This is a genomic window from Mesorhizobium sp. P2_C4, assembly GCF_056404575.1.
This window is the reverse complement of the sequence record NZ_JBFUDT010000004.1, coordinates 339,176-396,846: the sequence shown is the minus strand read 5'-3', so window position 1 is coordinate 396,846 and position 57,671 is coordinate 339,176. Positions and strand designations below refer to the sequence as shown.

Annotated in this window: 46 protein-coding genes (2 of these 46 running past the window's edge); 25 read left to right on the top strand and 21 right to left on the bottom strand. The window is 63.6% G+C overall.

Annotated features, from left to right (window positions below):
* Together AC1DX6_RS18275 and AC1DX6_RS18270 are read left to right on the top strand one after the other, a co-directional pair.
* On the top strand, positions 1–355 hold the 3' end of the coding sequence (locus AC1DX6_RS18275; protein WP_477315775.1) for an ABC transporter permease. The gene continues 1,628 nt to the left of window position 1, outside the view; the window shows 355 of its 1,983 coding nt (coding positions 1,629–1,983); its start codon lies off the left edge, out of view; it ends in the stop codon at positions 353–355.
* 15 nt (positions 356–370) lie between these two features.
* Entirely contained in the window at positions 371–676 is a 306-nt protein-coding gene (locus tag AC1DX6_RS18270; protein ID WP_477315773.1) for a hypothetical protein, read from the top strand.
* 39 nt (positions 677–715) lie between these two features.
* On the opposite strand, the gene AC1DX6_RS18265 is transcribed toward AC1DX6_RS18270, so the two are convergent.
* Positions 716–2,074, bottom strand: a complete 1,359-nt coding sequence (locus AC1DX6_RS18265) for an NAD(P)-binding domain-containing protein (RefSeq protein ID WP_477315771.1) — start codon at positions 2,072–2,074, stop codon at positions 716–718.
* Positions 2,075–2,417: 343 nt separating this feature from the next.
* Here AC1DX6_RS18265 and AC1DX6_RS18260 point away from each other — a divergent pair, with 343 nt between their 5' ends.
* Positions 2,418–3,143, top strand: a complete 726-nt coding sequence (locus AC1DX6_RS18260) for a helix-turn-helix domain-containing protein (protein WP_477315769.1) — start codon at positions 2,418–2,420, stop codon at positions 3,141–3,143.
* 204 nt (positions 3,144–3,347) lie between these two features.
* On the opposite strand, the gene AC1DX6_RS18255 is transcribed toward AC1DX6_RS18260, so the two are convergent.
* The 4 genes from AC1DX6_RS18255 to AC1DX6_RS18240 are packed head-to-tail and all read right to left on the bottom strand — an operon-like array spanning position 3,348 to position 7,130.
* Positions 3,348–4,388 (bottom strand): heme-dependent oxidative N-demethylase family protein, encoded by a 1,041-nt coding sequence (locus tag AC1DX6_RS18255; protein ID WP_477315767.1) that lies wholly within the window; start codon positions 4,386–4,388, stop codon positions 3,348–3,350.
* 9 nt (positions 4,389–4,397) lie between these two features.
* Entirely contained in the window at positions 4,398–5,363 is a 966-nt protein-coding gene (locus AC1DX6_RS18250) for a PDR/VanB family oxidoreductase (protein ID WP_477315765.1), read from the bottom strand.
* The gene (locus AC1DX6_RS18245; RefSeq protein ID WP_477315763.1) at positions 5,360–5,956 is read right to left on the bottom strand and encodes a dimethylamine monooxygenase subunit DmmA family protein; all 597 of its coding nucleotides are present in this window, start codon (positions 5,954–5,956) and stop codon (positions 5,360–5,362) included. Before AC1DX6_RS18245 ends, AC1DX6_RS18250 begins: the two co-directional genes overlap by 4 nt.
* 40 nt (positions 5,957–5,996) lie before the next feature.
* Positions 5,997–7,130: an aminomethyl transferase family protein gene (locus AC1DX6_RS18240; protein WP_477315761.1), complete on the bottom strand. Its 1,134-nt coding sequence runs from the start codon at positions 7,128–7,130 to the stop codon at positions 5,997–5,999.
* Positions 7,131–7,416: 286 nt separating this feature from the next.
* Here AC1DX6_RS18240 and AC1DX6_RS18235 point away from each other — a divergent pair, with 286 nt between their 5' ends.
* From AC1DX6_RS18235 to AC1DX6_RS18150, 18 genes are all read left to right on the top strand, one after another.
* On the top strand, positions 7,417–7,704 hold the full coding sequence (locus AC1DX6_RS18235) for a hypothetical protein (RefSeq protein WP_477315759.1): 288 nt from the start codon (positions 7,417–7,419) through the stop codon (positions 7,702–7,704).
* 12 nt (positions 7,705–7,716) lie between these two features.
* Entirely contained in the window at positions 7,717–8,094 is a 378-nt protein-coding gene (locus AC1DX6_RS18230) for a hypothetical protein (protein WP_477315757.1), read from the top strand.
* A gap of 18 nt (positions 8,095–8,112) precedes the next feature.
* Entirely contained in the window at positions 8,113–8,274 is a 162-nt protein-coding gene (locus AC1DX6_RS18225; protein WP_477315755.1) for a hypothetical protein, read from the top strand.
* Positions 8,275–8,288: 14 nt separating this feature from the next.
* The gene (locus tag AC1DX6_RS18220; protein WP_477315753.1) at positions 8,289–9,683 is read left to right on the top strand and encodes an APC family permease; all 1,395 of its coding nucleotides are present in this window, start codon (positions 8,289–8,291) and stop codon (positions 9,681–9,683) included.
* Between the two features lie 46 nt (positions 9,684–9,729).
* Positions 9,730–10,419 (top strand): hypothetical protein, encoded by a 690-nt coding sequence (locus tag AC1DX6_RS18215; protein WP_477315751.1) that lies wholly within the window; start codon positions 9,730–9,732, stop codon positions 10,417–10,419.
* Positions 10,416–10,739 (top strand): hypothetical protein, encoded by a 324-nt coding sequence (locus AC1DX6_RS18210; RefSeq protein WP_477315749.1) that lies wholly within the window; start codon positions 10,416–10,418, stop codon positions 10,737–10,739. Before AC1DX6_RS18215 ends, AC1DX6_RS18210 begins: the two co-directional genes overlap by 4 nt.
* Positions 10,740–10,822: 83 nt before the next feature.
* Positions 10,823–11,719 (top strand): class II glutamine amidotransferase, encoded by an 897-nt coding sequence (locus AC1DX6_RS18205; RefSeq protein ID WP_477315747.1) that lies wholly within the window; start codon positions 10,823–10,825, stop codon positions 11,717–11,719.
* A gap of 4 nt (positions 11,720–11,723) precedes the next feature.
* Positions 11,724–12,455, top strand: coding sequence for a GltB/FmdC/FwdC-like GXGXG domain-containing protein (locus AC1DX6_RS18200; protein ID WP_477315745.1), 732 nt, complete (start codon positions 11,724–11,726; stop codon positions 12,453–12,455).
* A 6-nt stretch (positions 12,456–12,461) separates the two neighbouring features.
* A complete protein-coding gene (locus tag AC1DX6_RS18195) occupies positions 12,462–13,790 on the top strand; it encodes an FMN-binding glutamate synthase family protein (RefSeq protein WP_477243326.1) in 1,329 nt (442 codons plus the stop codon).
* Between the two features lie 61 nt (positions 13,791–13,851).
* Complete coding sequence (gene glnT, locus AC1DX6_RS18190; protein ID WP_477315743.1) at positions 13,852–15,159, top strand: type III glutamate--ammonia ligase; 1,308 nt, start codon at positions 13,852–13,854, stop codon at positions 15,157–15,159.
* A gap of 36 nt (positions 15,160–15,195) precedes the next feature.
* Complete coding sequence (locus AC1DX6_RS18185; RefSeq protein WP_477315741.1) at positions 15,196–16,449, top strand: sarcosine oxidase subunit beta family protein; 1,254 nt, start codon at positions 15,196–15,198, stop codon at positions 16,447–16,449.
* A 17-nt stretch (positions 16,450–16,466) separates the two neighbouring features.
* On the top strand, positions 16,467–16,742 hold the full coding sequence (locus tag AC1DX6_RS18180; RefSeq protein ID WP_477315739.1) for a sarcosine oxidase subunit delta: 276 nt from the start codon (positions 16,467–16,469) through the stop codon (positions 16,740–16,742).
* A 238-nt stretch (positions 16,743–16,980) separates the two neighbouring features.
* A complete protein-coding gene (locus tag AC1DX6_RS18175) occupies positions 16,981–19,962 on the top strand; it encodes a sarcosine oxidase subunit alpha (protein ID WP_477315737.1) in 2,982 nt (993 codons plus the stop codon).
* A complete protein-coding gene (locus tag AC1DX6_RS18170; RefSeq protein ID WP_477315735.1) occupies positions 19,955–20,578 on the top strand; it encodes a sarcosine oxidase subunit gamma in 624 nt (207 codons plus the stop codon). The genes AC1DX6_RS18175 and AC1DX6_RS18170 overlap by 8 nt, the downstream gene beginning before the upstream one ends.
* A 354-nt stretch (positions 20,579–20,932) precedes the next feature.
* Positions 20,933–23,302: a DUF1989 domain-containing protein gene (locus AC1DX6_RS18165; protein ID WP_477315733.1), complete on the top strand. Its 2,370-nt coding sequence runs from the start codon at positions 20,933–20,935 to the stop codon at positions 23,300–23,302.
* A gap of 254 nt (positions 23,303–23,556) precedes the next feature.
* Positions 23,557–25,266: an APC family permease gene (locus AC1DX6_RS18160; protein ID WP_477315731.1), complete on the top strand. Its 1,710-nt coding sequence runs from the start codon at positions 23,557–23,559 to the stop codon at positions 25,264–25,266.
* A 180-nt stretch (positions 25,267–25,446) separates the two neighbouring features.
* A complete protein-coding gene (locus AC1DX6_RS18155) occupies positions 25,447–27,549 on the top strand; it encodes an oxidoreductase (RefSeq protein WP_477315729.1) in 2,103 nt (700 codons plus the stop codon).
* A gap of 9 nt (positions 27,550–27,558) precedes the next feature.
* The gene (locus tag AC1DX6_RS18150) at positions 27,559–29,097 is read left to right on the top strand and encodes a trimethylamine methyltransferase family protein (RefSeq protein ID WP_477315727.1); all 1,539 of its coding nucleotides are present in this window, start codon (positions 27,559–27,561) and stop codon (positions 29,095–29,097) included.
* Between the two features lie 215 nt (positions 29,098–29,312).
* Here the strand turns inward: AC1DX6_RS18150 and AC1DX6_RS18145 are convergent, their stop codons facing one another.
* The 13 genes from AC1DX6_RS18145 to AC1DX6_RS18085 all read right to left on the bottom strand — a co-directional run bounded on the left by AC1DX6_RS18145 (position 29,313) and on the right by AC1DX6_RS18085 (position 48,049).
* Positions 29,313–29,990 (bottom strand): TetR/AcrR family transcriptional regulator, encoded by a 678-nt coding sequence (locus tag AC1DX6_RS18145; RefSeq protein ID WP_477315725.1) that lies wholly within the window; start codon positions 29,988–29,990, stop codon positions 29,313–29,315.
* 46 nt (positions 29,991–30,036) lie between these two features.
* Complete coding sequence (locus tag AC1DX6_RS18140; protein ID WP_477315723.1) at positions 30,037–31,596, bottom strand: ABC transporter substrate-binding protein; 1,560 nt, start codon at positions 31,594–31,596, stop codon at positions 30,037–30,039.
* Positions 31,593–32,603, bottom strand: a complete 1,011-nt coding sequence (locus tag AC1DX6_RS18135; protein WP_477315721.1) for an oligopeptide/dipeptide ABC transporter ATP-binding protein — start codon at positions 32,601–32,603, stop codon at positions 31,593–31,595. Before AC1DX6_RS18135 ends, AC1DX6_RS18140 begins: the two co-directional genes overlap by 4 nt.
* Entirely contained in the window at positions 32,600–33,565 is a 966-nt protein-coding gene (locus tag AC1DX6_RS18130; protein WP_477315719.1) for an ABC transporter ATP-binding protein, read from the bottom strand. The genes AC1DX6_RS18135 and AC1DX6_RS18130 overlap by 4 nt, the downstream gene beginning before the upstream one ends.
* Positions 33,562–34,449 (bottom strand): ABC transporter permease, encoded by an 888-nt coding sequence (locus AC1DX6_RS18125; RefSeq protein WP_477315717.1) that lies wholly within the window; start codon positions 34,447–34,449, stop codon positions 33,562–33,564. Before AC1DX6_RS18125 ends, AC1DX6_RS18130 begins: the two co-directional genes overlap by 4 nt.
* A complete protein-coding gene (locus tag AC1DX6_RS18120) occupies positions 34,433–35,383 on the bottom strand; it encodes an ABC transporter permease (RefSeq protein ID WP_477315715.1) in 951 nt (316 codons plus the stop codon). The genes AC1DX6_RS18125 and AC1DX6_RS18120 overlap by 17 nt, the downstream gene beginning before the upstream one ends.
* Positions 35,384–35,399: 16 nt before the next feature.
* A complete protein-coding gene (locus AC1DX6_RS18115) occupies positions 35,400–37,409 on the bottom strand; it encodes a CocE/NonD family hydrolase (protein WP_477315713.1) in 2,010 nt (669 codons plus the stop codon).
* 169 nt (positions 37,410–37,578) lie between these two features.
* The gene (locus AC1DX6_RS18110; RefSeq protein WP_477315711.1) at positions 37,579–38,934 is read right to left on the bottom strand and encodes an LLM class flavin-dependent oxidoreductase; all 1,356 of its coding nucleotides are present in this window, start codon (positions 38,932–38,934) and stop codon (positions 37,579–37,581) included.
* A 131-nt stretch (positions 38,935–39,065) separates the two neighbouring features.
* Entirely contained in the window at positions 39,066–40,559 is a 1,494-nt protein-coding gene (locus tag AC1DX6_RS18105; RefSeq protein ID WP_477315709.1) for an aldehyde dehydrogenase family protein, read from the bottom strand.
* Between the two features lie 123 nt (positions 40,560–40,682).
* On the bottom strand, positions 40,683–43,829 hold the full coding sequence (locus tag AC1DX6_RS18100) for an efflux RND transporter permease subunit (protein ID WP_477315707.1): 3,147 nt from the start codon (positions 43,827–43,829) through the stop codon (positions 40,683–40,685).
* A 342-nt stretch (positions 43,830–44,171) separates the two neighbouring features.
* Complete coding sequence (locus tag AC1DX6_RS18095; protein ID WP_477315705.1) at positions 44,172–45,311, bottom strand: efflux RND transporter periplasmic adaptor subunit; 1,140 nt, start codon at positions 45,309–45,311, stop codon at positions 44,172–44,174.
* A 56-nt stretch (positions 45,312–45,367) separates the two neighbouring features.
* Positions 45,368–45,973, bottom strand: coding sequence for a TetR/AcrR family transcriptional regulator (locus tag AC1DX6_RS18090; RefSeq protein WP_477315703.1), 606 nt, complete (start codon positions 45,971–45,973; stop codon positions 45,368–45,370).
* 435 nt (positions 45,974–46,408) lie between these two features.
* A complete protein-coding gene (locus AC1DX6_RS18085) occupies positions 46,409–48,049 on the bottom strand; it encodes an acyl-CoA synthetase (RefSeq protein WP_477315701.1) in 1,641 nt (546 codons plus the stop codon).
* A gap of 191 nt (positions 48,050–48,240) precedes the next feature.
* Here AC1DX6_RS18085 and AC1DX6_RS18080 point away from each other — a divergent pair, with 191 nt between their 5' ends.
* The 3 genes from AC1DX6_RS18080 to AC1DX6_RS18070 all read left to right on the top strand — a co-directional run bounded on the left by AC1DX6_RS18080 (position 48,241) and on the right by AC1DX6_RS18070 (position 52,566).
* Complete coding sequence (locus AC1DX6_RS18080) at positions 48,241–49,194, top strand: sugar-binding transcriptional regulator (protein WP_477315699.1); 954 nt, start codon at positions 48,241–48,243, stop codon at positions 49,192–49,194.
* A 92-nt stretch (positions 49,195–49,286) separates the two neighbouring features.
* Complete coding sequence (locus AC1DX6_RS18075; protein WP_477315697.1) at positions 49,287–51,341, top strand: bifunctional aldolase/short-chain dehydrogenase; 2,055 nt, start codon at positions 49,287–49,289, stop codon at positions 51,339–51,341.
* 157 nt (positions 51,342–51,498) lie between these two features.
* The gene (locus AC1DX6_RS18070; protein WP_477315695.1) at positions 51,499–52,566 is read left to right on the top strand and encodes a D-alanine--D-alanine ligase family protein; all 1,068 of its coding nucleotides are present in this window, start codon (positions 51,499–51,501) and stop codon (positions 52,564–52,566) included.
* 264 nt (positions 52,567–52,830) lie between these two features.
* Here AC1DX6_RS18070 and AC1DX6_RS18065 read toward each other — a convergent pair whose 3' ends face one another.
* The 3 genes from AC1DX6_RS18065 to AC1DX6_RS18055 all read right to left on the bottom strand — a co-directional run bounded on the left by AC1DX6_RS18065 (position 52,831) and on the right by AC1DX6_RS18055 (position 56,514).
* Positions 52,831–53,883, bottom strand: coding sequence for a substrate-binding domain-containing protein (locus tag AC1DX6_RS18065; RefSeq protein WP_477315693.1), 1,053 nt, complete (start codon positions 53,881–53,883; stop codon positions 52,831–52,833).
* A 47-nt stretch (positions 53,884–53,930) separates the two neighbouring features.
* Positions 53,931–54,926, bottom strand: a complete 996-nt coding sequence (locus AC1DX6_RS18060) for an ABC transporter permease (RefSeq protein ID WP_477315691.1) — start codon at positions 54,924–54,926, stop codon at positions 53,931–53,933.
* A 76-nt stretch (positions 54,927–55,002) separates the two neighbouring features.
* Entirely contained in the window at positions 55,003–56,514 is a 1,512-nt protein-coding gene (locus AC1DX6_RS18055) for a sugar ABC transporter ATP-binding protein (protein WP_477315689.1), read from the bottom strand.
* Positions 56,515–56,651: 137 nt separating this feature from the next.
* On the opposite strand from AC1DX6_RS18055, the gene mtnK reads away from it, so the two are divergent.
* Positions 56,652–57,671 carry the 5' portion of an S-methyl-5-thioribose kinase gene (gene mtnK, locus AC1DX6_RS18050; protein ID WP_477315687.1) on the top strand. It continues 255 nt past the right edge of the window, so only the first 1,020 of its 1,275 coding nucleotides appear in the window; it begins with the start codon at positions 56,652–56,654; its stop codon lies off the right edge, out of view.

Below are 57,671 nucleotides of genomic sequence, written 5' to 3'. Positions count from 1 at the left end.
GGTGCCGGCGATCCGCTACACCAATCACGGCATCAGGCAGGTGCCGCCGGCGCTGATCGAGGCGGCCAAGGTTTCAGGCTGCACGCCGCGTCAAACTTTCTTTCGCGTACAATTGCCGCTGGCGCTTCCCGAGATCATGCTCGGCGTCAACCAGACAATCCTGATGGCGCTGGCGATGATCATCATCTGCGCCATGGTCGGCACGCGAGACCTCGGCCAGGAGGTGTTCATCGCGCTGTCCAAGGCCGAGGCCGGCCGCGGCATCGTCGCCGGTCTGGCCATCGCCTTCATCGGCATCGTCGCCGACCGACTGTTCAACGCCTGGACAGCGAAGGCCCGGGCAAAGTTGGGATAGTCTGACTGGTGCCGAATGTCCGATCCGAGCGGTCCACCCTTTGCTGTCCTCGTCTTCGACATGGACAGAACCGGCGAGCCGGATGGCGAGCACCTGATCTCCGGTTTCGTCTGCCACGATGTGAAGTTCGGCGGCGATGCCGCCGGCGTCTTCGCCTGGCCGGAAGAGCCGGTCGACTGGGCGCTCAGAACCATGCAATTCCTGCTGATGGCCGACACGATGGCGATGCGCGGCGATGGCCCGGACTGGGCCAACGATTGCGATGTACTCTCCCTCAAGGTGACAGAGACCGACGCGGCCCCCGACTATCCGCTGGACTGAAGCCGCGCCGGTCCCGACACATGATTTTGGTCGCGCGACCTACTCCGCGGCGACGCCCTTCACCTCGAGATAGCTTTCCATGGAATCGTCCAGCGCCTGCAGCCACGGTGTGTGGTGCAGCGGCGCCATGGTGCCGGTCATCAGCGAGCGATAGGCATGGTCGCGGAAGCTCATAATGTCTTCCGCCTTGTGGTGCTCCCATTCCATGAAGGTCTGGTTGACCGCCTCGACGTCGAAGCCGGGATAGTCGGTCTGCTCCATCAATTCCTTGGTGTAGTCGCCCTGGAACCAGATCATCTGCTCGGCGTCTTCCAGCGTTTCCTCACGCGCCCGCCATTTCGCCCCGTGTTCCGCCATCGCCTGCGCCGACGGCAGCTTGACGCGGCCCATGATGACGTCGCGGGCGAACCAGGCCTGCGCATCGAACATGTTGAAGGTGTAGAACTGGTCCTGCATGCCGATGAAGGACAGTTTCGGGTTCTTCTCCCAGACGACGCCTTCATAGAGCCCGTCCGGCCACATGCGGTTGGCGGTCTTGAGCTTCAGCTCCTCGGTGAGGAACGGGAAGGAATGCAGATAGCCTGTGCACAGGATGATGGCGTCGACATCCTTAGTGGAGCCGTCCTTGAAATGCGCCGTCTTGCCGACGACCTTCTGCAGCAGCGGCACTTCCTTCCAATTCTCCGGCCATTTGAAGCCCATGGGCTTCGAGCGGTAGCTGGAGGTGATCGATTTGGCGCCGTATTTGTAGCATTGCGAACCGATGTCCTCGGCCGAATAGGAGCGGCCGATGATCAATATGTCCTTGCCCTTGAACTCCATGGCGTCGCGGAAATCATGGCTGTGCAGGATGCGGCCGTTGAAGGTGGCAAAGCCCTCGAAATAGGGCACGTTGGGCACGGAGAAATGCCCGGAGGCGACGACGACATTGTCGAACTCTTCGGAGTAGGTAACGTCGTTGGTGCGGTCATGCGCGGTGACGGTGAACTTCTTCGTCGTGTCCGAGAAACTCACCATGCGCACCGGGCTGTTGAAGCGCACCCATTTGCGCACGCCGGATTTCTCGACGCGACCCTTAATGTAGTCCCACAGCACGGCGCGCGGCGGGTAGGAGCCGATCGGCCGGCCGAAATGCTCCTCGAATGTATAGTCGGCGAACTCCAGGCATTCCTTCGGTCCGTTCGACCAGAGGTAGCGGTACATCGAGCCGTGCACCGGGTCGCCATGCTCGTCGAGGCCGGTGCGCCAGGTGTAGTTCCACAGGCCGCCCCAGTCGGACTGCTTTTCAAAGCAGACGATTTCGGGAATATCGGCGCCCTTGTCGGCGGCCGACTTGAAGGCCCTGAGCTGCGCCATGCCGGACGGCCCGGCTCCGATGACGGCAACACGACTTTTCATTTGCTGGCCTCCCGATCTCATTTCGACTTTTGTTTTGACGCCATTCCCAAGGGAAAGCGCTGAGCCTCTCCCGGGAGAACCGTTTCCCGCTTTTCCGGAATTGCTCTTACGAAACAAATTTCACTGACAGGACAATAATTGGCCCTATGGTGCTGTCAACAGGCCTTGTGGCAAAACCGCGTTTCGCCTGGGCAACTTCCGGTGAAAAACCATAACAGAAGGCGCCGGCAAAAAACGGGGATCAACCGCAAATGGCTTGCTGTAGCGATTGCGCTCTTGTATCGGCACCGATTATGTTCACCTTGAGTGAAATAAATCGGCAGTGTCTTGAGGTGGCGGCGACATGGCGAAAACAGCATCCGATCTCAAGCCTGGCGCCGGCTCCGCGGTCGCGAAGACCAAGCCGTCGCTGAAAGGTGCGGCAACAGACGGGCGCACCATCCGCGCACCGCTGACGCAGAACCCGCACGCCATTCGCGACACCCGCGAAAAGGTGCTGGAGGTGGCGATCGGCCGCGAGGTGCGGGCTTTCCGCAAGAAGCTCGGCATCACTGTCGCCGATCTGGCTGTCGCCACCGACATTTCGCTGGGCATGCTGTCGAAGATCGAAAACGGCATCACCTCGCCGTCGCTGACCACTTTGCAGGCGCTGTCGCGGGCGCTCGGCGTTCCCGTCACTGCCTTCTTCCGCCGCTTCGAGGAGGAGCGCAGCGCTGTCTTCGTCAAGGCTGGCGAGGGTCTCGATGTCGAGCGCCGCGGCACGCGCGCCGGCCACCAGTACAATCTGCTGGGCCATATCGGCTCCAACACCAGCGGCGTCGTCGTCGAACCTTATCTGATCACGCTGACCGAGGATTCGGATGTGTTTCCGACCTTCCAGCATGAGGGCATGGAGTTCCTCTACATGCTCGAGGGCGAGGTCGTTTACCGGCACGGGAGCAATCTCTACCCGATGAAGCCCGGCGACAGCCTGTTCTTCGACGCCGATGCACCGCACGGACCGGAGCAGCTGACAAAACTGCCGATGCGCTATTTGTCGATTATTTGCTATCCGCAGAGCGCGGGGTGATTGGCTGATCTCCCCCCTTGTGGGGGAGATGTCCGGACAGAGGGGGGCGCTGTCCCGCCGACCTATCGATCGATCGTAGCTGCGACTTCAGAGGTTGGTCTGCGCCAAGGGCGGATGGGCAAGGCTGGCGTTCCTTCGCGCCCCCCTCTGCCCTGCCGGGCATCTCCCCCACGAGGGGGGAGATTGGCAGCTTCGCGGGCAGCTCTAGTCCGGTCCGAACCCCGGCGATGTCGCACTCCCATCATCCAACTTCGACAGCCATTCCACCAGCGTCGGCCTATACCGCGTCAGGCCCTTGTAGTTGGCGAGTTCGTCGGGAAGGTCGCGGATGACGCGGTGCAGGCGCCGTGCCCATTTCGGCTGCGTCACCAGCTCGTCCATGTTGATCAGATAGCAGCGGATCGGGAAGACGATGCCGTTGGAGCGCGGCAGGCGCCAGAAGCTTTGTAGTTCGACGCGCAGATGCACCTTGTCGCCGACGTTTTCCGGCGTCACCGTGGCGCGGTCCGGTCCCCATTTGTGGTAATTTTCCGGGCTGGTGTCGAGGCGCGGATTGATGGTCATCGTCCAGTTCAGACGCCGCGCCGGCTTGCCCTGCTGGATGTTGGTGAGGAACTTCAGCGCCCGCACGAAAATGCCCTTCTCATGCGCCAGCGGCACTGGCGCGTGCCATTCGAAGAAGTTCATGCCGATGTCGAAATCGAGCGACCAGTCGGCCTGGGTGGTGACCATGCCGGCATCCATCCACAGATTGCCGTCGCGCTGGTCGAGGATGCAGAAATCGCCCTGGCTCTGCCGGGTGATGTACTCCATCGGGCCGTAAGGCAGCGTCGAGGTGTCGCCGAAGGTGAAGGTGTCGTCGATGCCGAGCGGCCGGTTGATCCAGCGCCAGCGATCGCCGTTACGCTCAAGCGTGAAATGCTCGGGATAGCCCAGCGCCTGCTGCTCCATCAGAAGTTCGAGCAGATCCCAGCCGGCCAGCGTCATATGCGGCAGCGACTGGCAGCGCAGCGGGTCTTCGGCCAGCACCAGTGCGCGGTCCTGCATTTCGGCGACATAGTGCTCGTCGACGTCGATCAGATTTTCGAGCACGCTGCCCTTCGGCCCCAGAACATGCGGCTCGATGTTGACCGCATACATGTAGGCGTCTTCGTGGAACGGGAACGGAAACCGCCGGATGTGCTCCGGGCTGTTTTTGAAGGTGAAATCGTCGCGGAACGTTTCCTTGCGAAAGGTGATGCCCATGATTTCCTCCTAGCGCTCCAGCACCAGCGACCGGCCTTCGAAGCGCGAGACGCACGGCATGATCTTGCAGCCGGAACGATGGTCTTCCTCGCTCAGCCAGTGGTCGTTGTGGATGAATTTGCCGTCATACGAGATGACGTTGGTTTCGCACTGGCCACAGACTCCGCCGCGGCAGAGATAGGGCGGATCGACGCCGGCCGCCTCGATCGCCTCGAGCAGGCTTTGCTGCTCGTCGACGCGGATCGTCTTGCCGCTGACAGCCAGCGTCACGTCGAACGGCGCGCCGGGCTGAGGCGCTGCGAAATGCTCGAAATGCACAGTCTCCGGCGGCCAGCCGAGAGCTGCTGCACGGTCGCGCACCCAGTTGATCATACCGGCGGGGCCGCAGACATAGAGATGCGTGCCGAGTGGTTGCGACGACAACAGCCGGTCAAGCTCGATGCGCTCTTCCAGATCGTCGTGATAAAGCCGGATGCGGCGGCCATAGCGCTCCTGTAGCACGTCGGCATAGGTGCCGAGCGAGGCGGTGCGGCAGGTGTAGTGGAGTTCGAAATTGCCACCGGCGCCGGCGAGCTGCGCGGTCTGCGCCATGAACGGCGTGATGCCGATGCCGCCGGCCAGCATCAGATGTTTCTTGGCGCGCAGGTCGAGCGAGAACAGATTGACGGGGTAGCTGATCACCATCTCCAGCCCCTGCTTGACGGACCGGTGCATGAACAGCGAACCGCCGCGGCCGACATCGTCGCGACGCACCGAGATCGTGTATTCGCTGGTGTCGAGCGGCGAGCCCATCAATGAATAGGGATTGAGCCGGGTGCGCTCGCCATCGCGCATTTCGACGACGACATGGGCGCCACCGGAAAAGGTCGGCAACAGCTGGCCGTCGCGGCGGCGGAAATGGAAGCGCGTCACCAGATCGTTGACCGGGACAACATCGCTGACCACGACATCTAGTTTGGTGGTGCCGGTGCTCATGGGAAAGCCTCCTCCAATGGAGGAATTTCGCTGCGGTCCTCGGCATTGATGCAGACGCCCTGGAAGGCGGCGATGCGCCGGGAATAGTGATCGCGCACCAGAAGCAGCAGGCCGCAATGCGCACAGGTCGCCGGCTGCGTCGTCACGTTCTCGGTGATGCCCTTGCAATGAACGCATTGCATGCGGCGCGCCAGCGAGCCGCGATGTTCGGTCTGCATGGAAGTGTGGTCGATGCCGGCCTCAAGTGCCACCTGCATGGCCTGGCCGATCAGGCCTTCGGTTCCGGCGAGATAGACGCGCAGGCCCATATGGGCGTTGGTCAGAGTCTGCTTTAGCCGTGGCAGCGCGCTGGCGAAGGAAGGGCTCTGGTAGAACTGCGCCGGCTTCAGCGCCTCGAGCGTGGCGACATGTTTGCCGTCATGGCCGGGGATGAAGATGATGTGGGCGTCGCCGAAGAAATCGGCCGGCGCCCTCGCGGCCAAATCGGTTATTGCCAGCGCTCCTTCCGCATCCGCGACGAAAAGATGATGCTTGCCAGGCTGTGGAGACAAGGTTCCGTAAACTGGCCGGCTGATGATGCTTTTGGCTGCCATTCTGTCTTTGTGCCTCGAACCCCTCGCTGTTGATGATAGCTCAGCCCTTAGCGGTGCGCTTGGTCTTCTTCGGATCGTCGAAGGGAAGCGGCTCAGCCGTCGCCTTGATCGCCCCGCTCTTGTTGCGGATTTCGAGCTTGGTGCCCTGGACCGCGCAGTCGACATCGAGCCGGGCGATGCCCATCGATTTCTTGACCAGCGGCGAATACATGGCGCAGGTCACCACGCCGACCTTCTTGCCGTCGCGATAGACCGGCGCGCCCTCGTCGGCCGGCTCCTTGCCTTCGAGCAGCACGCCGTAGATCTTGAAGCGCTCCTTGCCCTTGAGGCGATAGTGTTCCTCGGCGCCGCGAAAGCCGGTCTTGCCGGGGCTGACGGTGAAGTCGAGGCCAAGCTCCCACAGCGTGTCGCCGGGGCCTTCATTGTCGAACGGATATTTTTGCGAATTGTCGTAGGGATAGAACAGCAGATAACTTTCGACACGCAGCATATCGAGCGTGGTGAAGCGGCACGGAATGATGCCGGCGCTCTTGCCCTCATCGAGAATCCGGTCCCAGATCGTGCCGGCATCCTGGCCGCGGCAGAAGATCTCGTAGCCGCGCTCGCCGGTGTAGCCGGTGCGCGAGATCATCACCGGAAAGCCGAACAGCTGCGTCTGCATGTGATGGAAATAGTTGAGGTCGCGGATACCGGGCACGTGCTTTGAGAGATAGTCGACAGCGGTCGGGCCCTGCAGCGACAAATCGTGCAGATTGTCGTCGAAGCGCAGCGAGACATCGCGGCCCACGGAAGCGCGCTGCAATTCCTCATGGCCGGTGCCCGACCCATGCACGACCATCCAGGCGTTGGGGCCGGTGCGGTAGAGGATGCAGTCGTCGGTGAATTTTCCCTGCTCGTTCAGCATGCAGGCATAGGCCGACTTGCCAGGATAGATCTTTTCGACGTCGCGCGTGGTGGCAAGGTCGATCAGGTGCGAGGCATGCGGGCCGGTGATGTGAACCTTCTTCAGGCCCGAGACGTCCATCAGCCCAGCCTTGGTTCGGATGGCGACATACTCCTCGTCGGCATCCTTGTCGTAGGTCCAGGCGGTTCCCATACCGCTCCAGTCTTCGAGCTTCGAGCCGAGCGCGCGGTGGCGATCCGCCAGTGTCGAAAATCTCCAGGATGCCGTCATCCGCTCGTCCTCCGTTTCGAAAATTCTTAGCTGTTCCCGGCTCCCTGCACAAAGGCGGGAGCATTTGCCGAATATTGACCGCAAACATTCGGGCGCCGCAATACCCTGAAGCAAATAATTTCATTGTCAGGCAAAATTCGTGGCTGGGGACAAACAGCTAACCCAACGTAAAATCGGCTTGACAATTGTGGAATTCGGTCTGAATTTATGAAAAAAATTTCACTCTGTTGAAAGAGGGCAGCGAGCGGCCAATTCGGGGCCGGGCGCTGGAAAAGGGGAAAAACCGATGTCAGACCTGCAGCAGCGCATCGAAGCGCTGTACCGTTCCGACGTGCGCGGATCGGTACTCCTGATCGTCTGCCTGTGGGCGACGATCCTCTTCGTCCTTTTGATGACCTGGCCATACATCCCGGACACCGGGATCAAGATCGTCGTCGCGATTGCCGCCGCCGCGGTGCTGATCTTCAACACGGCCGCCATTCTGGCGATGGTCAGTCACTACAAGGAAGACAAGGATTTCATCTACGGTCTCGACATCAAGAACGCCGACGCGGCCCGCAACCGCAAGTCCTGAGGGGTAGAAAACATGTCGCGCTACATACCGCCGGAGCAGGGCAAGGCCGGGCAGATTTTCGATATCGTCGTCGTCGTGGTCGCCATTTTCGTGGCGCTGTGGCTGCCGCTCAAGATGGGCCTCGCAGGCGCGGCAAAATCCATCGACGCGCTCGACGCCAAGACCTGGGAAGCGCTTGGCCAGAACCCGACCATGGCGTCGATCTGGGAAAAGCTCGGCTACACGCCGGAGACCGCGCACGACATCATCCAGAACCGCTTTCACTACATCATCGACTGGCCGACGCTGATCATCATGGCCGCGGTGCTGATCGGCTATTTCGTCTTCCTGTTTCGCGCCTCCGACCGCGAATACCGCGACGTCATCAACGAAAAGTTCGACGACAAGTAAAACCGGGGAAGCATCGTCATGTGGGTCGCACTCTCTTATGCATGCTGGGGCATCTCGATCGTGCTCGCGCTGTGGATGCTTTACGACTGGTTCAAGATCGACACGACTTTCTCCGAAGAGGTTCTGACCTCGTCACGGGAAGGCGAGCTTGAAGCCGCCTCCGAAGAACACCGGATCTGAGTGGGGATTGATCAATGACGATGGCGCTTGAACCGGCAATACACGGCGACAGGGTTTCACTGCTCAGGGTGCTCGGCCCGGCCCATGTCTGGGCGCTCGGCGTCGGCATCGTTCTGGTCGGCGAGTTCACCGGCTGGAATTTCTCGGCGGACAAGGGCGGCGCGCTGGCGGCGCTGATTGTCTGCTGGATTGTCGGCCTGCTCTACACCTCGGTCGCCATGATCGATTCCGAGGTCACCTCGACGGTCGCCGCAGCCGGCGGCCAGTATGCGCAGGCCAAGCACATTGTCGGACCGCTGATGGCGTTCAACGTCGCGCTGTTCCTGGTCTTTGCCTATACGATGCTTGAAGTCTCGGACGCCATCCTGCTTGGCGACACCATCGTCGCCAAGGCGGGCGTCGAAGGGCTCACCCACAATTCCTTCATCGCCGCGACCATCGTCGTGCTGGCGTGGCTGAATTATCGCGGCGTGCTGATGACGCTCAACGTCAACTTCGTCGTCACCGCGATCGCCTATGTCTCGATCGTCATCCTGTTTTTCTCGGTCAGCCCGTGGACGCAAGGTGCGGTGCTGAAGCTCAACGAACTGGTCACCCCCGCCAACGCCCTGCCCTATGGCTGGATCGGCGTCATCGCCGCCTTCCAGTTCGGCATCTGGTACTATCTCGGCATCGAGGGCACCACGCAGGCAGCCGAAGAAGTGCGCTCGCCGGCCCGCTCGCTGCCCTACGGCACCATGGCCGGCATGATCACGCTTTTGATCGCCGCCGCCATGACCTGGTATGTCTGCGCCTCGATGATGCCGTGGGAGTATCTGGGAATCACCTACTACCCGCTGTGGGACGCGGGCAAGTTGACCGGCAGCCCACTGCTCGAAAACCTGTTGTTCATCGCCACGCTGCTTGCAGCCATCGCCTCCGCCAATGGCTGCATCAACGACGCCGCTCGGGCCTGGTTCTCGCTCGGCCGCGACCGCTATCTGCCGACCTGGTTCTCGGCCGTGCATCCGAAATACCGCACGCCCTACCGCTCGATCGTGTTCCTGCTGCCGATCGCGCTCGCCTTCGCCTTCATCGCCGACCTGAACCAGGCGATCACCTTCTCGATCCTGTCGGGCGTGCTGCAATACACCTTCATGAGCATCAACATCGTCATGTTCAGGAAGAAGTGGCCGCTCGGCTCGATCCGCCGCGGCTACACCCATCCGTTCCATCCGCTGCCGGCGATCGTGCTCTTTTGCCTGTGCGTGGTGACCTTCTTCGCCATCTTCCTCGGCTTCGGCTCGCAGCTGATCGCCATGGTCGCCTTCTACTTCCTGATCTCGCTGTGGTTCCACTTCTACCGCTACAAATTCGTCCGCCGCGGCGATCAGTTCACCATGCCGTGGCCGAAGCCACAGGGCTATTGAAACGAGGTAAGGGTGCTCGCCCCTGGGGCGAGCCTGGTTTGACGAGGTGTTCGAAGTGACGTCAGCATTGCTGGCCGGGCTCATCGCCCTGGCACTCGTCGTTCATCTCGTCTGGCTTGTGCGCGCCAATGGCAAAAAGGCCATGGCCGCATTGGTTGCCGAAGAAGCCGGCATCCGCACCGTCATTGCGGATGCAGTCAACATCTCGGATGGTGCCGCCGGTGTCGTCACCTGGGCGGGCCTATGGAACGGCCAGCGTGTGCAGGTGCGTACCATCGTCGACACGCTGGCGACGAGAAAGCTCCCTGCCCGCTGGCTGTCTGTCTCGATCACCGAACCGGTTACGGTGCCTGCCACCTTCGACATGATGATGCGGCCGGGCTCGCCGACGACCTTCTCCAACTTCGACCATCTCCAGCATACGCTGCCGAAGCTCGCTGACTTTCCGGCCGAGGCGGTGCTGCGGACGGACCGCAAAGGCGTGCGCTTCCCGCAGGACATCATCGCCGATCATCTGGAGATCTTTGCCGAGGGCCGCGCCAAGGAGTTGCTGATCACACCGAAAGGCGTGCGCATCGTCTGGCTGCTGGCGGAGGCCGAGCGGGCGCGTTATGGCGTGTTCCGGCAAGCCGCGTTCGGCGGCGCCGGGCTCGAGCCAGCATTGGTCGAGAGATTGCTGATTTCGGCATCGGCGCTGCGCGATGCCATCAACCAACGCGAACGGCAGGCCGCATGACCAGTTCCTCACCCACACCGGCCAATCCGTATCTGGTGCTTGGCGCCGCGATTGTCTTGCCGGCAAGCGGGCATGTCATTCTCGGCGTGCCGGTGCGCGGCCTGCAGTTCCTTTTCTTCATGGTGATCCTGGCCTGGGTGACGATGAAAATCGCGCCGCCCGATGCCAGCTTCATCGGCCGCCATGCCGGCGGCTTCCTGATCTACGCCTTGTCGGTGCTCGATGCTTACAAGATCGCCCGCATCCGCACCGCCAAATGGGTTCACAGTGCCCGCACAGGCGGCGATAGCGCGGGCGGCAATGCACAGATCGACATATAACGAGAGGAATATTTTTTTCATAGCAATTGAATTCCCAGGACTCATTCGATACATCTCCTAGGGAACAACCTCGGGAGCCTGACATGTGCGGAATCGTCGGACTGTTTTTGAAGGACAAGTCGCTTGAGCCCCAGCTTGGCGCGATGCTGTCGCAGATGCTGATCTCGCTCAGCGATCGCGGTCCCGACAGCGCCGGTATCGCCATCTATGGGGCGCCTGCCAGGAATGAGGCCAAGATCACCATCCAGTCGGCCAAGCCGGAGCGCGATTTTCGCGGCCTCGAAGCCGAGCTGGCCAAGGCCATCGGCACGCCGGTGACGATCAGCGTGAAGTCGACGCATGCCGTCGTCAGGACCACGCCCGCCAAGATCGACGAAGCGCGCGAGGCCATCCAGGCGCTGCGCCCCGACATCCGCATCATGGGCGCCGGCGACGTCGTCGAGATCTACAAGGAAGTCGGCCTGCCCGAGGCGGTCGTCGACCGCTTCGACGTGCGCTCGATGGCCGGCACACATGGTATCGGCCATACCCGCATGGCGACGGAATCGGCGGTGACGACGATGGGAGCGCATCCGTTCTCGACCGGCGCCGACCAGTGCCTGGTGCACAATGGCTCGCTGTCCAATCACAACAATGTCCGCCGCGAACTGATCCGCGAAGGCATGAAATTCGAGACCGAGAACGACACCGAGGTCGCCGCCGCCTATCTCTCGTCGCAGATGGCGCATGGCAAGAATCTCGGCGAGGCGTTGGAAGGCACACTCTCCGACCTCGACGGCTTCTTCACCTTCGTCGTCGGCACCAAGAACGGTTTTGGCGTGGTGCGCGATCCGATCGCCTGCAAGCCCGCCGTCATGGCCGAGACCGACCAGTATGTCGCCTTCGGTTCGGAGTATCGCGCGCTCACCAAACTGCCCGGCATAGACGGCGCCAAGGTCTGGGAACCGGAGCCCGCGACCGTTTATTTCTGGGAGCATTGAGTTCATGCCGGCAACAAAACTTTCAAAGACGGTAACGCACGACCACGCTGCGAGGGTCTTCGACCTCGACGAGCTGTCGCTGCGCGAGCTCAACCAGGCCCTGCACAATCTGACCCCCGGGTCGAACGAAACGGCGTGGGAAGTGCTGAACCCGAAGGGCAACCATTCGGTCGCCGTCGGTGTCGACCAGCCAGTTACCATCGATGTGCGCGGCAGCGTCGGCTATTATTGCGCCGGCATGAATGACGGCGCCACGATCACCGTGCACGGTTCGGCCGGACCCGGTGTCGGCGAGAACATGATGTCGGGCTCGATCACCATCAAAGGCGACGCCAGCCAGTATGCCGGGGCCACCGGCAAGGGCGGGCTGCTGGTCATCGAGGGCAACGCCTCGTCGCGCTGCGGCATCTCGATGAAGGGCATCGACATCGTCGTGCATGGCAATATCGGCCACATGTCGGCGTTCATGGCACAGTCGGGCAATCTTGTGGTGCTGGGCGATGCCGGCGATGCACTCGGCGATTCCATCTACGAGGCGCGGCTGTTCGTGCGCGGCAAGGTCGACAGCCTTGGCGCCGACTGCATCGCCAAGGAGATGCGGCCAGAGCACCTTGAGCTGCTGAAGGGCCTGCTCGAGCGCGCCGGCGTGACCGGGGTCAAGCCGTCCGAGTTCACGCGCTACGGCTCGGCGCGCACGCTCTACAATTTCAATATCGACAACGCCGACGCGTATTGAGGCAGCATGACCTATCGCAACCCGCCGACGACGCCGCGCAAATCCGCGACCTTCGACGACTACACGCTTTCTGAAATCCGCCGCGCCGCGGCGACCGGGATCTATGATATCCGTGGCGCCGGCGCCAAGCGCAAGCTGCCGCATTTCGACGACCTGTTGTTCCTTGGCGCCTCGATCTCGCGCTATCCGCTGGAAGGTTATCGCGAACGCTGCGACACCTCAGTGGTGCTGGGCTCGCGCTATGCCAAGAAGCCGATCGAGCTGAAGATTCCGATCACCATTGCCGGCATGAGCTTCGGCTCGCTGTCCGGCCCGGCCAAGGAAGCGCTCGGCCGCGGCGCGACCCTGTCCGGCACCTCGACCACCACCGGCGACGGCGGCATGACCGAGGAAGAGCGCGGCCATTCCAAGCAACTGGTCTATCAGTACCTGCCGTCGCGCTACGGCATGAACCCACGCGACCTGCGCCGCGCTGACGCCATCGAGGTCGTGGTCGGCCAGGGCGCCAAGCCGGGCGGCGGCGGCATGCTGCTTGGCCAGAAAATTTCCGACCGCGTCGCCGAAATGCGCACGCTGCCGAAAGGCATCGACCAGCGCTCGGCTTCGCGCCATCCCGACTGGACCGGGCCCGACGACCTCGAGATCAAGATCCTCGAACTGCGCGAGATCACCGACTGGGAAAAGCCGATCTACGTCAAGGTCGGCGGCGCGCGGCCCTATTACGACACCGCGCTTGCGGTGAAGGCCGGCGCCGATGTCGTCGTGGTCGACGGCATGCAGGGCGGCACCGCCGCGACGCAGGAAGTGTTCATCGAAAATGTCGGCCAGCCGACGCTCGCTTGCATCAGGCCGGCGGTGCAGGCGCTGCAGGATCTCGGCATGCACCGCAAGGTGCAGCTGATCGTCTCCGGCGGCATCCGCAACGGCGCCGACGTCGCCAAGGCGCTGGCGCTCGGTGTCGACGCGGTGTCGATCGGCACGGCGGCGCTGGTCGCGCTCGGCGACAACGATCCGCGTTGGGAGGCTGAATACAACGAACTGGGCACCACGGCCGGCGCTTATGACGATTGGCACGAGGGGCGTGACCCCGCCGGCATTACCACGCAGGACCCCGAACTGATGAAGCGGGTCGACCCGATCGCCGCCGGGCGGCGGTTGGCAAACTATCTCAAGGTGATGACGCTGGAAGCGCAGACCATTGCCCGCGCCTGCGGCAAGAACAGCCTGCACAATCTCGAGCCCGAGGATCTCGTCGCGCTCACCATCGAAGCCGCCGCCATGGCCGGCGTGCCGCTGGCCGGCACCAACTGGATACCGGGGAAGAACGGCTTCTAATCAATGAAGGGCCGAATCCCACATACTCTGGGGCCAACAATCGAAAGAATGGGGAACTACCGTGGCAACTGATCTTGCAGAATTCGCAAGGACGAAAAACGTCAAGTATTTCATGATTTCCTACACCGACCTGTTCGGTGGGCAGCGCGCCAAGCTGGTGCCGGCGCAAGCCATCGCAGACATGCAGAAGGACGGTGCCGGCTTTGCCGGTTTCGCCACCTGGCTTGACCTTACGCCGGCGCATCCGGACATGCTGGCGGTGCCGGACCCGAATTCGGTGATCCAGCTGCCATGGAAGCCCGAGGTGGCCTGGGTCGCCGCCAACTGCGTCATGGACGACAAGGAAGTCGACCAGACACCGCGCAACACGCTGCGGCGGCTGATTGCCGAGGCGGCTAGCGACGGCATGCATGTCAAGACCGGCGTCGAGGCCGAGTTCTTCCTGATCTCGCCGGACGGCAAGACGATTTCCGACGAATACGACACCGCGTCGAAGCCTTGCTACGACCAGCAGGCGGTGATGCGCCGCTACGATGTCATCGCCGAGATCTGCGACCACATGCTGGCGCTCGGCTGGGGCGCCTACCAGAACGACCATGAGGACGCCAACGGCCAGTTCGAGATGAACTGGGCCTTCGACGACGCGCTGGCCACTGCCGACAAGCACTCCTTCTTCAAGTTCATGGTCAAGTCGGTCGCCGAAAAGCACGGTCTGCGCGCCACCTTCATGCCGAAACCCTTCCAGGGGCTGACCGGCAATGGCTGCCATGCGCACATCTCGGTGTGGGACAAATCAGGCAAGACCAATGTCTTTGCTGACAATGCGATGGAGCTCGGCCTGTCGGCCAAGGGCAAGAATTTCCTCGGCGGCATCATGAAGCATGCCTCGGCGCTTGCCGCGATCACCAACCCGACGGTCAATTCCTACAAGCGCATCAATGCGCCGCGCACCATTTCGGGTGCGACCTGGGCGCCGAACACGGTGACCTGGACCGGCAACAACCGCACCCACATGGTGCGCGTGCCCGGCCCCGGCCGCTTCGAACTGCGCCTGCCTGACGGCGCGGTAAATCCCTATCTCTTGCAGGCGGTGATCATCGCCGCCGGCCTCGACGGCATCCGCTCGAAGGCCGATCCCGGCAAGCGCTACGACATCGACATGTACCAGCATGGCCATACCGTGAAGGGCGCGCCAAAACTGCCGCTCAACCTGCTCGATGCGCTGCGCGAGTTCGACAAGGACAAATCGCTCAAGGCGGCGCTGGGTGAGGAATTCTCGTCGGCCTACCTAAAGCTGAAGCACCAGGAATGGAATTCCTATGCTTCGCACTTCACGCAATGGGAGCGCGACCACACGCTGGATATCTGACCATCAGCGAGACGCGAGCGATCCCGGAATGACGTCATGAAATACTCGATCTTTTCGCTCGCTCGCGCCGCCCTATCCGGCCACAAGAACTGGCAGCGCACCTGGCGCGATGCCACGCCGAAAGATCGCTACGATGTGGTGATCATCGGCGGTGGCGGCCATGGCCTGGCCACCGCATGGTTCCTGGCCAGCGAGTACGGCATCAAAAATGTCGCCGTGCTGGAAAAGGGCTGGATCGGCTCCGGCAATGCCGGCCGCAACACCACTATCATCCGCTCCAACTACGGGCTTCCCGGGAATACCGGCTTCTACGAATTGTCGATGAAGCTGTGGGAGCGCATGGAGCAGGATCTCAACTACAACACGATGGTCAGCCAGCGCGGCGTCCTCAACCTCTACCATTCCGACGCGCAGCGCGACGCCTATGCGCGGCGCGGCAACACGATGCGCATCAACGGCATCGATGCCGAACTGCTCGATCAGGCTGCGCTGAAGAAGATGATCCCGTTCCTGAATTTCGACCATGCACGTTTTCCCGTACAAGGCGGACTGTTGCAGCGGCGCGGCGGCACGGCGCGTCACGATGCGGTGGTCTGGGGCTACGCCCATGCGGCGAGCGCGCTCGGCGTCGACATCATCCAGAACTGTGAAGTCACTGGCTTCGTGCGCGACACCAACGGCAAGGTGACCGGCGTCGAGACCTCGCGCGGCAAGATCGGCGCCGGCAAGGTCGGCATGGCCGTTGCTGGCAGCACCTCGCGTGTCGCTGATATGGCGGGCCTGCGCCTGCCCATCGAAAGCCATGTGTTGCAGGCCTTCGTCTCCGAGGCGATCAAGCCGCTGATCCCCGGTGTGATGACCTTCGGCGCCGGGCATTTCTACGTCAGCCAATCCGACAAGGGCGGCCTGGTCTTCGGCGGCGACATAGACGGCTACAATTCCTACGCCCAGCGCGGCAATCTGCCTGTCATGGAAGACGTCTGCGAAGGCGGCATGGCGCTGATGCCGATGATCGGCCGCGTGCGGCTGCTGCGCCAGTGGGGCGGCATCATGGACATGTCGATGGACGGTTCGCCGATCATCGACAAGACGCCTGTCGACGGGCTCTACCTCAACGCCGGCTGGTGCTATGGCGGCTTCAAGGCGACGCCGGGCTCCGGCTTTGTCTTTGCCCATCTGCTGGCGCGAGACGAGTCGCATGCGGAAGCAGCGAGGTTCCGCTTCGACCGGTTCCGGCGCGGTGCCATGATCGACGAAAAGGGCCAGGGCGCCCAACCGAACCTGCATTGAAGGCGGTCTGAAAGAGCATGCGTATTGTCTGTCCCTTCTGCGGCGAACGCGAACTCGGCGAGTTCACCTATCTGGGCGACGCCAAGCCGCTGCGGCCCGAGGCCGACGCCTCGGAAGACGCGGTGTTCGACTATGTCTATCTGCGCGACAATGTCGCCGGCGTGATGAGCGAGAACTGGTACCATGGCGGCGGTTGCCGGGCCTGGCTGAAGGTCACCCGCAACACGCTGACGCATGAGATTTCGGCGGTGGAGCCGGCGGCGGGTGTTGGTGCGAGGCAGGCTGCGAAATGAATTTTTCTGCCCAGATCAGCGCTGCCCCTCACCTGCCTGCCGGCATCCTCTCCCCGTATAGGGACGGGGAGAGGGGCGCTGGCCGCAACGTCGCCGCCCCTTCTGAGACTTTGATGATTAGCGAAATCGTGGGCGAGAGCGTCCTTCTCCCCGTCACTATACGGGGAGAAGTGCCCGGCAGGGCGATGAGGGGCGGCGCTGCCTTTCAAGACATCGTATCGATGAGAGGCCGGCAATCGTGAGTTCCAGCCAATCCCATCGTCTCACGTCAGGCGGCCTCATCGACCGCTCGGCGCCGCTCTCCTTCCGCTTCGACGGCAAAAGCTTTTCCGGTTTCCAGGGCGACACGCTGGCCTCGGCGCTGGTCGCCAATGGCGTCAAGCTGGTTGGCCGCTCGTTCAAATACCATCGGCCGCGCGGTATCCTGACCGCCGGTTCGGAAGAGCCGAACGCGCTGGTCGAATTGCGCACGGGCGCGCGGCGTGAGCCGAACACAAAGGCGACCACCGCCGAACTTTATGAAGGCCTCGAAGCCGCCAGCCAGAACCGCTGGCCGTCGTTGCGTCACGATGTGATGTCGGTCAACCAGCTGTTCGCGCCGATCTTCGTCGCCGGCTTCTACTACAAGACCTTCATGTGGCCGGCCAAGTTCTGGGAAGCCATTTACGAGCCGGCGATCCGCCGCGCCGCCGGCCTTGGCCGCGCCGCCGGCGTCGCCGATCCCGACCACTACGACAAGGCCTGGGCGCATTGCGATGTGCTGATCGCCGGCTCCGGCCCGGCGGGTCTGGCGGCAGCACTTGCCGCCGGCCGCGCAGGCGCCCGCGTCATCCTGTGCGAGGAGGATTTTACGCGCGGCGGCCGCCTGCTCGCCGATGGCGGCACGATCGACGGCATGCCGGCAGCCGAATGGATTTTCCACACGCTGGCCGAACTCGCGGCAATGACCGACGTCCGCATCATGACCCGCACGACGCTGTTTGGCGTCTATGATGGCGGCACCTATGGCGCGCTGGAGCGGGTCAACGACCACCTGCCCTCCCCGCCCGAACACCAAGTGCGCCAGCGGCTGTGGCGGATCGTTGCCAGGCGTTGCGTCGTCGCGGCTGGTGCCATCGAACGGCCGATCGTCTTTGCCGGCAACGACACGCCTGGTGTGATGATGGCCTCGGCCATGCGGACCTATCTCGGGCGCTATGCCGCAACGCCGGCAAAGCGCGTCGCGCTGTTCACCAACAATGAGGATGGCTGGCGCACGGTCGAGACCGCGCTTGCCGCAGGTTTGCAGATCGCGGCGGTGATCGACGCGCGCCCGGATGTCTCGCCCGCTCACCGCTCGCTGGCCGCCAAGAATGGCTTCACTGTGCTGCATGGCTCCGTCAGCGGGGTCGACGGCGGCAAGGATGGCGTCCGGAAAATCGCGGTGTCGTTGACCGGCGGCGCGCGCGCAGAAGTCGAAGCCGACGGGCTTGCTGTTTCCGGCGGCTGGAACCCGGCGGTCGGGCTGACCTCCTATCATCGCGGCCGGCCGAAATGGCAGGACGATATATCGGCCTTCGTGCCGGATGGAGCCCCTCCCGGCATGCTGGCCGTTGGTGCCGCCAACGGCGCCTTCGGGCTCGGCGCCTGCCTGCGTGAAGGGTTTGAGGCGGGTGTATCGGCAGCGCGTGATGCCGGGCGCGGCGACAATGCAGGAGCGGCCCCGGTCGCCGACGACGAGGCGTTTTCGCTGACCCCGCTCTGGCATGTCGCCGGCAAGGGCAAAGCGTTTGTCGACTACCAGCATGACGTCACGGCTTCCGATATCGAACTGGCGCAGCGCGAGGGCTTCGAATCGGTCGAGCACCTGAAGCGCTACACGACGCTCGGCATGGCCACCGACCAGGGCAAGACCTCGAACGTCGTCGGCCTCGCCATCATGGCGGCGGTCAGCGGCCGCTCCATTCCCGAGACCGGTACGACGATCTACCGACCTCCTTACGTGCCGGTCGCCATCGGCGCCTTTGCCGGCCATCACCGCGACGAGACTTTCCACGCCACAAGGCTGACGCCGTCGCATCACTGGGCAGCCGAACAGGGCGCGATCTTCGTCGACACCGGCCTGTGGAAGCGCGCGCAATGGTATCCGCTTAAGGGCGAGAAGGACTGGCTGGAATCCGTCACCCGCGAGGTCAAGGCGGTGCGTAGCGGCGTCGGCTTCTGCGATGTCTCGACACTCGGCAAGATCGATGTGCACGGGCCGGATGCTGGCGCCTTCCTCGACCGGGTCTACATCAACACCTTCTCCAACCTCGCCGTGGGAAAGGCCCGCTACGGGTTGATGCTGCGCGAGGATGGTCTGGTCTACGATGACGGCACCACGTCGCGGCTGGCCGAGGACCATTATCTCCTGACCACCACCACCGCCAAGGCCGGACTGGTGATGCAGCATCTCGAATTCTGCCGCCAGGTGCTGTTTCCCGAACTCGACGTGCAGCTGACCTCCGTTTCCGACCAGTGGGCGCAGTTCTCGATCGCAGGACCGAAGACACGAGACCTGCTGAAAGAGATCGTCGATCCGATCGAGGACCTTTCCAACGAAGGTTTTCCGTTCATGGGTGCGCGGGAAGTGGCGCTGCGGGGCGGCCTCAAGGCGCGGCTGTTCCGCATCTCCTTCTCCGGCGAAATGGCGTTCGAGATTTCGGTGCCTGCCCGCTATGGCGAGGCGCTGGTGCGCAACCTGATGCTGGCAGGAAAACCGTTCGGCGTGACGCCCTACGGCACCGAGGCCCTCGGCGTCATGCGCGTCGAAAAGGGCCACGTCGCCGGGCCGGAATTGAGCGGCACGACGACCGCCGCAGATCTCGGCCTCGGCAAGATGATGTCGACCAAAAAGGACTTTATCGGCCTCGTGATGGCCGGCCGCGAAGCGCTGGTCGCGCCAGACCGCCAGGTCGTGGTCGGCATCAAGCCCGTCGACAAGGCACGCCGCCTGCGCTCCGGCGCGCATATCATTCCGAAGGGTGAGAAGCCCGGCCCAGGCAACGACCAGGGCTACGTCACCTCGGTCTGCTTCTCGCCGACGCTCGACCAGTGGATCGGGCTCGGCCTGGTCGAACGCGGCCGCGAACGCATCGGCGAGATCGTCCATGCGCATGATCCACTGCGCGGCGAGGACTATGATGTCGAGCTGTGCAATCCCGTCTTCTACGATCCGGATGGAGGGCGCCAGCGTGGCTGAGTTTTCCTGGGATACCCGCAGCCCGCTTGAGCGGGCGCTGGTCGCCGGGCCTTATGGCGCACGCGGCGATACGGGCGTGGCGTTGACCGAGATCCGCTATTTCGACCTCGTGCAGGTGATGGCGCGGCGTGGCAAGGCGGCTGACATGGCCATGATCGCGAAGGCACGCTTCGGCGTCGCGGCTCCGGAAACACCGAAGGCAGTCGACACGGCGGACGCGACGCTGATCTGGTCGGGGCCGGATCAGTTTTTTGTCCTGTCCAAGGGCGGCAAGCATGGGACCGGAGAACTCGGCCAGGCTTTCGCGCAATCAGCTTCGCTCTCCGACCAATCACATGCGCGGGTGCTGATCAGCATCTCCGGCGCCAAGGCGAGGACGATGCTCGCCAAGCTATCGTCGATCGATCTGCATCCGGCATCGTTCCCGGTTGGCACCGCCGCCGCAACCTCGATGGATCACACCAGTGTCACGCTCTGGCGCGGGAAGGATCGGACGGATGGGCAGGCGGGGTTCAACGTTCTGGTGTTCGCGACCTTCGCCGAGAGCCTGTGGCACATGATGCTGGATTCGGCTGCGGAGTATGGTGTCAACATCGGACATTCCGAGGAGCTTTAGTTCGATAATTGCAGATGTTGGCGCCGCCCCTCATTGCCTTGCCGGGCATTTCTCCCCGTATAGTGACGGGGAGAAAGAGGCCGGCCGCAGCCTCGCGCTTTTCTCTGGAAGGCTGGTGATTGGCGAAACCGCCGACGACAGCGTCCTTCGCCCCGTTTACGGGGAGAAGATGGCGGCAGCCAGATGAGGGGCGGCGCCGACGTTTGGAGAATGAGACTGGATAGCGAATTCATCCCTCGTGTTTCACGCCCGGCTCGCCCTTCTCTGCCTTGCCAAACCCAACCGCACTGCTATTCTTGCTGCTAAAATAATTTCACACACAGGCAAACTTGTTTCTCAAACCGTAAGGCCGAAATGAGCCAGTCGCCCTACCCCGCCGTCACCGCCGGACCGCCGCGGCCGAGCCTTATCCTGAGGCCCGGCCAAATCGCGTTGCCGGCCGGCATGGAACGCTACACGATCCAGGGCAATGGCGCGGTGCTCATCGACGTCGAGGCCGGCGACACGATTAGCGTGCGCAATGTCGAGGGCGGGCAGGCCTGTGAGCTGCTGGCGTGGGACAAGACCGGCGTAAGCGACCCCGGCATTCTCGGTGAGACATCCAACAGCAATGCCGCCGGCATCAAGGCGCTGCTGGCGGAAGGCGACGACAGCCTCGCTTCCTTGCGCCGTGGGCTCGAGCGCCGGCAGGTGCAGCTCGATCAGGCGAAGGCCGTGCGCGTGTTCGGCGGCACCACGCCTGCCGGCACCGAACAGGCATTCACCGTCGCCCGCGACGGAGCGATGATCATTGCCGCGCCGGGCGGACCGATGCTGGTCGATGGACATGACACGGCGACGCCGCTCAACGTCATCGTCCGCCGCGCCACCATCCGCTCTGCCTCCAAATCGCAGCTCGGCGATCCGCTCGCCGATCCGGTGCTCGATCTCAGGGTGCATTCGGCAACCGCCGAATCCTATTTCGTCAAAGCCGGCGATTATCTGCAGATCATCGACGTTGACGGGCGCCAGTGCACCGACTTCCAGTGTTTTTCGGCGCGCAAGCTGGACAAGGGCCGCGATCATCCGCTCGACGTGACGACGACGCGCACGCTGATGGGTTCGAGTTATCCGATGCCCGGCCTGCACTCGAAATACTACGATCAGGACATGGAGCCGCTGGTCGAGGTGGTGCAGGACACGTGCGGCCGGCATGATGCCTTCGCGCTCGCCTGCGCGGCCAAATATTACGACGACATCGGCTATCCCGGTCACACCAACTGCTCGGAGAACTTTAATCGCGCGCTGGCCGACAAGGGCGTCAATCCTCGCGCAGGCTGGATGGCGATCAACTTCTTCTTCAACACGGCGATCGACGCGCATGGCGTCATGGTCTCCGACGAACCGTGGTCTCGCCCAGGCGACTATGTGCTGCTGCGGGCGCTGACCGACATCGTCTGCGTTTCCTCCGCCTGCCCCGACGATACGACGCCGGCCAATGGCTGGAACCTGACCGACATCCATGTGCGAACCTATTCCGGCCAGCACAAATTCTCGCGAGCGATCGCCAGACGAATGACGCCCGATTCGGAACCCAAAATGACCCGCGAGACAGCTTTTCATTCGAGCTTTGCCAAGCACACCCGCAACTTTGTCGAGTACAGGGGCTACTGGCTGGCCAATGCCTTCGCCAAGGAAGGTCCCATCGACGAATACTGGGCCTGCCGGCAGGATGCCGTGATCATGGACCTGTCGCCGCTGCGCAAATTCGAGGTCACCGGCCCGGATTCCGAAGCGCTGCTGCAATACACGCTGACCCGCGACGTGAAAAAACTCGGCGTCGGCCAGGTCGTCTATTCCGCCATGTGCTACGAGCATGGCGGCATGATCGACGACGGCACGCTGCTGCGGCTGGGCAAGGACAATTTCCGCTGGGTCGGCGGCGACGATCTCTCCGGCGAATGGCTGCGCGAGACGGCGGCAAAGCTCGGCCTCAACGTGCTGGTGCGCTCGTCCACCGACCAGATGCACAATGTCGCCGTGCAAGGGCCGAAAAGCCGCGACATCCTGCGAGAGGTGATCTGGACCTCGCCGCTGCAGCCTTCGATCGATGAGCTCGAATGGTTCCGCTTTGCGGTGGCGCGCATCGGCGGCGGCAACGGCATTCCGGTCGTCGTCTCGCGCACCGGCTACACCGGCGAACTCGGTTACGAGATCTGGTGCCATCCGCGCGACGCCGAAAAGGTGTTCGACGCCATCTGGGAAGCCGGCCAACCGCACGGGTTGAAACCGATGGGGCTACAGGGCCTCGACATGGTGCGCATCGAAGCCGGGCTGATCTTCGCCGGTTACGAATTCTCCGACCAGACCGACCCGTTCGAAGCCGGCATCGGCTTCACCGTGCCGCTCAAGAGCAAGACCGACGACTTCATCGGCCGCGAGGCGCTGATCCGGCGCAAGGAGCACCCGCAGACGAAACTGGTCGGCCTCGACATCGACGCCAACGTCGCTGTCGGCCATGGCGATTGCGTCCATGTCGGCCGCGCCCAGATCGGCGTGGTCACATCAGGCATGCGCTCGCCGGTGCTGAGCAAGAACATTGCGCTGGCGAGGCTCGACGTCACCCATTCAGCCATCGGCACGGAGGTGGAGATCGGCAAGCTCGACGGCCATGCCAAGCGGCTGCCGGCGCGAGTCGTCGCCTTCGCCCACTACGACCCGCAGAAGACCAAACCGCGCTCCTGAAGTCCGCTTCGAGACGTCCTGCCAACTGGCCTGCGGCGCTGCTGGCCGGTTGATTTTCGTGTTTTCGCAAGCGTGATGTGCATGGCCTCACAAAACGCTTGACGTGAAAGCGCGTCGGATCAATGTTCACTGTTAAGAAAAAAATGCGACTGACCGGAAACATCGGCGGTCAACCAAAGCATGCATCTGCGATGAAGCCACGCACAGTCGCGGCCGTCTCGGACGGGGAACAACAAAAAGGGGATTTCAAACATATGAGCACCGTAACCTCTGCCCTGGCGCAGCCGGCCGAAGGCCAGCTGCACCGGAATATCGACTGGCGCGGCGCCTTCTGGGTGGCCAGCGGCGTTCCGGCCCTTGTCCTGTTTTCGATCGGCGGCATCGCCGGCACGACCGGAACGCTGGCCTTCCTGATCTGGACCGTGTCCATGGTGATGGGCTTCCTGCAATCCTTCACCTACGCGGAGATCGCCGGCCTGTTCCCGAACAAGTCGGGCGGCGCTTCGATCTATGGCGCCACCGCCTGGCTGCGCTATTCGAAATTCATCGCGCCGCTGTCGGTGTGGTGCAACTGGTTCGCCTGGTCGCCTGTGCTGTCGCTCGGCTGCTCGATCGCCGCCGCCTATATCCTCAACGCGCTGGCGCCGCTGCCGATTTTCACCGAGACCTCGCCGGAAGTGGTCGCCTACATCGCCGCGCATGTCGGCACGGCGCCCGCTGACGCGATTGCCGCAGTGGCGGCCGCGGCAACGCCCGCGATCCGCAACTGGACCTTGTTCAGCCATACGCTGGGCCCGGTCTCGTTCACGCTCAACGCCACCTTCTTCATTGGCGCGGTGCTGATGCTGATCATCTTCGCCATCCAGCATCGCGGCATTCTGGGCACGGCCAATGTGCAGAAGTATATCGGCCTGCTGGTCATCATCCCGATGCTGATCGTCGGCGTGGTGCCGATCTTCACCGGCCAGATCAACTGGGCGAACTTTTCGCCGCTGGTGCCGCTGGCCGCCGCCTATGCGCCCGAACCCGGCTCGTGGAACGTTGCCGGCTGGACGCTGGTGCTTGGCGGCATGTTCATCGCTGCGTGGTCGACCTACGGTTTCGAGACCGCGGTCTGCTACACCTCCGAATTCAAGAACCCCGGCACCGATACGTTCAAGGCCATCTTCTATTCCGGCCTGCTGTGCATGCTGCTGTTCATCCTGGTGCCCTTTACCTTCCAGGGCGTGCTTGGCCTGAACGGCATGCTGGCGACGCCGATCGTCGACGGCTCCGGCGTGGCGGATGCGCTGGCCGGCATGGTCGGCGGCGGCAATCTCATCCACAGCCTGCTCGTCATGCTGATGATCCTGGCGCTGGTGCTGTGCATCATGACGGCGATGGCCGGCTCCTCGCGTACGCTCTATCAGGGCTCCGTCGACGGCTGGCTGCCGCGCTATCTCAGCCACGTCAACGAGCACGGCGCCCCGACGCGCGCCATGTGGACCGACCTGATCTTCAACCTGATCGTGCTGGCCATCGCCTCGGCCGATGCGACGAGCTTCTTCTTCATCCTCGCCGTGTCGAATTGCGGCTACATCATCTTCAACTTCCTCAACCTCAACGCCGGCTGGATTCACCGCATCGACAACGGCCACATCGCGCGGCCGTGGAAGGCACCGGGCTGGCTGCTCGGCGTCGGCGCCATCTTCGCCTATGTCAACGCCATCTTCATGGGCGCGGGCGCAAAAGTGTGGAACCCGATGGCGCTGTGGGCCGGACTGATCACCGCTGCCCTGATCATCCCGGTGTTCTGCTTCCGTCACTATGTCCAGGACAAGGGCAAATTCCCCGACCACATGCTGGCCGATCTTGGCATGGCGGGAGCCGACCTCTCGGTCAAGAAGGCGGGAATGCTGCCCTATCTGACGCTGGTCGCCGGCGTCGCGGTGATGCTGCTCGCCAACTGGTTCTTCGTCATCTGACAGCAATCTGAAGGGATCGAGCGTTCCTCGCGCTCGATCCTGGCCTCCCGGCTGAAGCCCACCCTGATCGTATCGGGGTGGGCTTTTTCCATTCGGCTGGCGATGGGTCCATTGCCTTTCGCCGTTCGTGCGAATATGCTTGTTGAACGATCGTACAACAAGCATATTCGCGAAACCCCGATGACCTGTAACCCTCGCTACGAAATCCTGTTCGAGCCGATGCGGATCGGGCCCGTCACAGCGCCGAACCGCTTCTATCAAGTGCCGCACGCAAGCGGCATGACCAACGCGCTGCCCAGGGTTCGCGCGGCGTTTCGCGAGGCCAAGGCCGAGGGCGGGTGGGGCGTGATCTGCACCGGGGCCTGTTCGATCGATCCGAGCTCGGACGACGCGCCGCTGCCTTTCGCCACGCTATGGGACGACAACGATATCCGCGCGCATGCGCTGATGACGGAGGCGGTGCACCGCCATGGATCGCTCGCCGGCGTGGAACTGTGGCACGGCGGCGCCTCGGTGATGAACAGGACAAGCCGGCTGCCGCCGCTGTCGCCGTCCGGCATTCCCTGGATGGCCACCCATGTCGGCTTCATGGGCAATTTACGGCCGAAGACGATGGACAAGGCCGATATTCGCGAGGTGCTGAGGTGCCAGGCCGAGGCGGCGCGCAAGGCGCGCAGGGCGGGCTTCGACATCGTCTATGTCTATGCCGGCATGGGCTATCTCGGCTACGAATTCCTGCTGCCGGAATACAATCACCGCTCAGACGAATATGGCGGATCGATCGAAAACCGGGTGCGCTTCGTGCGCGAGATGATCGACGTCACCAAGGAGGCCGTCGGCAAGGATTGCGGCGTCGCCTTGCGGGTCAGCCTCGAGGAACTGCGCGGCCGGCCCGGCCGCAACCAGCCCTCCGAGGCGCACGAGCTGATCGAACTGCTTGCCGATCTCCCGGACCTGTTCGACGTCAAGATGGATTCCAGCCCGACCGACTGTTCGGCGTCGCGCTTCAGCGGCGAAGGCAGCCACGAGCCGGTGATCGACTTCGTCAAGTCGCTGACGAAGAAGCCGGTGGTCGGCGTCGGCCGCTTCACCTCGCCCGACACGATGGTGTCGCAGATCAGGCGCGGCGTGCTCGACTTCATCGGCGGCGCCCGGCCCTCGATCGCCGACCCCTTCCTGCCGGCCAAGATCCGCGAGGGCCGCGAGGCCGAGATCCGCGAATGCATCGGCTGCAACATCTGCATTTCGAGCTGGCATGACGGCGTGCCGGTGCGCTGCACCCAGAACCCGACCGCCGGCGAAGAATGGCGGCGCGGCTGGCACCCCGAACGCGTGGAGCGCACCGACAGACCCGAACGCATCCTGATCGTCGGCGGCGGACCAGCCGGGCTCGAATGCGCACTGACGCTCGGCCGTCGCGGCCATGAGGTAACGCTGGCCGACAGCAGCCGCAGCTTCGGCGGACGGCTGACCTTCGAGAAGACCCTGCCCGGCCTTTCCGCCTGGAACCGGGTCGTCGACTATCGGCTCGGGCGTCTCAACGAGATGAGCAACGTCTCGCTCTATGCCGAGAGTGCGCTGGGCGTCGACGAGATCATCGAGCTTTCGCCGGAGCGCGTGGTGCTGGCGACCGGTGCGCGCTGGACGAACATGCTCTATTCCTCGCTGGAAATACCGGTCGGCCGGCTCGACCACGCGCAAGTGTTCACGCCCGACGACATTGCCGCCGGCCGGCTCCCGCAAGGGCCGACGCTGGTCTTCGATTTCGACAATTACTACATGGGCGGCGTTCTCACCGAGCACCTCGCCGCGCAGGGCATCCCGGTCAGTTATGTGGCACCGGCAGGCCAGGCGTCAGCGTGGACGATCATGACCAACGAATTGCCTCTGGTGCACCGCGCGCTGGCACGCCGCAAGGTGCCGGTGACGACGCTGCATCTGCTGAGATCCTTCGATGGCGAGACGGCAACGCTGGCGCATCTGTTCACCGGCGAGGAGAGCAGCATTGCCTGCCGCTCCGTGGTGATCGTCGGGCTGCGCTTGCCGCGCAACGAGCTGTTCGAGGCTCTGACCGAACGGGCGGACGCGCTTGCGGTTGCCGGCATCAAAAGCGTCGATCGCATCGGCGACGCGCTGGCCCCGGGCGCCATCGCCCATGCGGTGCACAGCGGCCACAAGCTCGCGCGCGAGATCGGTGCAAAAATCCGTTGGCAGCCTTACCGCCGCGACACGCCGATCGTCGATGCGGTGGCGGATTTCGATATGCGGACTGCAGCCGAATAGGAGAAGATCATGGAGCGCATCACGGCACGTCGCAGACCCGGCCGCCCGCAGCGCGAGATCGGTGGCATCGAACAGCGGCCATGGAAGCAGCTGACGCGGCCCTATGCGCCGATCGAGATTCTCTCGGCCGACCAGGTACAGACGATCCACGAGATGGGCCTCACCATTCTCGAGGAGATCGGCATGCGCGTGCTGCAGCCGCAGGCGCGGCAGTTCTATCGCGCGGCCGGCTGCGACGTCGACGAAAGCGAGATGCGGGTGCGCTTCGACCGCGCCATGGTGATGGAGCGCGTCGCCATGGCGCCGTCATCGTTCGAGCTGCGCGCCCGCAATCCTGCAAAAAACGTCAAGGTCGGCGGACGGCACTGCATCCTGTCGTCGGTCGGCGGACCGGCCTATGTCATGGACAATGATCGGGGACGTCGCCCCGGCACTTATGCCGAGATGTGCAACTACCTCAAGCTGATCCAGTCGTTCAACGTGCTGCACCAGGAAGGCGGCGGGCCGTTCGAGCCGCTCGACCTGCACCAGAACACGCGCCACCTCGACCTCTACTATGCCGAGATCACATTGCTCGACAAGAACTGGCAGCCGCAGACCCTTGGTCAGGGTCGCGCCATCGACGCGCTGGAGATGGTGGCGATCTCGCTCGGCACGACGCGTGAAAATCTCGCGCAGGAGATGCCTGTCTTCACCGGCATCATCAACACCAATTCGCCGCTGCAGCTCGACGAGCCGATGGCCGAGGGCCTGATCGCGCTGGCCACGCATGGCCAGGTCAATGTCATCACGCCGTTCACGCTGGCCGGCGCGATGAGCCCGGTGACGCTCGCCGGTGCATTGTCGCAGCAGCATGCCGAGGCGTTGGCCGGCATCGTGCTAACCCAGATCGTGCGCCCCGGCGTGCCGGTGATGTATGGCGGCTTCACCTCCAATGTCGACATGAAGACGGGCGCCCCGGCGTTTGGCACGCCCGAATACACGCAGGCCGCGCAGATCACCGGGCAGCTCTGCCGGCTGATCGGCGTGCCGTTCCGCTCCAGCAATGTCACCGCCGCCAACTCGGTCGACGCGCAGGCAGCCTATGAAAGCGCCATGTCGTTGTGGGGCTGCCTGATGGGCGGCGCCAATCTGGTGCTGCATGCTGCCGGTTGGCTCGGCGGCGGGCTCACCGCATCGTTCGAGAAGCTGGTGATCGATGCCGAGATGCTGCAGATGATGTCGGCCTATTTCGACCCGCCGGTGGTCGACATCGACACGCTGGCGCTGGAAGCGGTGCGCGAGGTCGGCCCGGCCGGGCATTTCTTCGGCGCGGCGCACACCATGCAGCGCTACGAGCGCGCCTTCTATTCGCCGCTGGTCTCCAACTGGGACAATTACGACACCTGGGTCGAACGGGGCCAGGTCACGGCGCGCGAGCGCGCCAATGTGGTGTGGAAACGCATGGTCGCCGAATACGAGCAGCCGCCGATCGATCCTGGCATAGACGAGGCGCTGCGCGACTACATGGAGCGCCGCAAGCGCGAGGGCGGATCGCCGTTGAATTAGGTTTTGGGACGCGACGCTGATTTAAGGTTAGCGCCAGGCGCCCCCCTCTGTCCTGCCGGACATCTCCCCCTCAAGGGGGGAGATCAGATGTCACGTGGGCCTTCGCCAATCATCAACGTTGAAGGAGAAGCGCCTTCAGTGGAGCTGCCAATCTCCCCCCTTGAGGGGGAGATGCCCGGCAGGGCAGAGGGGGGTGCAGCGCCGACCTCAAATCGTTATGCGCCGCGCAGCGGCCCGACCTGCGCCTCGAGCATCTCGAAACCCGCAGCCTCCGCCCCTTGCGGCGTCACCACGCTTTCATCGAGACACCATTCGAGCCAGAGCCCGTCGACCAAAGCGATGAAATTGCGCGCCAGCGCCGGCGCATCGACATCCCTGCCGCGCGGCGTGGCGACGGCTGCGATGTCCTCGGCGAGTTCGGCCCGGTAGGCGTCGTAGAGTTCGCGGTGCGCTGCCTTGAGGCGCGGGTTGACGGCGATCTCACCCCACAGCGACAGCCAGATCAGCAAATTGTCGCGGCTGAAATAATCGGGCGAGAAGTTGGAGTGCACCAAAGCGGCCAGCGACGCCTCGGGCGGCCAGTCGGATTTTTCGGCGCGGCGGCGCTTGGCTTCGTCGATCTGGTTGTTGACGCTGGCATAGAGCGAGGATTTGTAGACCTCGACCAACAACCCGTCGCGGCCTTCGAAATGGTGGTTGATCAGGCCACGCGAGACGCCGGCCTCCTTGCAGATGCGATCGACGGTGAAGGCGCCGATGCCGCCGACCGACAGGCATCGCGTCGCCGCCTCGATCAGCATGGCGCGGCGCACGTCTGGCTGTTCGCGGCTGAAGCGCGGCGGCGATTTCTTGACGCCGCGCTTGCGTTTGGAAGTTGCTGGTTGATCGTCCATCATGAACCCAGCTAGTCGATTGCGCCTTTCCTGTCCACGGAGGCGATCAAGCCTTCTTCTTGAACAGCACCGGATTGGGGTGGCCGTCGGGGTAAATCACCGGTTCGAAACTGGTCTTGTGGATGACGACCAGCGGCTGGTGGCAGATGAAGACGAAGCCGCCGGATTGCTCCATTAAATCCTCCATCCGGTTGGACAGGGCGACGCGCTTGGCCTGATCGCTTTCGGCCACCAGTTGCTGGTAGCTGGTTTCGAATTCAGGACTGTCGAAGCCAGACCAGTTGTAGGCGCCGATCTGGTCGGGGCGGAACCAGACCAGGTTTTCCGACGGGTCGACACCACCGGCGAAGTCCATCAGGGCAAGGTCGATGTTCTTGTAGCCGTCACCTTGCGTCTTGTCGCCGACGCCCCAGAAGGCCGCTTCGTCGTAGGGCTGAATCTCGACCTTGATGCCGGCCTGTTCGAGACTGGCCTGGATGATCTGCGCCGTCGCGGTGCGGATCGAATCGTTCATCACCGTCAAGGTCAACGACAGGTCGCTGACGCCAGCTTCGGTGAGCAATGCGGCGGACTTTTCGTAGTCGGGTGCCGCGATCAGATTGCTGGCGCGGGCGAATTTGGTGCCGGGCTGGACGACGCCGGTGGATCGCTTGGTGAGGTCGTCATAGACGCCGGTGAGTATCTGGCCGACATCGACGCCATACTGCACGGCTTGCCGCACCTTCAGGTCCTTGAGCCGCGGGCTGAGCATGTTGATGGTCAGCCAGACATAGCGGGTCGACTGCGCCTCGATCACCGCGGTGTTGGCAGGCGGGCTGGCCTTGACCGCCTTGGTCGCCGAAATGGCGATCTTGGTGTAGTCGAAGGCGTCGGCCTCGTAGGCGAGTTGTGCCGCCTGATCGTCGGCGACGATAAAGATCTCGACCGTGCCGAAATCCGGCTTCGGCCCCGGCCAGTCCGGATTGGCGGTGAGCGTCACCTTCTGCTTCTGCTCCCACTTGCTGAAGAGATAGGGACCGCATGTCGCCGGCGGCTCGGTGGTGAACTTGCCGCCGGCCTTTTCGGTGCCGGCGCGGCTGATGATGTGGCCGCCATAGTAGGGCAGGCTGGTGACGAAGATCGGCTGATACGGGTCCTTGAGATGGATGATGCCGGATTTGGCATCGACGACTTCGACACGGTCGAGCTTTTCGAACTGGTAGGCCCAGGGCGACGACAGTTTTGGATCGGCAATGCGCTCGTAGGAGAATTTGACGTCCTCGGCGGTGACCGGGCCAAGACCGTTCGACCATTTCAGCCCGTCGATCAGGGTAAAGGCGATGGTCTTCGGATCGGTCAGCTCCAGCTTCTCGGCGCCCCAGAGCGACCAGGGCGAACCTTCCCTGAGATCGCCGAGGCGGTTCAGCGACACATAGATGCCGCGCATGATGACGTCCTCGATGCCACCGATCATGAAGGCGGGGTCGAGTGTCTGCAGATCGCCGTCCATGCGGATGCGCAGCGTGTCGCCGTCGGCCGACCAGGCAAAGCCGGGCTTCATCGCCAGGCCGACACCAAGCGCGCCGGCCGCTTTCAGGAATGCACGTCTGTCGATGTTCCACGTCATGGCAGTTTCCCCTTTGGTTGGTTTCGTGGCCCGCCGCTCTCAAGCGGGAAATGACAGCGCACCATTCGCTGTGCGCCGATCTGTCGATAGGCCGGTGCCTCGGCCTTGCAGCGCTGCTGCGCGATCGGGCAGCGCGTGTGGAATTCGCAGCCCGTGGGTCGCCGGAAGACGCTCGGTATCTCACCGCTGACGGCGGGGCCGTGGCTGCGCTGGCGCGGGTCGGGGATCGGCTCGGACTGGATCAGCGTCGCGGTGTAGGGATGCATCGGCGCCGAAAACACCTCCTGCGTCGGTCCGGTCTCGACCAGCCGGCCGAGATACATGATGGCCAGGCGATCGCTGACATGGCGGATCATCGCCAAATTGTGGGTGACGATCATGGCGGCGAAACCGAGTTCGCGCTTCAGCTCACCGATAAGGTTCAGGACATCGCCTTGCACCGAAACATCGAGGCCGGCGGTCGGTTCGTCGGCGAGCAGCAGATGCGGCTTCATCGCCAGCGCCCGGGCGACTCCGACACGGCGCGCCTGACCGCCGGACAGTTCATGCGGGAAGCGATCGACGAAGGAGGCTGGCAGCCCGACCAGCGCCAGCAGCGCTTTTGCCGCGGCGCGGCGGTCCGGCATTGGCAGCCCCTGAATGATCTGCGGTTCGGTGAGCAGCGTGCCGATACGCAGACGCGGGCTGAGCGACGCCACCGGGTCCTGGAACATCATCGCCGAACGCCGGCGCATGGCGCGAAAGTCGGCCGCTGTCGCCACGTCCCTGCCCTCGAAGGTGATGCGGCCGGCAGCTGCGCGGACAAGGCCGAGGATGGTGCGGGCGAGCGTGGTCTTGCCGGAACCGGATTCGCCGACCAGCCCGAGCGTCTCGCCCGGCATCAGCGACAGCGTCACGCCGTCGATGACGTTGAAGCCCGGCAGCGGGAACGGATTGAGCAGCCGGTTGAGCAAGCCGCCACGGGCAAAGCTGACCGACAGATCCTCGACGGCAAGCAGCGGGCTCATGGCGTCACCGCATGGCAACGTGCAACATGCGAGGCGGAGAGCTTCACCAGCGGCGGCGAAACCGAGCCGCATGGTGCGAAGGCGCGATCACAGCGCGGTGCGTAGACGCATCCGGACGGCGGCTGCGTCAGGTTTGGCAAAGTGCCGGGAATGGTCGGCAGCCGGTCCAGCTTTTCATGAAAACGAGCCGGATCGCAGGCGAGCAACGCTTGCGTGTAAGGGTGCCTCGCGTCGTGGAAGATGGCGTCCACCTCGCCGCCCTCGACCACCTCGCCGGCATACATGACATAGACGCGGTCGCAGAGTTCGGCGATGACGCCGAGATGATGCGAGACGACGATGATGATGCCGTTGTATTCGCGCCGGAGTTCGCGCAGCAGATGGATGATCTGCGCCTCCATAGTCACATCGAGCGCCGTCGTCGGCTCGTCGGCGATGAGCAGGCCGGGATCGGTCAGCAATGCGGCGGCGATCGCCACGCGCTGGCGCATGCCGCCCGAGAGTTCGTGCGGATAGCTGTTCATCCGCCGTTCGGCGTCCGAGATGCCGACACGGCCGAGCATGGCGGCGATCCGCGCTCGCTTTTCACCGCGGCCGAGATCCTTGCGGTGGTGCTGGAAATCGACGAGCTGGTCGCCGATGGTCAGCACCGGGTTGAAGGCGGTCATCGGATCCTGGCTGACCAGCGCGATCTCGTCGCCGCGCAGCAGGCGCTGATGGTTTGCGTCGAGCTTTACCAGGTCGACGCCGTTGTAGCTGATCGAGCCATCGATGCGGGCGTTGGCCGGCAGCAGGTTTGCCAAAGCGGTGACCAGCGTGGACTTGCCGCAGCCGCTTTCGCCGACGATGCCGATCACCTCGCCGGGATGCGCTTCGATATCGACATGGCGCAGCGCGTGCACCGCGCCATGCGGCGTCTCATAGCGGACGCTGAGATCGATGGCGGAAAGCGAGCCGGTCATGCCGGCCTCCGCAACTGCAGGCGCGGGTCGAGATAGTCGCGCAGGCCTTCGCCGAGGAAGGTGAAGCCGAGCGTTGCCAGCACCAAAGGCAGGCCGCCGAAGATGACCATGAACGGTGCCGAGCGGATCGAGGTGTAGCCGTCATAGAGGATCGAGCCCCAGGACGGCGTCGGTGGCCGCACGCCGAGGCCGAGGAAGCTCAGGCCCGCCTCGACCATGATAACGACCGGGATGTCCATCGACAAAAGGATGATCAACGGCCCAACGACATTGGGCAGAAGGTGGATGAAGATGATGCGCGCCGCGCCGGCGTCGAGCAGGCGCTCGGCGAGGATGTAATCGCTGTTCTTCAGCGCCAGCGTCTGCGCCCGGATCAGCCTGGCGTAGCTCGGAAACGAGGTCGCGGCGATGACGATGATCAGCGTGCCGGTGCCGGCGCCGAGCACGGTGATGATGGCGAGAGCGAACATGATCATCGGCAGCGAATTCAGGCTGTCGAAGGTCAGCACCAGAATGGCGTCGAGCCAGCGCGGGCCGTAGCCGGCGATCAGCCCGAGCAGCAGGCCGATGGCGCCGGCAATGGCCACCGACACCATGGCGATGGTCAACGCCGTGCGCGCACCATAGATGACACGCGACAGGAGATCGCGGCCGAGATGATCGGTGCCGAACCAATGGGCTAGAGATGGCGGTTGCAGCTTGTGCAGCACGTCGATCTTGATCGGTGAATAGGGCGCCAGCCATGGCGCGAAGGTGGCGGTGATCAGGAAGCTGGTGACCAGGATCAGGGCGACGCAGGTGAACGGATCGGCAAGCAGCGCACGCAGCAGCGGAAACCGTTGTCGGTCCGGTATGGAGAGCGAGACGTCAGCCACGGAAGACATCGCGCACCCTCGGATCGAGCCGCGCGATCAGCAGATCGGCGGCAATAGTGATGGAAACGTAGATGGCGGTCATGATCAGCACCGTGCCCATGACGACGGGATAGTTGCGGGTGTTGACGGCATCGGTGATCAATTTGCCGATGCCGGGCCGGGCGAACACCGCTTCGACGAAGACGGCGCTGGACAGGATGCTGCCGAGGCCGACGGCGACCAGCGAGATGGTCGGGATGATGGCGATGCGCAGCGCGTATTTGGAAACGATCTTCCATTCAGGCAAACCAAACGAGCGCGCGGTGCGGATGTGCGGCTCGCCCATCACCTCCATCATCGAGGCGCGCACCATGCGGGCGATGTAGCCGATCCAACCGAGCGCGATGGCCGCGGCCGGCAGCACCAGCGCCTTGGCCTGGCTGACGATGTCACCGGCCTCGCCGGCGCCGATGGCCGGCAGCCAGCGCAAAGTGACGGCAAAGAGCAATAGCGAATAGATGGCGACGACAAAGGACGGCACGGCGATGACGCCGACGGAGAGGACGCCGATGACGGCATCGGCAAGTGTGCCGCGCCGCATCACCGAGAGACAGCCGAGCGGAACGCCTATGACAAGGGCGACGGTGAGCGCGGTCAGGCCGAGGATCAGTGTGTTCGGCAGCGCCTCCATGACCAGGGTGGAAACCGGCCGGTTCGACCAGACGTCGTAGCCGAGATTGCCGGTCAGCGCGTTGCGGAAGAATTCGACGATCTGCCACCAGACCGGCTGGTCGAGCCCCATGCGGTCGATCAGCAGTTTTTTCAATTCCGGCGTGGCACGTGGCCCGAGCGCGACGCTCGCCGGATCGCCGGGTACGAGGAAGACCGCCGCATACATGGCGACCATGACGAAGACGAGGATCAGGAGGCCGAGACCGATGCGCTTCACTGCATATGCAAGCATGGTCTGCCTCCCCTCCTCAGGCGAAATCGCGCCTGATGCGCCGCGTTGCCGAGGCGCTGTGGACCAGCGTGCCCCGTTCTCGCGCTTCGAGCCGCCAGCTCAAATTGAAATGGGTTTCGTCAGCCGTCAGCTCGGTGACCGCCATCGCCTCGGTGTCGGCGTCGGCGCTGGCGATGGCCCAGTGATATTCGGTGACAAGTTTCGCCGACAGCGGATCGTCGGTGCGGATGCTCATCGTGTCGCCGTTGGCCGAGGACACGGTGATGCCGCGGTCGTCATAGCGCCTGCGGCCATGGTCGGAGGTCAGCGCGATAGTTTGCACGCCCGAACCGACATCCTCGGTGACGATGCGGCGGTCGAAGCCGTCGTCGAAGGTCGTGGTGGGCACTGGCGGCGCGGTTTCGGCCGGCTCGAAGCGCACGTCGCGGTCGCGTTCTGACGGCGAGCGCACCGGCAGCATGATCCTGCTGTCGCCGCTCGCCACCGACAGGGTCGACAGTGTCGGCTGCGGCCACAGGATCGGCCAGTGCTGGTTGGCGAGCGCCAGCCGGATGCGATGCCCCTTGGGCACAGTGCGGGCGAAATCGTTGAGCTTCAGCCGCACGCGAAACGGTGTTGCGACCGGGCATGGCGTCGGATGCTCGTGGCTGTCGCGGTGGCTGAGGTTGAGCACGCCATAGGTCATCAGCGCCGAGGTGCCGTTGGGATAGACATCGCAAAGCCGGGCGGCGAGATTGACATGCGGCTGGTCGACGCTGACGAGCAGGTCCAGTTCCGCTGCGCCGAGCAAGGTCAGGTCGTCGTCCAGCGGCGGCGTGTCAAAGCACAGCGCCATGCCGTCCTCGCGGCGCTGGTCAATGGGCATATCAGGACAAGAGCCACCATAGCCGCCCCAGCGGCCGCAGTCGCGCCCGGCGTTGGCGGGGGAGCGGACGGAAAGCGTCGCGCCGGGCACCGCTTTGCTGCCCAACCCGGCGGCGTTGAGATGCAGCGCGCGGCGCTCGATGCGCGGCGACGGCCACTGATCCTCTGCGGCCCAACTACCGGCATGGTCAGGGAGATAATAAGGTTGTGGCCGTTCCTCGCCGGTGATCCAGACGCGGTAGAGCGGCTCGTCCATGATGCCGGTGTCTTCGCCGACGAGCCAATGACGCCACCAGCGCAGCGCCTCCTGGAGATAGCCGATCAGCGGCCCCGGCGCGCCGCGGCAGGGATAGGCATGCGACCACGGGCCTACAATGCCGAGCTTCGGCCCCGGCAGATGTTCGAGCAGGCGCGGCACGAAATTGGAGTAGCTGTCCTCCCAGCCGCAGACGGCCATGACCGCGCATTCGATCGCGGCGTGATCTTCGCAGACCGAACCTTGCCGCCAGTAATCGTCGCGGCGCTGATGCGCGAGCCAGATTTCCGACAGCGAGCTTGTTGCGGCAAGACGGCTTTCCCACATGGCGCGCCAGGCATCCCCGACGATCTGCGGGTCGGGCGCCATCGCCTTCTTCACCAGCATGAAGTTCGACCACATCTCCTGCTCGGTCAGCAGCGCGCCGCCCATATAGTGGATATCGTCGGCATAGCGGTCGTCAGTGGCGCAGTTGGCGATGATCGCCTTCAAGGCCGGCGGTCGGAGTGCCGCGACCTGCAGTGCGTTGAAACCGCCCCAGGAAATGCCGGTCATGCCGACATTGCCGTTGCACCAGGGCAGTGCCGCCAGATGGGCAATGATCTCGCAGGCGTCCAGCTGTTCGCGCGGCAGATATTCGTCGGCCAGGTCGCCATCGGAATCGCCCGAGCCCCTGATATCGATGCGGGCGCAGGCGATGCCGTGCCCGGCAAGCCAGGGATGGATGTCGAGATCTCGCGCTACTGTGCCGTCGCGGCGGCGATACGGCACCATCTCGACGACCACCGGCACCTTGGCGTCGGTGCGTGGACGCCACAAAGTCGCTGCGATGCGCGTGCCGTCAGCCAGCGTGATCCACAGCGGATCGACGGTTTCGACGGCAAAGGGGAACTCGGTTCGTACCACGGCAGGTACTCGTTAAATCGCCTTGTTGAACGTTCGTACAACAAGGCGATTTAACGCGCAATCCCGCTTCGCGCATTTTGGCACGGACAAGACCAAATAGGGCGGGATGGCCCACGCCCGTACAGGGGCGTGGCCATTCAGAATGCCTGACAATGGGTTTCGTTGAAAGTCAGCCAGCCTTGCGGATCACCGCTTCGGAGCCTTCGAAGAACCGGTTCGGCGGCCGCTTCAGGCCGAGGTTCTCGCGCAAGGTCCTGCCCTCATATTCGCGTCGGAAGAGCCCTCGCCGCTGCAGTTCCGGCACTACTTTTTCGGCGAAGTCGTCGAGGCCGGCGGGCAGATAGGGAAACATGATGTTGAACCCGTCGGAGCCCTCGGTGACCAGCCACTCTTCCATCTCGTCGGCGATCGTCTTCGGCGTGCCGACGAAAGCGAGACCGGAATAGCCGCCCAGCCGCTGCGCCAGTTGGCGGACGGTCAGATTTTCCGTGCGTGCCAGTTCGATGACGCGCTCGCGGCTGCTCTTCGAGGCGTTGGTCTCGGGTATCTCGGGCAGCGCTGTGTCCGGATCGAAACCCGATGCATCATGGCCGAGCGCAATCGACACCGAGGCAATGCCGCTCTCGTAGTATACGAGGCTGTCGAGCTTCGCCCGCTTGGCCTGCGCCTCCTCGATGCTGTCGCCGACGATGACAAAGGCGCCGGGCAGGATCTTGATGTCGTCGCGCGAGCGGCCGAGCTTTTGCGCGCGGCCCTTGACGTCGGCAAAGAAGCGCTGCCCGGCCGCGAGATCGGCGTGGGCGGCGAAAATGACTTCCGCCGTTTCGGCCGCCAGCTGCCGTCCCGCCTCCGACGCGCCGGCCTGGACGATGACCGGCCAGCCCTGCACCGGCCGCGCTATGTTGAGCGGCCCGCGCACCGAGAGATGCTCGCCCTTGTGGTCGAGCACATGCAGCTTCTCCGGATCGAAATAGAGCCCGCTTTCGGCGTCGCGGATAAAGGCATCGTCGGCAAAGCTGTCCCACAGGCCGGTGACGACATCGTAGAATTCGCGCGCCCGCTGATAGCGCTCGTCATGCTCGACATGCTCGTCGAGGCCGAAATTCAGTGCCGCGTCAGGGTTGGACGTGGTGACGATGTTCCAGCCGGCGCGGCCACCGCTGATATGGTCGAGCGAGGCGAAGCGGCGGGCAATGTGATAGGGCGCGTCGAAGGTTGTCGAGGCAGTGGCGACCAGGCCGATGTGATCGGTGACTGCGGCGAGCGCCGACAGCAGGGTGAACGGCTCGAACGACGTCACCGTATGGCTGCGCCGCAGCGCCTCGATCGGCATGTTGAGCACGGCCAGATGATCGGCCATGAAGAAGGCGTCGAACTTGGCCGCCTCCAGCGTCTGCGCGAAACGCTTCAGATGCGCGAAGTTGAAGTTGGCATCGGGATAGGCGCCGGGGTAGCGCCAGGCGCCGGTGTGAAGACTGACCGGGCGCATGAAGGCGCCGAGCCGCAATTGCCTGTTGTCTGCCATGGGATGATCACCTGACGTGGACGAGCGCTACCGCTCCGATATCGATACAGGATCGGACGGCTTTGCCATGCTGGAAAGGAATTCTGTTTCGCAAAACCCTTACTGCTGAGCATTTTCGTACGGGCGGCCGTTCAATCTATCTTGATGAACACGCCCTTGGTGTTGAGATATTCGCCGAGATGCTCGGCCCCGCCTTCGCGGCCGTAGCCGCTCATCTTGTAGCCGCCGAAGGGCACGGCCGGATCGATGGCGTGATAGGTGTTGACCCAGACCGAGCCGGCGCGGATCTTTCGCGACAGCTGGTGCGCCGTGGCGACATTCTGCGTGAACACCCCGGCGGCAAGACCATAGGGCGTGTTGTTGGCCCGCTCGACCGCCTCGTCCAGCGTATCGAAGGGCAGCGCCGAGATGACCGGCCCGAAGATTTCTTCGCGGGCGATCTTCATGTCGTCGGAAACGCCGGCAAAGACCGTCGGCGCGACGAAGTTGCCGGCGGCGAGCGCGCCTTCGGTGAGGCGGGCGCCGCCGGTGACCAGCGTCGCGCCTTCGGCCGTGCCGGCCTCGAGATAACCCGTGACCCGTTGCAGCTGTTTCTCCGACACGAGCGGACCGATCTCGGTTGCCGGGTCGATGCCGTCGCCGATCCTGAGACCCTTGGCGTAGGCGGCCAGCCGCGCGACGAACTCGTCATGGATCGAGCGCTCTACGAACAGGCGCGAGCCGGCGATGCAGATCTGGCCGGAATTGGCGAACACCGACATCGCCGCCACCGGCACCGCTTTGTCGAGATCGGCATCGGCGCAGACGATGACCGGCGACTTGCCGCCGAGTTCCAGCGAGACGCGCTTGAGGTTGCCGGCCGAGGCCCGGATGATCGACTGGCCGGTCGCGGTCGAGCCGGTGAAGACGATCTTGTCGACGCCCATATGTTCGGCCAGTGCCGCGCCTGCCTCGGCGCCGGTTCCGGTGACGATGTTGACGACGCCTGAGGGAACGCCGGCCTCGTTCATGATGTCGGCGATCAGCAGCGGCGTCAGCGGCGCTTCTTCCGAAGGCTTGAGCACGATGGTGCAGCCGGTGGCGAGCGCCGGGCCGATCTTCCAGATCGAGGCTGCAGTCGGCGCGTTCCACGGAATGATGGCGCCGACGACGCCGACCGGTTCCTTGCGAGTGAAGGACACGACTTCGCCGGGTAGCGAGTTCTCGATGGTCTCGCCATGCAGCGCTGTCGCCATGCCTGCGTAATAGCGCAGCATGCCGATGACGCGATTGCGGTTGGCGCGGGTGCGCACGATCGGCATGCCCATATCTGACGTGTCGGAGCGGCTGATCTCTTCCCAATGCTTTTCGAAGAGGTCGGCAATCTTCAGCAGCAGCACCTGCCGCTCATAGGGCTTGAAGCGGCTCCATGGTCCGTCGAAGGCTTTTCGCGCTGCCGCGACGGCGAGGTCGATGTCGTGGCGATCGCCGCGCGGCACCGTGGCGAGAACCGCGCCTGTGGCCGGATTGCGGGTCTCCATGGTCAGGCCTGAACGGGCATCGACCCAGGCGCCATCGATGAACATCTGGCGATGGCGTCCATCGAGCTGATAGCGCAGGGCGATCGAGGTCTGGGCCAGGGTCATGATCTTCCTCCTCGCGACAGGCCGGTACATGGCCGCCCGCGATGGAGAAAGCCAGAACGCCGCACGTCAAACGTACGGCGTTCTAGCATTTTTTGACCGGCGCATCCTATGCGCCAGCAAGGATCACTCGGCTGCCAGGGCCAGTTGCGGCGCTTCGTTGTCCTGTACCGGCTCGGCCTCGACCGCCTGTTCGGTGGACGCAGCCTTCTTGGGCTCGCGGCCGAAGAACAGCGCGTAGCCTGCCGGCAGGACAAGGATGGTCAGCACGGTGGCAACCAGGATGCCGCCCATCATGGCGTAGGCGAGCGGGCCCCAGAACACGGCGCGCGAGATCGGGATCAGCGCCAGCACCGCCGTCATCGCCGTCAGCACGATCGGCCGGAAACGGCGCACGGCCGAGCCGATGATGGCCTCCGAGCGTTCCATGCCTCTGGCGATGTCCTGGTCGATCTGATCGACCAGGATGATCGAGTTGCGCATGATGATGCCAAGCAGGGCGATGACGCCGAGGATGGCGACGAAGCCGAACGGCGCGCCGCTGATCAGAAGTGCGGCGGCAGCCCCGATGATGCCGAGCGGGCCGGTGGCCAGCACCAGCATCGCCTTGCCGAAATGCTGCAGCTGGATCATCAACAGCACGACGATGATGGCCAGCATGATCGGCGCCTTGGCGGCGATCGAAGCCTGGCTTTCCGCCGAATCCTCGGCGCCGCCCTGGATCTCGACCTTGTAGCCGGGGGCGAGGCCGTCGCGCAGGCCCTTTATGTCGTTGTACAGTTTGGTGACGACGTCGTTCGACTGCACGCTATCCGGCAGCGTGGCGCGCACTGAGATGGTCGGCAGGCGGTCGCGCCGCCATTCGACGCCCTGCTCCAGCACCGGGACGACCTTGGCCACCTGCGACAGCGGCACGAAGCCGCCGAAATCGGTCGGGATGGAGATCGAGTCGACCGAGGACAGCAGGCTGCGGCTTGCATCCGGTTCGCGGGCGACGATAGACACCGTCTCCTCGCCGTCGCGGAAATCATCGAGCGGCGCGCCCGACATGGTTGCCTGCAGCATCTGGCGAATGCGCTGCGAGGTGACGCCGAGGGCACGGGCGCGATCCTGGTCGATGACCAGCTTCATCGCCGGCACCGGCTCCAGCCAGTCGTCATGAATAGCGCCGAGCAGCGGATTTTCCGCGAATTTCGCCTTCACCTGGTCGGCGATGCGGCGCACCTCCTGGCGATCCGGGCCCATGACGCGCATCTGCACCGGCCAGCCTGTGGGAGGGCCGAGGAAGAGACGGTCGACCTTGCCGCGGATCGACGGAAAATCTTCCGCCAGAATGGTGCGCAGCTTGACGATCAGCCGCTCGCGGGCTGGCTCGTCATTGGCCATCACCAGAAGCTGGGCGAAGTTCGGATTGCGCAGCTGCTGGTCGAGCGGCAGGAAGAAGCGCGGTGCGCCTTCGCCGATATAGGTGGCGATGAAGCGCTTGTCGGTGTCGCCCATCATCTTGGCTTCCAGCGCCTTGGCCTGCGTCTCCACCTCCTTGATCGAGGTGCCTTCCGGCAGCCAGAGGTCGACAAGGATTTCCGGACGCGACGATTGCGGGAAGAAATTCTGCGGGATGAACTGGAATGCCCACAAGCTGGTGGCAAAGGTCATCAGTGTCATCACCAGCACGATGATGCGGTGGCGCACGGCCCAGCCGACCGTGCCGCGCAGCCGCCGGTAGAAGCCGGTGTCGAAGGCATCGTGATGATTGCCGGCATGCTTGCGCTGCTTGAGGATCATGTAGCCGAGCCATGGCGTGAAATAGACCGCCACGAACCAGGACACGACCAGCGCGATGCCGACGACGTAGAACAGCGTGCGGACATATTCGCCGGCCGTCGAGGCGGCGAAGCCGACAGGAATGAAACCGGCGGTGGTGATCAGCGTGCCGGTCAGCATCGGGAAGGCGGTCGAGGAGTAGGCGAAGCTCGCCGCGTCGATCTTGACCAGCCCTTCCTCGAGCTTGCGCTCCATCATCTCGACGACGATCATCGCGTCATCGACCAGTAGGCCGAGCGCAATGATCAGCGCGCCGAGCGAAATGCGCTGCAGGTCGATGCCGAGCTCGTACATGATGGCGAAGGTGGCGGCGAGAACCAGCGGTATAGCGATGGCGATGACCAGGCCGGAGCGCCAGCCGATCGACAGCAGCGAGACGGCAAGCACGATCAGCAGCGCTTCGCCCAGCGCCTCCATGAACTCCTTCACGGCATCGCGGACGACTTCCGGCTGGTCGGAAATCTGGTCGACCGAAACGCCGTAGGGCAACGCCTCTTCGAAATGCTTGTAGGTCGCCTCGACGTCGGTGCCGACATCGGTGACGTTGAAGCCCCTGGCCATGACGACGCCAAGCTGGACGCTCTCGTGGCCGTTGAAGCGATATTTGCGCTGATAGGGATCCTCGAGGCCGGAGGTCACGGTGGCGATGTCGCCGAGACGCGTCACCTGGCCGCCGGCGCGCAGGCGCAATTCCCTGATGTCGGCCGCCTTGGTCACGTCGCCTTCAACCGAGATGCGAACCGAACGCAGACCGGTGTCGACCGAGCCCGCCGGATCGACATTGTTCTGGCCCTTGATCGCGTTCTGCAGGTCGGTCAGCGTCAGGCCGCGCTCGGCAAGCGCCTTCGACGACACGTCGATATAAATCTTCTCCGGCTGATCGCCGATGATGACCGCCTTCTCGACGCCCGGCGTCGTCAGCAGCATGTCGCGCGCCTGGATGGCGAATTTCTTCAGCTCCGGATAGCTGTAGCCATCGCCGCTGATCGAGTGCAGCGTGATGAACGTGTCGCCGAACTCATCGTTGAAGTAAGGCCCGAGCAGCCCCTGCGGCAATTCACTGGCGATGTCGCCGACCTTCTTGCGCACCTGGTAGAAAGCGTCGGCGACCTGCGCCGGATTGGTGTCACCCTTGACCTGCAAGGTGATGATGGCGCTGCCGGCGCGCGTATAGGAGCGGACGAAATCGAGATGCGGCGTCTCCTGCAGCTTGCGCTCGATCTTGTTAACGACCTGGTCCTCCATCTCCTGGATCGAGGAGCCTGGCCAGATTGCCTGAACGACCATGACGCGGAAGGTGAAATCCGGATCTTCCTTCTGGCCCATGCGCATCAGGCCGAGCGCACCGGCAATGATGATCAGACCGAACAGAAAGCGCGCGATGGAGGGATGGCCGATGGCCCAGCGCGAAAGGTTGAAAGGCTGCTTTTCATTGGTGTCGGTGGTCATTGGCGTCAGCCCATTCCAGTTGATCGTCAGCGCGTCTGTGCATGCTCGTGGAATTTGTTAGAGCCTGTTCCATCCCGACGGGTTCGGGATGGGGCTCTATCTTCTTGTTCGAGCATGATCTTTTCCGAAAACCGGGTTCCACTTTTCGGGATCATGCTTTGGGCTTCCGGGCGGCGAGGCTTTCCGAGCGGAGAGACTCATCGCGGTGGGACGCGGAGCCGATGTGGGGGTTACATCAACCTTGCATCTCGACCATCGGGCACTCGCCGCCCGGAAACCATGAACCGATTGACCTCGCGGCTTGCGCCGTTGCGATGAAAGCCGGTTTTCGTTTGCTTCTTGTCAGCGCAGGGCCTTGGCCGCGTCTTCAGCGGATGCCGACTGTTGCGCTGCACCGCCGGTCAGCTTGACCTGCAGATTCTCGGTCATGAACTGGGTGCCGGCGGCAACGACGACGTCGCCTGGCTTCAGCCCGTCGGCGACACTGACGCCGTCGGCAGTGAACTCGGCAACTTTGATTTGGCGCGGATGGACCGTGTCGCTGCCGCGGTCGACTGTCCAAACGATCTTTTGGCCGTCCTTTTCGGCAAGCGCGCTGAGCGGGATCGATACCACCTGCTGCCGGCTCGCCACCGAGGCTTCAATGTTGGCGGTCATGCCCAGCAGCACGCGCGGATCATCGGGCAGGCTGACGCGAACCGCAAAGGTGCGCGATTGCGGATCGGCGCTGCCGGCGACTTCGCGGACCTTGCCGTCGAGGCTCAGCGCATCGTCGGACCAGAAGCCCGCTTTGACGTCCTTGCCGGGCTTGAATTCGGCGATGTCCATTTCCGGAACGGCGATCAGCACTTCCTTTTCACCATCGACAGCGACGGTCACAACCGGCGTGCCGGCGCCGACCACCTGGCCGACATCGGCGCTGACAGCGGTGACGATGCCGTTCTGGCCCGCCTTGAGATCGGTATAGCGGACCTGGTTTTGCGCCTGGGCAAGCGTCGAGCGGGCGGCATCGCGCGTCGCAACCGCTTGATTGTAGCTCAGCGTCGCCTGTTCGAGCTGCGACTTGGAGGTGAAGTTCTTGGCAAAAAGCTGCTCGGCGCGCTTCCTGGACAGATCGACCGTCTCGACCTGCCGCTCGGCGGCATCGAGGCTGGCCTTGGCGCTCTTGACCGAAAGCTCGTAGTCGGTGGGATCGACGCGGGCGAGAACGTCACCCGAGGTCACGTGCTGGCCGATATCGACCAGACGCTCGGTGATCTTGCCGCTGATGCGAAAGCCGAGATTCATTTCGGTACGAGCCCGCACCGAGCCGGAATAGTCGAGTTCGCGGCTGGTTTGGGCCTGGCCGATCTCGACCACCTTGACCCGGCGGATGATGTCCTTGACTTCCGCCTTCTCCTGGCTGCAGCCGGCGAGCCCGAGCGTGACGACGATCAGGCCAGCGACTGGCAGCCTGCTGATGATGGAACTGGACAAAGACACTTTAGCACTCCTGACTGGAGATGAACTTTCGAGACCGGCACCCGGCGGGGTGGCGGCTATTTCAAAGCCTTGATCGCATAATCGATGAGGTCGTCGGGCATCGCCCGGTTGGTCTTGGCTAGGCACTGCGCCACCATCTGCGGATGGCACAGAATGACGGTGGCGGCGCCAAAGCAGCGCGACGCGATGACCGGATCCTGTTGTCTGAACTCACCGGCCTCGATGCCGTCGCGGATCACCTCGGCGAACAGGTCGTGGATGCTGTCGACATGCTTGTCGATGACGCCCCAGTCGCGCTCGAGCGCGACGATGACCATCTCGTGGACCTTCTGGTCGTCGAGCATGACCTCCATCGTCATCTTGTACTGCGCGTGCACGTAGCGGCGCAGCCGCTCCTCGGCGCTGATCGGCAGGCGGGAGATCTCGTAGGCCATCTTGTAGCTGGCGCCGAGCATGCGGCCGCAGACGGCCTGGTGGATTTCAACCTTGGAGGCAAAGAAACGATAGATATTGGCCGGCGACATGCCGAGTTCGCGCGCAATGTCGGCGACGTTGGTCTTGCCGTAGCCGTAGTGGCGGAACAGGCGCTCGGCGCAGTCGAGAATGCGTGTCACATTCTCCTGGCGGGTGGGGTCGGCCACGATGTTGGCAGCTTCTGACATGGCTCTCTGTCGATTAACGAGTGACGAATTTCAATTTTCGTCAGTCGTAAATTGAAAAAGGCGGGATGTCAATGCGGATTCGACGTACACGTATAATTGGTGACAGATGGTGACAGTGGGCGGTGGAAGCAGCCACCTGCGAGGTTGGCGAATGGCGCCCCTCCCATCGTCATCCTAGGGCGGAGCAAGGAGCGAAGCGACGCGGCGCAGACCCTAGGATCCATGCCGCGATGCATGCCGAAGAATGCAGCGGTACCAATTAGTTGCGCCGATACACGCCTAAAATCCGCAGCCGGCTATTCTCGACCGCGGGAGCACGGCCGCAAGGTCACGGCATGGATCCTAGGGTTTCCGCGACGTCGCTTCGCGACTGCTCCACCCTAGGATGACGAAGTCATAAGGCCGCGGCAAATTGTCGAGGCCGTAGCGACAACGCTAAGCCCCCTTCGCCATCTCCCGCAACCGGAACTTCTGGATCTTGCCGGTCGAAGTCTTCGGTATTTCCGCAAACACCACCGCTTTCGGCACCTTGAAGCGGGCGAGCAGCGCGCGGCAATGGTCGATGATCTCGGCTTCGGTCGCCGTCTTGCCGGGCTTCAGCTCGACATAGGCCACCGGCACCTCGCCCCATTTGTCGTCGGACTTCGCCACCACGCCGCAGGAAGCCACGGCCGGATGCTTGTAGAGCGCATCCTCGACTTCGATCGAAGAAATGTTCTCGCCGCCGGAGATGATGATGTCCTTGGAGCGGTCCTTGAGCTGGATATAGCCATCGGCATGCATGACGCCGAGGTCGCCCGAATGGAACCAGCCGCCGGCGAAGGCCTCGTCGCTCGCCTTGCAGTTCTTCAGATAGCCCTTCATGACGATGTTGCCGCGGAACATCACCTCGCCGATGGTCTCGCCGTCGGCCGGCGTTTTTTGCATCGTCTCAGGATCCATGACCGTGAGATCTTCAAGCGCGGCGTAGCGCACGCCTTGTCTCGCCTTCTTCGTCGCCCTCGATCCCTTGTCGAGATCATCCCAGGCGCCGTGCCATTCGTTGACCACCGCCGGTCCGTAGGTCTCGGTCAGGCCATAGAGATGAGTGACGGCAAAGCCGGCATCGGCCATGCCCGACAGCACGGTCTCCGGCGGCGGCGCCGCGGCGGTGTTGAAGGTGACGGTCTGCGCGAATTCGCGCTTGTCCTCGTCCCTGGCATTGATCAGCACCGACATGACGACCGGCGCGCCGCAGAGGTGGGTGACGCCATAGTCGGCGATGGCGTCGTAGATCGGCTTCGGCCGCACCCAGCGCAGGCAGACATGGGTGCCGGCCTGCACGGCCAGCGTCCAGGGAAAGCACCAGCCATTGCAGTGGAACATCGGCAGCGTCCACAGATAGACGGCGTGCTTGGCCATGCCGGCATGGATGGTGTTGGTGTAGGCCATCAGCGCCGCGCCGCGATGATGATAGACGACGCCCTTGGGATTGCCCGTCGTGCCCGAGGTGTAGTTGAGCGAGATGGCGTCCCATTCATCGTCCGGCATCGACCAGGCGAAATCCTCGTCGCCGCCGGCGACAAACTCCTCGTAGTCGAGCGTGCCGATGCGTTCGCCCTTCGGATAGGGCGCGTCGGCGGCGTAGTCGGGATCGTCATAGTCGATGACCAGCGGTTTTACGCTGGCCAATGCCAGCGCCTGGCTCACGACACCGGCGAATTCGCGATCGACGAACAGCACCTTGGTTTCGGCATGGTCGAGCTGGAAGGCGATGACCGCGGCATCGAGGCGGGTGTTGAGCGAATGCAGCACCGCCTTGGTCATCGGCACGCCGAAATGCGCTTCCAGCATCGGCGGCGTGTTGGACAGCATGACGGTGACCGTATCGCCCTTGCCGATGCCGTGCTTGCAGAGTGCCGAGGCAAGCTTCAGCGAGCGGCGCCAGAAATCGCGGTAGGTGGTGCGCTGGCGGCCATGGATGATGGCGACGTGGTCGGGATAGGTCCTGGCCGCCCGCTCCAGATAGGTAAGCGGCGTCAGCGGCTGATAGTTCGCCGCGTTCTTGCCGAGATCCTGTTCATAGGGATTGCCCATCCCGTCCTCCCCAATATCCTCGTCGTGATCTTCTAATCGCAGGTTCGCGCCGCGTCACCACCAACGATGCCACGAGAGTGCGCATTTGGCACAATGATGTTCTGGATTAAGCGGGCGAAGGGGCATCGTATATACCCCGGCCCGGTTTGACTTTTGTCGAGAGCCGTGAATAATGTCAGCGAGGAGATGGCATGGCGATCCGACCGGCAGAACAGCTTATCCACAAGGCCGCCTGGCTTTACTATGCCCACGGCCTGCGCCAGGACCAGGTGGCCAGCCAGCTCAAGATTTCCCGCGCCTCGGTGGCTATGTATCTCCGCAAGGCGCGCGAGACCGGCATCGTCAACATCTCGACCTCGACCCAACTTTTCACCGATGATGTGCTGGCGCGCAAGCTGGAAGACGCGCTGAAGCTCGACGCCGTCTGGATCGCGCCGGAAAACGACTATGTCATCGATCCGTCGACCGACATTGCGGTGCTGGCGGCAAGCGTCTTTCTCGAGCTGGTCAAGAAGGGCGACCGCATCGGCGTCGCCTGGGGGCGGACCGTCTATACGATCGCCGACATCATGTCCTATGCCGACCTGCAGGATGTCACGGTGGTGCAGCTGTGCGGCAATCTCGGCGCCCCCTATTCCTACCGGCCGGACCAGTGCACGATGGAAATCGCCCGCCGGCTCAACGCCAAGGGCATCAATTTCTACGCGCCGCTGGTGCTGACAACGGAGGAGCTGGCGCGCGGCCTGCGCGCCGAGCCGGTGATCCGCGAGCAATTGTCGAGCATCCACGAATGCGACCTGGCGCTGTTTTCGGTCGGCACCGTCGACGCCGACAGCCACGTCGTCAAATGCGGGGCGCTGACCGTCGACGAAATGGGCGCGTTGCGCAAGGCGGGTGCGGCCGGCGTCATCGCCGGGCAGATTATCGACGCCAAGGGCAAGGCGCTCGACTGCAGCTACAACCGCCGCGTCATTTCGGCGGAGCTGTCATCGCTGCGCGCCATCGAAAAGCGCCTGATGGTCGTGCAGGAGGACAGCAAGTTCGACCCGCTCATCGCGGCGATGGCCGGCGGGCTCAGCACGCATCTTGTGGTCGGCGCGCGGATGGCGCGACGGCTGCTCGACCACGCACAAAAGGCCTCCTAGAAAACGAAATCCTTGCAGCCGGCGCATTGTCATCAAAGCGTCGCGGCATTCCTGTTCACAACACCAAAGACAGCAAATCGGACAAGGCGAATATGAAGAACCTGTGGAATGACGGCGACGCGGAGAAGCTGGTTGCCGACTATGCAAAAAAAGGCGTCAGCCGCGACCTGGCGCTGCGCGTCTACACGACGCGGCTGCTCGGTGGCGAGCCGCGGCTGGTGCTGCATGGCGGCGGCAACACCTCTTGCAAGACCAAGGCCACCGATCTCGTCGGTGACGAATGGGACGTGCTGTGCGTCAAGGGCAGCGGCTGGGATATGGGCGTCATCGAGCCGCAGGGCCTGCCGGCGGTCAAGCTCAACGCACTGCTCCGCGCACGCTCGCTGAACAAGCTCGCCGATGAGGATATGGTCGCGCTGCAGCGCGTGAACCTGATCGACCCGTCCTCGCCCAACCCTTCGGTCGAGACGCTGCTGCATGCCTTCCTGCCGCACAAATTCGTCGACCACACCCACTCGACGGCCATTCTGGCCATCGTCGACCAGGAGGACAGCGAGCCGCTGGTGAAGACGGTGTTCGGCGCCAGGATGGGTTACGTCCCCTACATCATGCCGGGCTTCGACCTGGCCAAGGTGGCCGCTGACATCTTCGACGCCGACCCGACAGTCGAAGGCCTGATCCTCGACAAGCATGGCATCTTCACCTTCGGCGACGATGCCAAGCAGGCCTACGACCGGATGATCCACTATGTAAATGTCGCAGAGGACTACGTCGCCAAGCACGGCAAGCCGCGCACCGAAAAGGTGGCCTTGCCGTCGAAGCTGGCAACAGCAGCCGATATCGCGTCAACGCTGCGCGGCGCGGTGGCGGTTTCGCGCGGCGAAGGCCGCTTCGACCGCATGATCAGCGATTTCCGCACCTCGGATGCGATCGTCGACTTCATCAACTCGGCAAAGATCGCCGACTATGCCGGACGCGGCGTGTCGACGCCCGACCTGTCGATCCGCATCAAGACCGGACCGATGGCATTGCCGGCGCCCGACGCGGACAAGATCGGCGACTATAAAGCCGTCATCAAGAGCCACGTCGAAGCCTTCGCCAAGGACTATCGCGCCTATTTCGAAACCAATGACGCGCTCGACGATGTGAAGCGCACCATGCTCGACCAGATGCCGCGGCTGACGCTGGTGCCGGGCCTCGGCATGTTCGGCCATGGCCGCACGCTGAAGGATGCGAAGATCGCCTCCGATGTCGGCGAGATGTGGATCGAGGCGGTGCGCGGCGCCGAAGCCGTCGGCAATTTCCACCCGCTGTCGAAGGCCGACCTGTTCCCGCTCGAATACTGGTCGCTGGAACAGGCCAAGCTTGCCTCCAACAAGCCGAAGCCGCTGACCGGCCAGGTGGTGCTGATCACCGGCGGCGCCGGCGCCATCGGCGCTGCGACGGCCAAGCTGTTCGCCGCCAATGGCGCCCATGCGGTCGTCGTCGATCTCGACGCGGCAAAGGCGGCGGAAGCGGCGAAGGCGGCCGGCAACAATTCGATCGGCGTCGGCGCCGACATCACCGACCCCAAGCAGATGCGCGCCGCCTTCGACAAAGCCGTCGCGGTCTATGGCGGCGTCGACATCCTGGTTTCCAATGCCGGTGCGGCCTGGGAAGGCCGGATCGGCGAACTCGACGACGCTCTGCTGCGCAAGAGCTTCGAGCTCAATTTCTTCGCCCACCAGTCGGCGGCGCAGAACGCCGTGCGCGTCATGCTCGAACAGGGCACTGGCGGCGTGCTTTTGTTCAACACCTCCAAACAAGCGGTGAATCCCGGTCCGAAGTTCGGCGCCTATGGCATCCCGAAGGCGGCGACGCTGTTCCTGTCGAGGCAGTACGCGCTCGACTACGGCGCCCATGGCATCCGCTCCAATGCCGTCAACGCCGACCGCATCCGCTCGGGGCTTTTGACCGACGCCATGATCGCCAGCCGCTCGGGCGCGCGCGGTGTCTCGGAAAAGGAATACATGTCCGGCAATCTGCTCGGGCAGGAAGTCACGGCCGAGGACGTGGCGCAAGCCTTCCTGCACCAGGCACTGGCTGATCGAACCACCGCCGATGTGACGACGGTGGACGGCGGCAACATCGCGGCGGCCATGCGCTAGCGGTGAGAAAATATCGGAACGATGAAGAGCGGCCTGCGAGCCGCTCTTCTCATTTACGCTCCAACCAGGGCTGTCTTGGAATGGTCGCCATGGAGCCATCAAAAACTCCGCTTCGGACCGATTGTTTGGTCTTTTAACTCTAGGCCTGGAGACGTTCATGGTTGCGAAAAGACTGCGTATCGCCGTGCTGTTCGGCGGGCGTTCAGCCGAGCACGACGTGTCGGTGCTTTCGGCAACCAACGTGGTGCGAGCGCTGGACCCTGGCCGGTATGACGCGGTGCCGATCTTCATCACCCACGAAGGAATTTGGCTGCTGAGCTCATTCCAGGACGGCACATTGTCGAAGCCGGAGAGCGGGACCGAAGTTTGCCTCGTGCCCGGCGGACAAGGGCGGATAATCGCACTTCCGAACGGCGGCGCTGCCCGTGAGCTGCCTGATATCGATATCCTGTTTCCGGTCTTGCATGGACTGTATGGCGAGGACGGCTCTGTGCAGGGACTGGCCGAAGTCGCCCGAGTACCGCTCGCCGGATGCGGCATCCTCGGTTCGGCTGTGGCGCTCGACAAGGACATCGCCAAGCGGCTGCTGAAAGCGGCTGGTGTGCCGGTCGCACGCTCGGTGACGATCCATGACGGCGACGCCCCTTCCCTCGCCCCTCTCGAAGACGAACTCGGCCTGCCGCTGTTCATCAAACCGGCGCGACAGGGATCGTCCGTCGGCGTCGGAAAGGTCAATGCCAGCCAGGAATTCGAGCGAGCGCTTGCAGAGGCATTCCGGCACGATCGCAAGCTGCTGGCGGAGGAATTCGTCCGTGGCCGCGAGATTGAGTTCAGCGTGCTGGAAGGCCCCGCAGGCGAGCTCTTCGTGTCGCGGCCAGGCGAGATCGTGCCGGCTGAAAGCCACGGCTTCTACAACTACAATGCCAAATACATCGACGAGAATGGCGCCGCGCTGATCGTGCCGGCCGAACTGCCGCCGGAAGTCGAGGCAGCCATGCGCGACATGGCTGCAAAAGCCTTCCGAGCGGTCGGTTGCGACGGCATGGCGCGTGTCGACTTTTTCCTGATGCCGGACATGCAATTCCTGGTCAACGAGATCAACACCATCCCCGGCTTCACCGACATCAGCATGTATTCCAAAGCGATGGCGGCAAGCGGCGTCAGCTATGCGGAGGTGATCGACCGGCTGGTGGCGCATGGGCTGGCGCGTGCGGGGCGATCATGATGAAAGGTCAGCTTTGACTGCTTGCCTGAGTTTTCGTGCTTGCTGCGTTGTGCCTGTTTTTCGGCGAGTGCGCGTTTCATGAGCGCCTTCCCCCACTCCGTCGCCGCTTCGCGGCGCCACCTCTCCCTCCTCCGGAGGGAGAGGATAGCGCCAGCTGGAATAAGGTCGCGCCTTTCCTCTCCCCCGTCGATCGGGGGAGAGGTGTCGAGCGAAGCTCGACGGAGTGGGGGTCGACGGATCCGCTTTCGCTTTTTTGTCAGACCCTTACTTGGCGTTCGGGTTCGGCATCCAGGCTGGCATCGCGACATCGGCATGGGCGAACTGCGGCAGCTTGGCCGACAGGTCTTCCATGTTCTTGATGTCCTTGTCGATCAGGTCCTTCTGGGTGATCAGCGTCGGCGGCACGATGACGTTGTGGCCGGGGTCTTCACCGGCCAGGAGCTGCGCCAGCGCGCGCACCGAGACCTGGCCGACGACGGCCGGGTTGGTGGCGGCGGTGGCCGCCCAGGCGCTGTCGGGCTCGCGCATTGCCGAAATATCCGAGGTCGAGATGTCGGCCGAATAGATCTTGATGTCCTTGTTCAGGCCGGCCTCGTCGACGGCGATCTTCACGCCCTTGGCGAATTCGTCATAGGGCGCGAACATCACCTTGATATCAGGGTGGGCCGACAGCACCGAGCGGGCCTGGTTGGCGACCGAATTGGCGATCGGGTTGTCGAGCGTGCCGAACATCGCGACTTCGTTGATGCCGGCATGCTTCTTCTTGACGTCGACCCAGGTCTCGTTGCGGCGGTCGAGCGGCGCGATGCCGGCGACATAGACATAGCCGGCCTTCCAGCTGTCGCCATTGTCCTTGACCGCCTGTTCGAGCGCGAGGCGCGCGAGGTCGCGGTCTGACTGTTCGACCTGTGGGATCTTCGGGTTTTCGACATTGACGTCGAACGCGACGACCTTGATGCCGGCGTCGACCGCACGCTGCGCGGCGTCCTTCATCGATTCCGTCAGGCCGTGCTGAATGATGATGCCCTGGACGCCGAGCGCGATGGCCTGGTCGACCATGTCGGCCTGCAGGGCCGCATCCTGGCGGCTGTCGAGCACGCGCAGATCGACGCCGAGCGCCTTGGACTGCGCCTCGACGCCCGAGAGATAGGCCTGGAAGAAGTCGCCGGTCGAGAGATAGCGAACCAGCGCGATCTTGACGCCCGGCTTGTCGAACGGCGCCGGCTTGTCCGCGGCCATCGCCGGGACCCGCATCAGCATGGTTGCGCCGGCAAGCCCGAGCGCTGCCTTTCCTAGAAGTCTTCTTGTGATCTTCATTTTGTTTCCTCCACTTGTTTGAACTTGAAAAATACCCCGGTCGAATCCTATCTCCTGCCCCTGCCGGAGAGGGCGAAGGTGAAGACAAGGGCGACGACCAGAACCACGCCCTTGACGAAATCCTGCGTGTAGTAAGGCGCGTTCATCATGGTCAGGCCTTGCAGCAAGATGCCGACGAACAGCGCGCCGACGGCCGTGCCGAAGGCGTTCGGCTTGGCGGCGCCGAGCACCGCGTAGCCGATGAGCGCTGCCGCGACTGCGTCGAGCAGCAGATTGTTGCCCGAAGCGATGTCGCCGCGGCCAAGCCGGGCAGCGAGCAGAATGCCGCCGATCGAAGCAAAGACGCCTGAGATCACATAGGCCCAGATCTTGTAGGCCTTGACCGGCGCGCCGGCGAGTTCGGCCGCCCGTTCGTTGCTGCCGACTGCATACATCATGCGGCCGAAACGGGTGTATTCGAGAAAGAACCAGATCAGCACGGCGAGCACGATCAGCACCACAACCGACACCGGAATGAGGTTCGGGATGAAGAAATCGAAGCGGTGGCGACCGAGCGCCAGGAAGGCGTCGGAGAATTTGCCATTGGCGACCGAGCCGTCGGGCATCGTCATGCCGGTGGCGATCGAGCGTCCCTCGGTCGGGATCCGCTGCAGGCCGACCAGCAGGAACATCATGCCGAGCGTCGCCAAAAGGTCCGGCACGCGCATGTAGACGATCAGCCAGCCATTGATGAGGCCGACGACAGCGCCGATCAGCAGGCAGACGACGACCGCGACAAGGGCGTTCTGTTCCAGCACCACCATGACATAGGCGGCCGCCATCATGGCGGAGGTGGCGACCGAGCCGATCGACAGGTCGAAGCCGCCGACGACCAGAGTGGCGGTGACGCCGAGCGCCAGCACGCCGGTGATGGCCACGGACTGGAAGATGAAGACGGCGCTTTGCGGCGAGACGAAACCATCGGCGGCGATCGCGAAATAGGCGACCAGCCCAAACAGCAGGACGATGAACCCATAGCGGATGGCGTGGTCGCGCAGCGTCATGCAGCGCTCCCGCGCGCCATCTTTGCAGAACTCAAACCCATACGTTCCCTTCCAATTCTCATCGTCAGTTCTTTGCTCATGCCGCGCTGTGCAGCGGCCCGCCGGCGACCTCGGCCAGCAGGCGATCGAGATCGATATCGGCGTTGCGGTGTTCGCCGACGATCGTCTGCTCCGACATCACCAGGATGCGGTCGGCCGTCTCCAGCGCTTCATCGAGTTCGGTGACGAACAGCAGCGTGGCGCGGCCATTGGCGCTGGCCCTGAGCTTGGCGGCGATGTCGCGCCTGGCTGAGATATCGACGCCCTGAAACGGCTCGTCGAGAATGAACAGTTTGGCATTCTGCGCCATCCAGCGGGCAACCATCACCTTTTGCTGGTTGCCACCCGAAAGGGACGCCATGTCGTCCTTCTCGGAACGGCAGACGATGCCGAGTTCCTGGACCTGCCGGCGGGCAATGGTGCGCTCCAGGCGGCGCCTGAGCACACCGAAATGCGACATCCGCTTGTGGAATGGCAGGCTGATGTTTTCCTGAATGTTGAAGCCGCCGACAATGCCGTTTTCGCCGCGATCCTTGGCGACGAGAAACACACCGGCGGCAATCGCTTCGCCCGTCGACGCGGGCGCATAGGGTTTGCCGTCCAGCACCATGGTGCCGGAGAGCGGCTTGCGCACGCCAAACAGCGTCTCCGCGAGCGCCGTCTTGCCGACGCCGACGAGGCCGGTGATGGCAACCACCTCGCCATCGCCGAGCGTCAGCGAGAATGGCCGCGCGTTTTGGGCAATGCGCATCCCCTCGATGGTCAGGACCGCGTTGGCCGAGTGCCTGGCGACGATCTGGTCGAGATGGATCTTGCGGCCGAGCATGGCGTTGATGGCGCCTTCATAGTCGAGCGGTTTCCTGTCGAAGCTGCCGCTGATCAATCCGTCGCGCATCGAGACGATGCGGTCGGCAAGCCGCCTGATGTCCGACATGCGGTGCGAGATGTAGAGGATCGCCACACCTTGCTCGCGCAGCCGGTCGAGCAGCGCGAACAGCCGGTCGGCTTCGGCGCTGGACAGCGAGGAGGTCGGCTCGTCGAGGATCAGCACTTTCGGCTGGTGCGCCATGGCGCGGGCAATCGCCACCATCTGGCGGTCGGCCAGGGACAGATCGCTGATGCGTGCCTTGAGGTCGATGGCCAGGCCCATGCGGTCGGCAACGGCCTTGGCCTCGCGGCGCACGCGGCCGGGATTGAACAGGGTCGGCACACCGCTGCCGGTCAGCCTGTCGAGCGTCAGATTGGTGGCGACGTCGAGATCGGCGACGACGCCGTCATTGATGTTCTGGTGAACGGTGACGACACCGGCGCGGATCGTCTCCGCCGGGGTTTTCGGGGCAAAGTCGTGACCTGCAAGGCGCATCGTGCCGCCGCCGTAGTCATAGACCCCGCTGATGATCTTCACGAGGGTGGATTTGCCGGCGCCGTTGGCGCCCATCAGCACGGTGACCTCACCGGCATGCAATTCGACCGAGACGCCGCCAAGCACCTCGATATGGCCAAAGGATTTCCTCAGGCCGTCCACGCGGAACACGGCATCATTGCCCATTCGTTCCTCCCTGACCATGACGCTATGGGCTCAATCGGCAATTGTCAACACGATTGACAATTGCCAGATGGCTTCCTAGCTTGGCCCGGCCGCCATGGCTTCGCTATGATCGGAGCGCATCAGCGCGAGGGTGAGGAATGACTGGGAAATTGCCGTTCGAAGCACTGTCGGTGGAGACGCTTTCGACGCGCCTCGGCGCCAACGAAGCGTTATGCGCGCGGATCGGCAAGGACACGGCCCACTGGAAGGTTCGCGAGGTCGGCGACGGCAATCTGAACCTCGTTTTCATTGTCGAGGGCGAAAAGGGCGGCGCCATCGTCAAGCAGGCGCTGCCCTATGTCCGCCTGGTCGGCGACAGCTGGCCGCTGCCGCTGAAGCGCTCGTTCTTCGAATACCATGCGCTGACCCGGCAGGAGGCGCGCGCCCCGGATTCGGTGCCGGCGATCTACCATTTCGATGAGGCCCAGGCGCTGATCATCATGGAATATCTGGCGCCGCCGCACATCATTCTGCGGCGTGCGCTGATCGACGGGCGCCGGCTGCCGAACATTGCCAGGGATATCGGCCTGTTCATGGCCCGCACCTTGTTTCGCGGCTCCGATCTCTCAATGCTGGCCAAGGATCGCAAGGCCGATCTGGCGCTGTTCGCCGACAATGTCGAACTCTGCGACATCACCGAAAACCTGGTTTTTTCGGACCCCTATTTCGACGCCAAGATGAACCGGCATACTTCGCCGCAGCTCGACGGCCTCGTCGCCGAACTGCGCGCCGACCGCGACCTCAAGGTCGAGGCGCAGCGCCTGAAGCACCTGTTCGCCGCCAATGCCGAGACACTGCTGCATGGCGATCTGCATTCCGGCTCGATCATGGTCACCGACACAGAAACCAGGATGATCGATCCGGAGTTCGCCTTCTACGGGCCGATGGCCTTCGATGTCGGCATGCTGCTTGCCAATTTCTGGATGTCCTTCTTCTCGCAGCGCGGCCACGAGCAGAAGGAAAAGCGCGATGCCATGCGTGCCTATCTGCTTCAAGTCACGGCAGAAACCTGGGCCGTGTTCCGCGCCGAGTTCTCGCATCTGTGGCGGACGGAGCGCACTGGCATGCTCTATCAGAAGAGCCTGTTCGAGGATCAGGGCGACAGGCTCGGCGCCGAA

What these genes read in the sequence shown, in the direction of transcription:
- AC1DX6_RS18270 (WP_477315773.1), top strand. Translation starts at nt 371, where the DNA reads ATGTCCGATCCGAGCGGTCCACCCTTTGCTGTCCTCGTCTTCGACATG.
- AC1DX6_RS18265 (WP_477315771.1), bottom strand. Translation starts at nt 2,074, where the DNA reads ATGAAAAGTCGTGTTGCCGTCATCGGAGCCGGGCCGTCCGGCATGGCG.
- AC1DX6_RS18260 (WP_477315769.1), top strand. Translation starts at nt 2,418, where the DNA reads ATGGCGAAAACAGCATCCGATCTCAAGCCTGGCGCCGGCTCCGCGGTC.
- AC1DX6_RS18255 (WP_477315767.1), bottom strand. Translation starts at nt 4,388, where the DNA reads ATGGGCATCACCTTTCGCAAGGAAACGTTCCGCGACGATTTCACCTTC.
- AC1DX6_RS18250 (WP_477315765.1), bottom strand. Translation starts at nt 5,363, where the DNA reads ATGAGCACCGGCACCACCAAACTAGATGTCGTGGTCAGCGATGTTGTC.
- AC1DX6_RS18245 (WP_477315763.1), bottom strand. Translation starts at nt 5,956, where the DNA reads ATGGCAGCCAAAAGCATCATCAGCCGGCCAGTTTACGGAACCTTGTCT.
- AC1DX6_RS18240 (WP_477315761.1), bottom strand. Translation starts at nt 7,130, where the DNA reads ATGACGGCATCCTGGAGATTTTCGACACTGGCGGATCGCCACCGCGCG.
- AC1DX6_RS18235 (WP_477315759.1), top strand. Translation starts at nt 7,417, where the DNA reads ATGTCAGACCTGCAGCAGCGCATCGAAGCGCTGTACCGTTCCGACGTG.
- AC1DX6_RS18230 (WP_477315757.1), top strand. Translation starts at nt 7,717, where the DNA reads ATGTCGCGCTACATACCGCCGGAGCAGGGCAAGGCCGGGCAGATTTTC.
- AC1DX6_RS18225 (WP_477315755.1), top strand. Translation starts at nt 8,113, where the DNA reads ATGTGGGTCGCACTCTCTTATGCATGCTGGGGCATCTCGATCGTGCTC.
- AC1DX6_RS18220 (WP_477315753.1), top strand. Translation starts at nt 8,289, where the DNA reads ATGACGATGGCGCTTGAACCGGCAATACACGGCGACAGGGTTTCACTG.
- AC1DX6_RS18210 (WP_477315749.1), top strand. Translation starts at nt 10,416, where the DNA reads ATGACCAGTTCCTCACCCACACCGGCCAATCCGTATCTGGTGCTTGGC.
- AC1DX6_RS18205 (WP_477315747.1), top strand. Translation starts at nt 10,823, where the DNA reads ATGTGCGGAATCGTCGGACTGTTTTTGAAGGACAAGTCGCTTGAGCCC.
- AC1DX6_RS18200 (WP_477315745.1), top strand. Translation starts at nt 11,724, where the DNA reads ATGCCGGCAACAAAACTTTCAAAGACGGTAACGCACGACCACGCTGCG.
- AC1DX6_RS18195 (WP_477243326.1), top strand. Translation starts at nt 12,462, where the DNA reads ATGACCTATCGCAACCCGCCGACGACGCCGCGCAAATCCGCGACCTTC.
- AC1DX6_RS18185 (WP_477315741.1), top strand. Translation starts at nt 15,196, where the DNA reads ATGAAATACTCGATCTTTTCGCTCGCTCGCGCCGCCCTATCCGGCCAC.
- AC1DX6_RS18180 (WP_477315739.1), top strand. Translation starts at nt 16,467, where the DNA reads ATGCGTATTGTCTGTCCCTTCTGCGGCGAACGCGAACTCGGCGAGTTC.
- AC1DX6_RS18165 (WP_477315733.1), top strand. Translation starts at nt 20,933, where the DNA reads ATGAGCCAGTCGCCCTACCCCGCCGTCACCGCCGGACCGCCGCGGCCG.
- AC1DX6_RS18160 (WP_477315731.1), top strand. Translation starts at nt 23,557, where the DNA reads ATGAGCACCGTAACCTCTGCCCTGGCGCAGCCGGCCGAAGGCCAGCTG.
- AC1DX6_RS18155 (WP_477315729.1), top strand. Translation starts at nt 25,447, where the DNA reads ATGACCTGTAACCCTCGCTACGAAATCCTGTTCGAGCCGATGCGGATC.
- AC1DX6_RS18150 (WP_477315727.1), top strand. Translation starts at nt 27,559, where the DNA reads ATGGAGCGCATCACGGCACGTCGCAGACCCGGCCGCCCGCAGCGCGAG.
- AC1DX6_RS18145 (WP_477315725.1), bottom strand. Translation starts at nt 29,990, where the DNA reads ATGGACGATCAACCAGCAACTTCCAAACGCAAGCGCGGCGTCAAGAAA.
- AC1DX6_RS18140 (WP_477315723.1), bottom strand. Translation starts at nt 31,596, where the DNA reads ATGACGTGGAACATCGACAGACGTGCATTCCTGAAAGCGGCCGGCGCG.
- AC1DX6_RS18135 (WP_477315721.1), bottom strand. Translation starts at nt 32,603, where the DNA reads ATGAGCCCGCTGCTTGCCGTCGAGGATCTGTCGGTCAGCTTTGCCCGT.
- AC1DX6_RS18130 (WP_477315719.1), bottom strand. Translation starts at nt 33,565, where the DNA reads ATGACCGGCTCGCTTTCCGCCATCGATCTCAGCGTCCGCTATGAGACG.
- AC1DX6_RS18125 (WP_477315717.1), bottom strand. Translation starts at nt 34,449, where the DNA reads ATGTCTTCCGTGGCTGACGTCTCGCTCTCCATACCGGACCGACAACGG.
- AC1DX6_RS18120 (WP_477315715.1), bottom strand. Translation starts at nt 35,383, where the DNA reads ATGCTTGCATATGCAGTGAAGCGCATCGGTCTCGGCCTCCTGATCCTC.
- AC1DX6_RS18110 (WP_477315711.1), bottom strand. Translation starts at nt 38,934, where the DNA reads ATGGCAGACAACAGGCAATTGCGGCTCGGCGCCTTCATGCGCCCGGTC.
- AC1DX6_RS18105 (WP_477315709.1), bottom strand. Translation starts at nt 40,559, where the DNA reads ATGACCCTGGCCCAGACCTCGATCGCCCTGCGCTATCAGCTCGATGGA.
- AC1DX6_RS18100 (WP_477315707.1), bottom strand. Translation starts at nt 43,829, where the DNA reads ATGACCACCGACACCAATGAAAAGCAGCCTTTCAACCTTTCGCGCTGG.
- AC1DX6_RS18090 (WP_477315703.1), bottom strand. Translation starts at nt 45,973, where the DNA reads ATGTCAGAAGCTGCCAACATCGTGGCCGACCCCACCCGCCAGGAGAAT.
- AC1DX6_RS18085 (WP_477315701.1), bottom strand. Translation starts at nt 48,049, where the DNA reads ATGGGCAATCCCTATGAACAGGATCTCGGCAAGAACGCGGCGAACTAT.
- AC1DX6_RS18080 (WP_477315699.1), top strand. Translation starts at nt 48,241, where the DNA reads ATGGCGATCCGACCGGCAGAACAGCTTATCCACAAGGCCGCCTGGCTT.
- AC1DX6_RS18075 (WP_477315697.1), top strand. Translation starts at nt 49,287, where the DNA reads ATGAAGAACCTGTGGAATGACGGCGACGCGGAGAAGCTGGTTGCCGAC.
- AC1DX6_RS18070 (WP_477315695.1), top strand. Translation starts at nt 51,499, where the DNA reads ATGGTTGCGAAAAGACTGCGTATCGCCGTGCTGTTCGGCGGGCGTTCA.
- AC1DX6_RS18065 (WP_477315693.1), bottom strand. Translation starts at nt 53,883, where the DNA reads ATGAAGATCACAAGAAGACTTCTAGGAAAGGCAGCGCTCGGGCTTGCC.
- AC1DX6_RS18060 (WP_477315691.1), bottom strand. Translation starts at nt 54,926, where the DNA reads ATGACGCTGCGCGACCACGCCATCCGCTATGGGTTCATCGTCCTGCTG.
- AC1DX6_RS18055 (WP_477315689.1), bottom strand. Translation starts at nt 56,514, where the DNA reads ATGGGCAATGATGCCGTGTTCCGCGTGGACGGCCTGAGGAAATCCTTT.